The organism is Paractinoplanes hotanensis (assembly GCF_023717965.1).
Classification (GTDB): Bacteria; Actinomycetota; Actinomycetes; order Mycobacteriales; family Micromonosporaceae; genus Actinoplanes; species Actinoplanes polyasparticus.
The window spans coordinates 1-57,671 of sequence record NZ_JAMQOL010000071.1; the positions used below are offsets into that span (position 1 = coordinate 1).

Here is a 57,671-nt window from a genome sequence, read left to right on the forward strand (position 1 = left end):
ACTTCACCGTCAGTTGCTCTTGAATCTCCACCATCACGCCCATAACAGATCAACGGACCACAATCCGTCAAGCTACGTGTTATTTCTCGGCGAGCCCTTAGTAGGGCAGTTCGATCGGGGCGATGCCCGGGTAGGCGTCGCCCGGGCCCGGATTCGTGACCGGGCTGCGGCCGCCCAGGTGCCGCATGATTCCCCACACCGCGTTCAGCGCCGTGGTCACCGCTCCCTCGGCGAAGCCGCCGGTCCACGACACGTCGTCCCCGGCCAGGAAGACACCCCGCTGCTCGGGGGGCAGCTTCTCTTGCATGAAATGGGTGAACAGGCGGCGCTGGTAGCGGTAGTGGCCGGGCAGGTTGCCCTTGAACGCGCCCATGAAATGCGGCTCCGTCTCCCAGGTGACGGCGATCGGCGCCGCGATGATCCGGTTGTGGATGTCCACTCCCGGATAGATGCGCCGCAGGTGCCGCAGCATGACCTCGAGGCGTTCGGCCGGCGGCAGCACGGCCGCCTTGAGCGAGTCGTCGTTCCACGTGTATGACAGGCACATCACGCCCGGCGCGTCCGGTCCCTCGTCGAACAGGTAGACCCCGCGCGGCGACCGGTCGGTCAGCGTCATGCCCATCACCGGCCGCCCGGTCCGCTCGTCGGGTTCGCCCCAGAACGGCCGGTCGACCAGCGCGAACAGCTTGGAGGCGCCCATGTAGTGGGTGCGCTCGATCGCGGTCCAGACGTCGGTCGGGAAGAGCCGCTCGTCCGTGTCGATGCGGGACAACAACAGGCGTACCTGGGGAGTGAGCACGGCCGCGGCGAACTCGCCCGCGCCGTCGGCGGTCTCGACCCGGATCCAGCCGCGATGGCGGGCGATCCGGGTGGCCGCCGGGCGCGGGCCGTCCGGGTGCAGGCTCGACAGTGACGTGCCGGCCGGCCAGAACGGCATCCGGCCCGGCTGGTGCCGCCACAGGCGCAACGGCAGCTGCTGAGCCCCGCCGATCAGCGCTGTGTGACCGTCGTCGGCGCCCGTGTAGACGACTCGCAAGATCTCGAGCATCGAGTTGGGGAAGTCGGTGTCCCAGCCGCCGGAGCCGAAGCCGACCTGGCCGAAGATCTCGCGGTGCCGGAACGAGGCGAAGGCCGGGGTGGAAGACAGGAAGCCGTAGAAGGACTGGTCGTCCAGCAATGGCACGAGCCGGTTCCACAGCGCCTTGATGGTCGGGATGTCCCGGTGGCGGATGGCGGCGTCCATCGCGGCCAGGTCGGCCCCCTCCTCCAGCACCTTGTTCCAGGCGTCGCTGACCTCCTGATACACCGGCGGCAGGTCGTCGCTGCTGCGGCCGACGTGCTGTTCGCCGTTGATGTCGAGCAGCGTGTGGGGTGTGGCCGGGGCGAGGGGGTTGGGGAACGGCCGGGTGCGCAGGCCGACCGCGTCGATGTAGTGGAACAGGGTGGTGGCCGAGGGCGGGAACCGCATGGCGCCCAGCTCGGCCACCGGGCCGGTGTGACCGGGGAAGGTGGCGGTGCGCATCCGGCCGCCCAGTTGTTCGGCCTCGAACACCACCGGGCGCAGGCCCAGGCGCATCAGCTCGTACGCGGCGACCAGTCCAGAGATGCCCCCGCCGACAACCGCGACCGCGGTGCCGTGCTGATCGCCCGGGACCGCGCCCAGCCCGTCGGGGTGGCCGAGCCACCGGTCGTAGCCGAACGGGAAGTCCGGGCCGAACATGGTGATCGGCGGGGCCTCGACGATGGCGGTCATCAGGTGCTCCCGTACAGCTCGGGCCGGCGGTCGGTCAGGTAGGGGGTCGCCCGGCGGGCCGCGGCCAGCGCGGCCGGGTCGACGTCGGCCAGGACGAGGCGCTCTCCCTCGCCGGCCTCGGCCCGGGGCCGGCCGTCGGGGCCGTGCACGGCGCTCAGGCCGCAGTAGCCCTCGGGTTCGGCGCTGTGCCAGTTGACGTACGCGACGAAGAGCTGACTCTCGAACGCACGGGCCGGCACGATCGTGCGGGCGACGAACTGCCACGGGCGCACCAGAGCGGTCGGCGCCACGAGCAGCTGTGTGCCGGCCAGCGCGTGGGCCCGTACGGTCTCGGGGAACTCGACGTCGTAGCAGATAACCAGGCCGACCGTGAGCGGGCCCAGGGCGGCCTGCACGACCAGCCGGTCGCCGGGCGCGTAGACCGAGCGGTCGATGTCGGAGTAGAGGTGGGTCTTGCGGTAGCGGGCTGCGACCGCGCCGCCGGCGTCGACGAGCTGGACGCTGTTGTAGACGGTGTCGCCGTCGCGCTCGGGCCAGCCGTAGACGATGGCCAAGCCGGCGCGGCGGGCGACGGCGCGGACGCCGTCGGCCAGCGGGCCGTCGGGCGGCTCGGCGACCTCGTCGGTGCGGGCCTTGCCCAGGTGGTAGCCGGTGGCCGACATCTCGGGGGTCACCAGCAGGGTCGCGCCGCCGTCGGCCGCGGTCGAGGCCGCCGTCGCGAGCCGGTCGAGGAATTCGTCGCGCTGGGAACGGCCGGCGACCCATTCGGGTTGCCAGCAGGCGATGCGCGTCACCGCGGTTTCCGAAACATTCACCGGTCGTTCTTCCCCGCAATTCTCGCAGGCGCTGACACGTGACGCGGAAATTGCTACCGGCGGCCGGTTGACGGGGCAACCCCTATCGACCTCGTATTTGTCGACAATGGGAAGCCGCCTATGCTGGCCGCGTGGACAGCCTCCGACCTCCCCGCCATCGGCTCGACCGCCGGGCCCTGGGCTGGTGGACCGTGCAGGCTGCCGTGTTCGCGCTGCCGCCGGTCGCGGTGCTGGCCCTGCTGACCGCGCTGATCCCGCCCGCGCGCACCTGGCTCGGCCTAAGCCTCGGCGTCGTCGCTGCCATCGGGCTGACGTACGTGCTGGTCATGCCGACCTGGCGCTACCGGGTGCACCGGTGGGAGGCCACCGACGGTCTCGTCTACGCGGTGTCCGGCTGGTTCTGGCAACGCTCCCGGATCGCGCCGGTCGAACGTATCCAGACCGTCGACACCTCCAGCGGGCCCCTGCAGCGGATGTTCGGGCTGGCCGGGCTCGTGGTGACCACGGCCTCGGCCGCTGGGCCGGTGCGCGTCCAGGGGCTCGACCGTTCGCTGGCCGCCGAACTGGCCGAGACGCTGGCCGCGCGGGCGCAGGCCGTGCCCGGGGACGGGCAGTGACCTCCGCCGGCTGGCGGCGGCTCGACCGGCGGATGGTACTGGTCAGCGGCGCCTGGCTGTTCCCGCCGCTCGGCTCGACATTGCTCACGCTGCTGCTCACCGGGGGCCGGCTGGATCTGGCCGCGATCATCACGCTGGGGTCGATCGCGCTGACCTTCGTGATCGTCGCGGGCGCCTTCGCCGTACGGTTCCTGACCACCCGCTTCCGCATCGGCGACGACCGCGTCGAGCTGCACAGCGGCGCAGTGTTCCGGCAGCAGCGCTCGGTGCGCCGCGACCGGATCCGCAGCGTCGACGTCACCGCCAGCCCGCTGCACCGGGTGCTCGGGCTGCGCGTGGTGCGGATCAGCTCAGGCGAGCACGCCGGCGGAGAACGCCGGCAGGTCGTGCTCGACGGCATCTCCCTGGCCGAGGCCGAAGACCTGCGGCGTCGGCTGACACCGGGTGACGCGGGCTCGACCGAGCCGATCGCCACGGCGCGGTGGGGCCGGCTGCGGTACGCGCCGCTGACCGTGTGGGGCGTGGCCGGCGTCGGGATCGTGGTCGGCGGCTTCTTCCGGCTGATCGACTCGCTCAGCATCAATCCGGCCGACATCGGCTTCCTGCGGGCCATCTGGGACGGGTTGACCGCGTTGCCGCTGTGGTCCGCGATCGTCGTGCCGGTGCTGATCGTCCTCGCCCTGGGCGTGCTGACCTCGCTGACCACCTTCGTCGAGACGTGGTGGGACTACCGGCTGGAACCGGCGGGCGAGGACGCCGTCCGGCTGCGGCGCGGGCTGTTCAGCACGCGGGTGGTCTGGCTCGAACGGCAGCGGCTGCGCGGGGTCCAGATCGCCGAGCCAGTGCCGCTGCGCTGGGCCCGCGGCGCCCGCCTGAACGCCATCGCGGTCGGGCTGGGCGCCTCCGACGACCGGTCCACCTCGACCAAGAGCGCGCTGCTGCCACCGGCCTCGATGATGGAGGCCCGGCAGGTCGCTGCGGCAGTTCTCGGTGAAGCGCCGGGCTTCCTCGACGGACTGACCCTGGCTCCGGCGCCGCGGGCCGCGCTGCGCCGCCGGCTCACCTGGGCCCTGGCCGCGGTCGTGCTGGTCGAGACGCCGCTGGTGATCCTCGGCGTCACGGTGACGACGGTGCTGCTCCAGATCGCCTGGCTGCTCGGTATCGTGCTGCTGCCGGTGGCGCTGGCCGCCGCGGTGGACGCCTACCGCAGCCTCGGCTCCGGACTGTACGGCGGCTATCTGGTCACCCGCTACGGCACATACTCCCGGCGGACCGTCCTGCTCGACCGGTCGCGCATTCTCGCCTGGAGCATCAACCAGTCGGTCGCTCAGCGCCGGGCCGGCATCGCCACCTTCGTCGCGATGGTAGGGGCCGGGCGCGGTGGCTACAAAATTCGTGACGTGGCCCTGGCCGAGGGTCTCGCCCTCGCCCGCGCGGCCACCCCGGAAATGTTCGCGGAATTAGCGGAAATTGCGCCGGAAAGCGTAGGGGTGCGGTAGGGGATCCCCGTTCGTTTCGCCCTGGATAGCGTCGCCGAATAGTTTGGCCTCTCGCTGTTCTTTCGCCGAAATGGTGGGCGCGAAATGATGAGTTCGACCGGGGAACCCGACCTGCGGCACAGCCTTTCGGGGTTGCCCGCGCCCGAGGCGCGTGAGCAGATCACCCGGCTGGTCAGCGAGCTCGCCACGGCCGTGCTGCGCCGTCCCGCGGGTGAGCCGTTCCCGCCCGGCGGCACGTTCTTCGAGACCGGCTTCGACTCGCTGACCGCGGTCGAGCTGCACAGCCGCCTGACCGCGGCGACCGGGCTCGCGCTGCCGGTGACGCTGGCGTTCGACTACCCGACACCGGCCGCGCTCGCCCAGCACGTGTACGGCGAGTTGTTCGGCCTGGACCCGGCGCCGGTGGTGGCGGCGGACGAAACCGGGTACGACGACGAGCCGATCGCCATCGTGGGCATGGCCTGCCGGTTCCCGGGCGGCGTGGCGTCGCCCGAGGCGCTGTGGACGCTGGTCGCCGACGGGGGCGACGCGATCGGGGAGTTCCCCACCGACCGCGGGTGGGACCTGGACGCGTTGTGGTCGCCCGACCCGGACAACCCAGGCACCAGCTACGCCCGGCACGGCGGCTTCCTGTACGACGCGGCCGAGTTCGACGCCGACTTCTTCGGCATCAACCCGCGCGAGGCCCTGGCGATGGATGCCCAGCAGCGGCTCGTGCTCGAGACGTCGTGGGAGGCGCTGGAGCGCGCGAGCGTGGTGCCCGAAACGCTGCGGGGACAGCGCGTCGGCGTCTACGTCGGCGCGGAGGCCCAGGAGTACGGGCCGCGGCTGCAGGACGCCACCGACGGGCTCGAGGGCTACCTCGTCACGGGTAACGCGGCGAGCGTCGCGTCGGGCCGGGTCTCGTACGCGCTGGGGCTGCAGGGCCCGGCGTTGACCATCGACACAGCCTGTTCGTCGTCGCTGGTCGCGCTCCACCTGGCCGCGCAGGCGCTGCGCCGGGGCGAGTGCACGATGGCGCTCGCGGGCGGTGTGGCGGTGATGGCCAGCCCGGCGTCGTTCGTGGCCTTCTCGCGGCAACGCGGACTCGCCCCCGACGGCCGGTGCAAGCCCTTCGCGGCCGCCGCCGACGGCACGGCCTGGGCCGAAGGCGTGGGCATGCTGGTGGTCGAGCGGCTCTCCGATGCGCAAGCGGCCGGCCGGCGCATCCTGGCCGTCGTTCGCGGATCGGCGGTCAACCAGGACGGGGCCTCCAACGGACTGACCGCCCCGAACGGGCCGTCGCAGCAGCGGGTGATCCGGCAGGCGCTGGCCAACGCGGGGCTCACCACCTCCGATGTCGACGCAGTCGAGGCGCACGGCACCGGGACCACCCTGGGTGACCCCATCGAGGCTCAGGCGCTGCTCGCCACGTATGGGCGCGACCGCGAGCAGCCACTGTGGCTGGGCTCGCTCAAGTCGAACATCGGTCACGCGCAGGCCGCCGCCGGAGTGGGCGGCGTCATCAAGATGGTTCAGGCACTGCAGAACGGCGTCCTGCCCGGGACACTCCACGTGGACGAGCCCACGCCCCACGTCGACTGGTCGGCGGGCGCCGTCGAACTCCTGACCTCGCCCCGCCCGTGGCCCGCGGTCGACCGCCCCCGCCGGGCCGCCGTCTCGTCCTTCGGCATGAGCGGCACCAACGCCCACCTGATCCTCGAGGCCCCGCCCGAGGCCGCCCCCACCCCCACCGGTGCCGGCGGCACGGTGGTTCTTCCGCTTTCCGGCCGTACGCCGGAAGCGGTCGCCGGGCAGGCCGCGAGGCTCCTGGAGCGCCTCGACGGTGCGCCGGTCGACCTGGGCTTCTCGTTGGCCACGACCCGCACTCATTTCGCCCATCGGGCCGCCGCCACCGGCAGCGACCGCGATCAGCTGGTGCGGGGCCTGTCCGCGCTCGCCGCCGGAAAGGCCTCGGCCGCCGTCGTCACCGGCGTCGCCGTTCCCGGCCGGACCGCGTTCCTCTTCACCGGACAGGGCTCGCAGCGCATCGCGATGGGGCGCGAGCTGCGCGCCACCGAGCCCGTCTTCGCGGCCGCCTTCGACGAGGCCGCGTGGTATCTGGACCGGCAGCTGCCTCGGCCGCTCGCCTCGGTCCTGGACGACGAGGAGGCAATCAACCAGACCGAATACGCCCAACCAGCCGTCTTCGCGATCGAGGTGGCTCTGTTCGCGCTGCTGCGTCACTGGGGGGTCATGCCCGACGTGCTGGTCGGGCACTCGATCGGTGAGATCGCGGCCGCCCACGTCGCCGGGGTGCTGTCGATCGGGGACGCCGCGGCGCTCGTCGCCACCCGGGGCCGACTCATGCAGGAACTGCCGGCAGGGGGCGCCATGCTGGCGGTGCAGGCCTCCGAAGCCGAGGTGCGGGCGGCGTTCCCCGACATCGACGTCGCGGCGGTCAACGGGCCGGCGGCGGTCGTGGTCTCGGGTCCCTCCCCGGAGGTGGCGCGGGTCGCCGAGCACGGTTGGAAGACGACCCGGCTGCGGACCAGCCACGCCTTCCATTCGCGGCTGATGGAGCCGATGCTCGGCGAGTTCCGGCGGCTGCTGCGCTTCCTCACCTTCCGCGAACCCAAGCTGCCGATCATCTCGACGGTCACCGGCCGCCCGGTCGAGCCCGGACAGTGGACCGACCCCCAGTACTGGCTCGACCAGATCCGTCAGCCGGTCCGTTTCGCCGACGCGCTGATCGCCGCCGACGGCGTCACCGCCTATCTGGAGCTCGGCCCCGACGCCGTCCTGACCGCAATGGCCCGCCAGGCCGCACCGGACGCGCTCTGCGTGCCCATGATGCGCCGCGACCACGACGAGACTCCGACCGCGTTCGCCGCCCTGGCCACCCTCCACGTGCGCGGAGTCGCCGTCGACTGGGCGGCCGTGTTCGGCCCGGCCCGCGTCGTCGACCTGCCCACCTACCCGTTCCAGCGGCAGCGTTTCTGGCTTTCGAGCGCACCGTCGCGGGCCGGAGTCACCGACGCCGCGTTCTGGGCCGCCGTCGACCACGGCGATCTGCCCGCCCTCGCCGGCGAGCTGGGCGTCGACGCCTCGGCCGTCGAGGGCCTGCTTCCCGCCCTGGCCACCTGGCGCTCCCGGAGCCGGGAGCGCCAGGTGGTCGACGGCCGGCGGTACCGGATCACCTGGGAGCCTCGCGAGATCCCCGGCACGACGACCGTGCCCTGGCAGGTGCTCGGCGAGGACATCCACGGCCTCGGCTCCGACCCGAGCGGGGACGCGGACATTATCGTCGCGTCGCCCCGGTCGCCGGCTGAGGCGCTCCGGTTGGTGCAGCAGCTGGTTGCCGGCGGACGTACGGCGAAGTTGTGGTTGGTCACCCGGGGCGCGGTGGCGACCGGGCGCGCGGACGACGCGGTCGACGTCGATCAGGCTTCGTTGTGGGGCTTCGGCCGGGTCATCGGCCTCGAGCACCCGGAGATCTGGGGTGGCCTGCTCGACCTTCCGGCGACTCTGGACGCGCGGGCGCTCTCGCGCGTCCAGGCTGTGCTTTCGGGTGCGCTGGGTGACGAGGACCAGGTCGCCGTCCGCGCCGGTGGCGCCCTGGTGCGCCGGCTCGTCGCAGCGCCGGCGGCGTCCGGGCGGGTGTGGCAGCCGCGAGGCACGGTGCTCATCACCGGCGGCACCGGTGGTCTGGGCACCGAGGTGGCCCGGTGGGCGGCCGAGAACGGCGCCGAGCGGCTGATCCTGGTGTCGCGCCGCGGGACCGGCGGACTCGCGGCGCCGATCGCCGAGACGTACGCGTGCGATCTGGCCGACCGGGACGCGGTGGCCGCCCTGCTGGCCGAGATCGGGCCCATCGACGCGGTCGTGCACGCGGCCGGGGTCGGGGAGGACGCGACCCTCGAGGAGGCCGACGAGGAACACCTCCGGCGAGTCCTGGCGGGCAAGGTGGACGGGGCCCGGCATCTCGACGAGCTGGTCGGTGACGTGGACGCGTTCGTCGTGTTCTCGTCCATCTCGGGTGTGTGGGGCGGCCGGGGGCAGGCCGCCTACGGGGCGGCCAACGCAGCCCTCGACGCGTTGATCGAGAAGCGCCGCGCGGCCGGGAAGACCGGCACGGCGATCGCCTGGGGGCCCTGGGCACAGGTCGGCATGTCGGCCGATCAGGGTGAGAACGAGCTGCTGCGCCGCCAGGGCCTCATCCCGATGGCCACCGCGGCCGCCGTCACCGCGCTGGCCGGGGCGGTCGGCGGGGGCGACCGCACGGTCACCGTGGCCGACGTTCGCTGGAACGACTTCGTGCCGCTGTTCGCGGCGGCCCGGCCCCGCCCTCTCGTCGCTGATCTGGCCGAGCCGGCCGCCGCCACCGGCACCGTGTTCGCCGGCTTCGGTCAGCGTCTACTCGAGCTGGCCCCGGCCGACCAGGCCCGGCTCGTCACCGACGAGGTGCGCACGCAGGTCGCGAGCGTTCTCGGCCACGACGCGCCGGCCGCGATCGAGGCGGCCCGCGCCTTCCGGGAACTCGGCTTCGACTCGCTGACCGCCGTCGAGCTGCGCAACCAGCTGCAGGCCGCGACCGGCCTGGCCCTGCCGGCCACGCTCGCCTTCGATCACCCCAGCGTGGAACGGCTCGCCGCCTTCCTGCACGAGCAGCTCGCCGGAACGCTGCCCGCGGCCTCGGCCACGCCGATCACGGTCACCACCGACGATCCGATCGTCATCGTCGGCATGGGCGTCCGCTTCCCGGGCGGTGCCGACACCCCCGAGGCGCTGTGGGAGCTCGTGGCTTCGGGCCGCGAGGCGATGGGCGGGTTCCCCACCGACCGCGGCTGGGACCTCGACGGGCTCTACCACCCGGACCCGGACCACGCCGGCACCTCGTACGCCCGGGAGGGCGGCTTCCTCTACGACGCGGCCGACTTCGACGCCGAGCTGTTCGGCATCTCGCCCCGTGAGGCCCTGGCCATGGATCCGCAGCAGCGGCTGCTGCTCGAGACGTCGTGGGAGGCGCTCGAACGCGGCGGCCTCGACCCGCTGGCCCTGCGGGGCACCGCGATCGGCGTTTTCGCCGGGTCGAACGGGCAGGACTACGCCAGCCGGCGGGACGACATCCCCGCCGACCTGGAGGGCTACCTCGGCACCGGCACGGCCGGCGCCGTTGTCTCCGGTCGCGTCTCCTACACGTTCGGGCTGGAGGGGCCGGCCGTCACCGTCGACACCGCCTGCTCGTCGTCGCTGGTCGCCCTGCACCTGGCCGTGCAGGCGCTGCGCACCGGCGAATGCGAGATGGCCCTGGTCGGCGGCGTGACGGTCATGTCCACCCCGGACGCCTTCCTCGACTTCAGCCGCCAGCGCGGTCTGGCCGCCGACGGACGGGTCAAGTCGTTCGCCGCCGCGGCCGACGGCACCGCCTGGGGTGAGGGCGCGGGCATGCTGCTCGTCGAGCGCCTGTCCACCGCCCGCGCCGCCGGACGCCCGGTGTTGGCCGTCGTCGCGGGCACCGCGGTCAACCAGGACGGCGCCTCGAACGGGCTCACCGCGCCCAACGGTCCCTCCCAGCAGCGGGTCATCCGGGCCGCGCTGGCCTCGGCCGGGCTGTCGCCGCGGGACGTCGACGTCGTCGAGGCGCACGGCACCGGCACCGCTCTCGGTGACCCCATCGAGGCGCAGGCGCTGCTCGCCACCTACGGCCAGGAGCGGGAGACGCCGCTGCTCCTCGGCTCGGTCAAGTCGAACATCGGGCACACCCAGGCGGCCGCGGGCGTGGCCGGCATCGTCAAGATGGTGCTCGCCCTGCGACACGAGACCCTGCCGGCAACACTGAACGTGGACGAGCCGTCGCCGCACGTCGACTGGTCGGCCGGAAGCGTGGAGCTGCTGACCGGCGCCCGGCCGTGGGCGGCGGGGCAGCGGGTGCGCCGGGCCGGCGTCTCCTCGTTCGGGGTCAGCGGCACCAACGCCCACGTGATCCTCGCGGAGCCGCCGCCGTTCGACGCGCCCCCGCCCGCCCGGGCCCTTCCGGTGGTGCCCGTGCTCGTGTCGGGGCACACCGAGGAGGGGCTGCGCGCCCAGGCCGCGCGCCTGCGGGAGGTGGCGGCGCCGGATTTGATGGCCGTCGGTCTCGCTTCGACCCGTCGCGGGTCGCTGCCGCATCGGGCCGTGGTGCTCGCCGGTGACCTGGACGCCGGGCTGGCAACCGTCGAGTCCGGAACCGGCGGCATCACCGGTGTCGCCGTGCCAGGTCGGCTCGGGTTCCTGTTCACCGGGCAGGGTGCGCAGCGGGCCGGGATGGGCTGGGGCCTGTACGAGACGTTCCCGGTGTTCGCCGACGCGTTCGACCGGGTTGCCCTGCACGTCGACCAGCACCTCGACCGGCCGCTCGCGTCGGTGCTGGCCGACGAGGAGGCGATTCACCTCACCGGGTACGCCCAGCCGGCGATCTTCGCGGTTGAGGTGGCTCTGCACGCGTTGCTGTCGAGCTGGGGTGTGACGGCGGATGTGCTGGTCGGGCACTCGATCGGTGAGATCGCGGCGGCGCACGTGTCCGGGGTGTTCTCGCTGGCTGACGCGGCGATGCTGGTGACCGCGCGGGGCCGTCTGATGCAGGCGTTGCCGGCCGGTGGGGCGATGCTGGCGGTCCAGGCGTCCGAGAGCGACGTGCGCGCGGCGTTCCCGGACATCGACATCGCGGCGGTCAACGGGCCGGCGGCAGTGGTGGTGTCCGGACCGTTGTCCGAGGTCGAGCGGGTTGCCGGCCATGGCTGGAAAACGACCCGGCTGCGGACCAGTCATGCGTTTCATTCGCGGTTGATGGAGCCGATGCTGGCCGAGTTCCGGTCGGTGGTGCGGACGCTGACGTTCGTGGGTTCGGGGCGGTGGGCTGATCCGGAGTACTGGGTGCAGCATGTCCGGGGCACGGTCCGGTTCGCCGACGCCATCGCCGAGGTGGGTGACGACGTCCGGTTCGTGGAGCTGGGCCCGGACGGTGTGCTGTCGGCGATGGTGCCGGGTTCGGTGCCGATGCTGCGCCGCGAGCGCGACGAAGTGACGACCGCTCTGACCGCGCTGGCGACGCTGCACGTCCACGGCGTACCGGTCGACTGGTCCTCGCTCTTCCCCGTGACGACCCCGGCCGAGCTGCCCACCTACGCGTTCCAGCGGCGGCGGTACTGGCTGGAGAGCCGGCCCGCCCAGCCGGCCGCGGCCGACGACTCCTTCTGGACGACCGTCGAGCGCGGCGACCTGGCCGGACTGTCCGCGCAACTGGGCCTTGAGGCCACCGCCCTGACCGACGTGTTGCCCGCGCTCGCCTCGTGGCGCTCCCGCGGTCGCGAGCGGTCGCTGGTCGACGGGTGGCGCTACCGCGTCACGTGGCAGCCGTGTGAAGCTCCGGCCGCGACGGCGGCTCGCTGGGAGGTGCTCGGCGACGACCTCCACGGGCTTGGGTCAACAGCCGGAGCTGAGGTCGTCGTCGCCTCGCCGCGGTCGGTGGCCGAGGCCCTGTCGGTGGTGCGGGAGCACGTGCTCAGCGGTCGCGCGACGAAGCTGTGGCTGGTCACCCGGGGCGCGGTCGCGACCGGGCGGGCGGACGCCGCGGTCGACGTCGACCAGGCGGCGCTGTGGGGCTTCGGACGGGTCGTCGGCCTCGAGCACCCGGAGATCTGGGGCGGTCTGCTCGACCTGCCGCCGACGCTCGACGCGCGAGCCCTGTCCCGGGTCGAGGCCGTGCTGTCGGGCGCGCTCGGCGACGAGGACCAGATCGCTGTCCGGGGCGGCGGTCTCCTTGTCCGTCGTCTTGCCCCCGCCCCGGCGGCGTCGGGCCGGGAGTGGCGTCCGCGCGGCACGGTGCTGATCGCCGGTGGCACCGGTGGTCTGGGCGCGGAGGTGGCGCGGTGGGCCGCGGCCAACGGCGCGGACCGGCTGATCCTGGTGTCTCGAGGGGGCGTCGCTCCGGCGGGGGTGCCCGGTGAGGCGTACGCGTGCGATCTGACCGATCGTGAGGCGGTGGCTGAGCTGCTCGCCCGGGTCGGTCCGGTCGATGCTGTGGTGCATGCGGCCGGTGTTGCTGAGGATGTGGTGCTGGCTGAGGCGGACGAGGCTCATCTGCGGCGGGTGCTGGCGGCCAAGGTGGACGGGGCCCGGCACCTCGACGAGTTGGTCGGTGAGGTGGAGGCGTTCGTCGTCTTCTCGTCGATCGCCGGCGTCTGGGGCAGCGGCGGCCAAGCCGCCTACGCCGCGTCCAATGCTGCCCTCGACGCGCTGATCGAACACCGCCGGGCCGCCGGGAAACCCGGCACCGCCGTCGCCTGGGGCCCGTGGGCCCGCGTGGGGATGGCCGCCGACGCCGAGGTCGCCACCCAGCTGCGCCGACGCGGCCTCGTTCCGATGGAGCCGGGCCCGGCCCTCACCGCGCTCGCCACGGCGGTCGGCGGCGACGACGGCATCGTGACCGTGGCCGACGTCCGCTGGCCGGAGTTCCTGCCCACCTTCACCGTGGCCCGCGCCCGCCCGCTCTTCGACGATCTGCCCGGCGCCGGAACGCCCGCCGTGACCGGCACCGTGTTCTCCACCTTCGGCCAGCGGCTCGCGGGACTGCCCGCCGCGGACCGCGACCGGCTGGTGGCCGACCTCGTGCGCACCCACGTCGCCACCGTGCTCGGGCACGCCACCGCCGACGCGATCACCCCCGGCCGCGCCTTCAAGGATCTCGGCTTCGACTCGCTGACCGCCGTCGAACTGCGCAACCGCCTGCAGGCCGCCACCGGCGTGACCCTGCCCGCGACCCTCGCGTTCGACCACCCCAGCCTCGAACGCCTCGCCGCCCACCTTCTCGACGAGCTCGCCGGCACCGTCGGCGCCGCCACCGGCCCGGTCGTGACGACCCGCGCCGCCGACGACGACCCGATCGTCATCGTCGGCATGGGTCTCCGCTTCCCCGGCGGCGCCGACACCCCCGAGGCGTTGTGGGATCTGGTCGCCTCGGGGCGCGACGCCATCGGCGGCTTCCCCACCGACCGCGGCTGGGACCTCGACGCCCTCTACGACGCCGACCCTGATCGCCCCGGCACGTCGTACACGCGGGAGGGCGGCTTCCTCTACGACGCGGCCGACTTCGACGCCGAGCTGTTCGGCATCTCGCCGCGCGAGGCCCTGGCCATGGACCCGCAGCAGCGGCTGCTGCTCGAGACGTCGTGGGAGGCGTTCGAACGGGCCGGGATCGACCCACTGAGCCTACGCGGCCAAGCCGTCGGCGTGTTCGCCGGCACCAACAGCCTGGACTACGCGAGCCGGGCCGGTGGGCTGCCCGACGGGCTCGAGGGGCACCTGCTGACCGGCACAGCGGCTAGCGTCGTCTCGGGCCGGCTGTCCTACATGTTCGGTCTCGAAGGACCCGCTGTCACCATCGACACCGCGTGCTCGTCGTCGTTGGTGGCGCTGCACCTAGCCGTGCAGGCGCTGCGGAGCGACGACTGTGCGATGGCCCTGGTGGGCGGCGTCGCGGTCATGTCCGGGCCGGAGACGTTCGTGCAGTTCTCCCGGCAGCGCGGGCTCGCCGCCGACGGGCGCTGCAAGCCGTTCGCCGCCGCCGCCGACGGCACCGGGTGGGCCGAGGGCGCCGGCATGCTGCTGGTCGAGCGGCTGTCGTCGGCGCGGGCGGCCGGTCGTCCCGTGCTCGCCGTCGTGGCCGGCACCGCGGTCAACCAGGACGGCGCGTCCAACGGGCTCACCGCCCCCAACGGCCCCGCGCAGCAACGGGTCATCCGGGCCGCGCTGGCCGCCGCGGGGCTCTCGCCGCACGACATCGACGTGGTCGAGGCGCACGGCACGGGCACGACGCTGGGCGACCCCATCGAGGCGCAGGCGCTACTGGCGACCTACGGCCAGGACCGCGACGAGCCGCTGCGGCTGGGCTCGATCAAGTCGAACATCGGGCACGCGCAGGCCGCCGCGGGCGTCGCCGGGATCGTCAAGATGGTGCAGGCGCTGCGCCACGGCGTGCTGCCGCGGACGCTGCACGTGGACGAGCCGTCGCCGCACGTCGACTGGTCGGCCGGCCGGATCGAGCTGCTCACCTCGCCACAGCCGTGGCCGGCGGGGGAGCGGGTGCGCCGGGCCGGCATTTCGTCGTTCGGGATGAGCGGCACCAACGCCCACGTGATCCTGCAGGAGCCGCCCGCTGACGAACTCGCGACGACGGAGTCGTCCCTGCCGGTCGTGCCCATTGCGGTGTCTGGCCAGGACGAGGCCGCTCTCGAGGCCCAGACAGACCTCTTCCGTACGGTCGACAACGCCGGTTCGGCGGCGGCGGTGGGCGCAGGCGCGGCGCGCCGGGCCGCCCTGCCGCACCGCCGCGTCCTGCTCGGCGATCGTGAGGTATCCGGGGTCGCGTCGACCGGCCGGGTCGGCTTCTTGTTCACCGGTCAGGGTGCGCAGCGGGCCGGGATGGGCCGGGGCCTGTACGAGACGTTCCCGGTGTTCGCTGATGCCTTCGATCAGGTGGCAGTGCATGTCGATCAGCACCTGGACCGGCCGTTGGCCGAGGTGCTGGCCGATGAGGAAGCGATTCACCTCACCGGGTACGCCCAGCCGGCGATCTTCGCTGTAGAGGTCGCCCTGCACGCGTTACTCGGGTCGTGGGGCGTCACGGCGGACGTGCTGGTCGGGCATTCGATCGGTGAGATCGCAGCCGCTCACCTGGCGGGGGTGCTGTCGCTCGGGGATGCCGTGACCCTGGTGACCGCGCGAGGCCGTCTGATGCAGGCGTTGCCCGATGATGGCGCGATGCTGGCGGTTCAAGCATCCGAGAGCGAGGTCCGCGCGGCGTTCCCCGACATTGACATCGCGGCGGTCAACGGGCCGTCGGCGGTGGTCGTTTCGGGCCTGTCGGCCGAGGTGGACCGGGTTGCCGGGCACGGGTGGAAGACGACCCGGCTGCGGACGAGCCATGCGTTCCATTCGCGGTTGATGGAGCCGATGCTGGCCGAGTTCCGGTCGGTGGTACGGACACTGACGTTCGCGGGTTCGGGTCGATGGGCCGATCCGGAGTACTGGGTCGAGCATGTCCGGGGCACGGTCCGGTTCGCCGAGGCGGTTGCCGAGCTGGGTGACGGGGTTCGGTTCGTCGAGCTCGGACCGGACGGTGTGTTGTCGGCGATGGTGCCGGACGCAGTGCCGATGCTGCGCCGCGAGCGCGACGAGGCGACGACTGCTCTGACCGCGCTGGCGACCCTGTGGGTGAACGGCGTCGCCGTGGACTGGACAGCCCTGTTCGCCGGGGTCGCTCGGGCCGAGCTGCCCACCTATGCCTTCCAACGCCGGCGGTTCTGGCCCGACGAGACCCCGGCTGTCGTCACGGCCGGGCAGACCGGGCCGGACGACGGCTTCTGGGCCACTGTCGAGCGCGGCGACCTGACCGCCCTCGCCGACCAGCTGCGCCTCCCCGCCGGATCGCTCGAGCAGCTCGTTCCCGCCCTCGCCGCGTGGCGGGCGCGGGGCCGGGCCCGCTCCGAGGTGGACGGCTGGCGCTACCGCGTCACGTGGGAGCCGGCGACGCTGCCGGCGAGTGGTGATGTGCTGGTCAGCGGGTGGGCGCTCGCCGGGCCAGACGTGCACGGGCTGACCGAGGTGCTCGGCGCGCCGGTGGTGGAGGCCGACCTTGTTCTGGCCTCGCCCGGCTCGCTCGCCGAGGCGCTGCTGCTCACGCAGGAATTGGCCGCGGCCGACCGGTCGGTCAAGCTGTGGTTCGTGACGCGGGGGGCGGTCGCCACCGGCCCGGCCGACGGTGAGGTCGACATCGACCAGGCCGCGCTCTGGGGATTCGGCCGGGCCGTGGGCCTGGAGCACCCCGAGATCTGGGGCGGGCTGCTCGACCTACCGGCAACGGTGGACGCGCGGGCCGGGTCGCGGATCCGGGCAGTGCTCGGGGGTGCGCTCGGCGCCGAGGATCAGATCGCCGTCCGGGCCAACGGCCTTCTCGTACGCCGCCTGGCCGAGGCCCCCGCGGCCGGCGCCCCGGACTGGCAGCCGCGCGGCACTGTCCTCGTCGCAGGCGGCACGGGCGGGCTCGGCGCGCAGGTGGCCCGGTGGGCGGCCGCGCACGGAGCGGCCCGGCTGATCCTGGTGTCGCGGCGCGGTGCCGAGGCCCCCGGCGCGACGGAACTGCTCGCCGAGATCCCGGGCGCCGAGGCGTACGCGTGCGATCTGGCCGACCTCTCCTCGGCCCGAACGCTGTTCGACCAGGTCGGTCCGGTCGACGCGGTCGTGCACGCGGCCGGGGTCGGCGAGGATGTCGCGCTGCTCGACGCCGACGAGGCCCACCTGCGCCGGGTCGTCGACGGCAAGGTGAAATCGGCCCGGAACCTCGACGAGCTCGCCGGGGAGGTCGACGCGTTCGTGGTCTTCTCGTCGATCTCCGGCGTCTGGGGCAGCGCGCAACAGGCCGCCTATGGCGCGGCCAACGCGGCCCTGGACGCGCTGATCGCCCGGCGGCGGGCCGGTGGGCGGCCCGGCACGGCCGTGGCCTGGGGCCCGTGGGCCGAGGTAGGCATGGCCGCCGACGGCCTGGTCGCCGACCAGCTGCGACGGCGTGGCCTCACCCCGATGCGGCCGGAACGCGCCCTGACCGCGCTGGCGGCAGCCGTCGGCGCCGGGGACGAGCAGGTCGTCGTCGCCGACGTGCGATGGCCCGACTTCCTGGCCCTCTTCACCGCCGTACGGGAAAGGCCGCTCCTCAACCGGCTGGCGTCCGCACCGATCGAGGCCGGCCAGGCCGACGCCGGGCCGGCCGACCGGCTGGCGGCGCTGTCGGCGGCCGAACGCCACCGGTCCGTCCTGGATCTCGTGCGGGCCGACGTGGCCGCCGCGCTCGGACACGCCGCGGCCGAGGCGATCGCACCCGGCCGGGCTTTCCAGGATCTCGGATTCGATTCGCTGACCGCGGTCGAGCTGCGCAACCGCCTGCAGACCGCGACCGGGCTGGCCCTGCCGGCCACGCTGGTCTTCGACTATCCGAACGCGGACCGGCTGGCGGCGTTCCTGCTCGGCCGCCTCACCCCTGAGACCGTCGTGTCGGACGAGACCGTCGGCCGGGCGATCGCCCCCGCCGACGATCCGATCGTCATCGTGGGCATGGGTCTGCGGCTGCCGGGCGGGGTCGAAACACCTGAACAGTTCTGGGATCTCGTCGCCTCCGGTGGTGAGGGCATCGGGCCTTTTCCGACCGACCGCGGCTGGGACCTCGACCGCCTCTACCACCCCGACCCGGATCACCCCGGCACCTTCTATGCCCGCGAGGGCGGCTTCCTCTACGACGCCGGCGACTTCGACGCGGAGCTGTTCGGCATCTCGCCGAGGGAGGCCCTGGCGATGGATCCGCAGCAGCGGCTGCTGCTGGAGACGTCGTGGGAAGCTCTGGAAACGGCCGGGGTGAACCCGCTCGGGCTGCGAGGCGAGCCGGTCGGGGTGTTCGTGGGCGCGTCGTTCATGGGCTATGGCAGCGGTCAGGTCGACGAGGAGGCCGAGGGGCACCTGCTGACCGGCACGGCGTCGTCGGTGATGTCGGGCCGGATCTCCTACACGTTCGGCCTCGAGGGCCCGGCCGTCACGGTGGACACTGCCTGCTCGTCGTCGCTGGTGGCTCTGCATCTGGCGGCGCAGGCGCTGCGGTCCGGCGAGTGCTCGATGGCGCTCGTCGGCGGCGTGACGGTGATGCCCGACGCGGACGTGTTCGTGGAATTCTCGCGGCAGCGCGGACTGGCCGCCGACGGTCGGTGCCGGTCGTTCGGTGCGGGCGCGGAGGGAACCGGGTGGTCCGAGGGCGCGGGCGTGCTGCTGGTCGAGCGGCTTTCCGACGCCCGGCGCCACGGACATGAGATCCTCGCGGTCGTCCGGGGCAGTGCCGTCAACCAGGACGGCGCGTCCAACGGGCTGACCGCCCCGAACGGGCCCGCTCAACAACGGGTGATCCGCTCGGCACTCGCGTCGGCCGGCCTCTCCGCATCCGACGTGGACGCCGTGGAGGCGCACGGCACCGGTACGACACTGGGTGATCCGATCGAGGCGCAGGCTCTGCTCGCCACCTACGGGCAGGGGCGCGAGACGCCGCTGTTCCTCGGCTCGGTGAAGTCGAACATCGGGCACACGCAGGCGGCGGCCGGTGTCGCCGGGATCGCCAAGATGATCATGGCCTTGCGCAACGGCACACTGCCGGCCACCCTGCACGCGGCCGAGCCGTCGCCCCACGTGGACTGGTCGGCCGGTCACGTCGAGCTGTTGACCGGCGCGCGGCCGTGGGCGCCGGGGGAGCGGCCGCGGCGGGCCGGTGTGTCGGCGTTCGGCGTGAGCGGCACCAACGCCCATGTGATCCTCGAGGAGCCGCCCGCCGTCGATGCGCCGGGCTCTCCGGTCAGACCGCCGGTGGCGCCGGTCCTGGTCTCGGGCCACACCGACGAGGCTTTGCGGGCGCAGGCGGATCGATGGCTGACAGCCGGGGCGGACCGCGCCGGGCTGGCCGCGGCGACGGCCCGGCGGGCGGCGTTGGCCCATCGGGCGGTTGTGCTGTCCGAGGACACGACGGCGGGTCTCGAGGCGATCGTCACCGGCGCCGCCACGGTCAGCGGAGTGGTCACGTCCGGCCGTCTCGGGTTCTTGTTCACCGGGCAGGGCGCACAGCGGGCCGGGATGGGTCGCGGGCTCTACGAGACGTTCCCGGTCTTCGCCGACGCCTTCGACCAGGTCGCCCTGCACATCGACCAGCACCTCGACCGGCCCCTCGCCGCGGTTTTGGCCGACGAGGAAGCGATTCACCGGACCGGGTACGCCCAGCCGGCCGTCTTCGCCGTCGAGGTCGCACTCTTCGCCCTGCTGAAGTCGTGGGGCGTGACGCCGGATGTGCTGGTGGGCCACTCGATCGGGGAGATCGCGGCCGCGCACGTGGCCGGGGCGTTCTCGCTGGCCGACGCGGCGACGTTGGTCACCGCGCGCGGCCGTCTGATGCAGGCGCTGCCGGGCGGTGGCGCGATGCTGGCGGTGCGAGCGTCCGAAGCGGACGTGGTGGCGGTGTTCCCCGAAGTGGACATCGCCGCGGTCAACGGGCCCGACGCCGTCGTGGTCTCGGGCACCGAGCCGGACATCTCGCGCGTCGCCGGGCACGGGTGGAAGACGACCCGGCTGCGCACGAGCCACGCGTTCCATTCGCGGTTGATGGAGCCGATGCTCGAGGAGTTCCGGTCGGTGGTGCAGACTCTCACCTTTGTCGGTGCGGGTCGGTGGGCTGATCCGGAGTACTGGGTGCAGCATGTGCGGGGCACGGTCCGGTTCGCCGATGCGGTCGCCGAGCTGGGTGACGGCGTCCGGTTCGTCGAGCTGGGCCCGGACGGTGTGTTGTCGGCGATGGTGCCGGATGCGGTGCCGATGCTGCGCCGCGACCGCGACGAGCCGACGACGGCCCTGACCGCCCTGGCGACCCTGTGGGTGAACGGCGTCGCCGTGGACTGGACGTCGCTGCTGCCCGGCGTGCGCCCGGCACCCCTGCCGACGTACGCCTTCCAGCGCCACCGCTACTGGCTGCGTCCCCGGGCCGGGGCCCCGGCCCTCAGCGCCGACGCGGGATTCTGGGACCCGGTCGACCGCGGCGACCCCGCCGGGCTGGCCGCCCGTCTCGGCGTGCCGGTCACCGCGGTCGAACCGCTGCTGCCCGCCCTCGCCGCCTGGCGGGCCCGCGGCCGCGAGCGTGACCGCATCGACGGCTGGCGCTACCGTGTGACCTGGACGCCCGCGACCGATCTGCGCCCCGTCGCCCCCGCCGGCACGTGGGCGCTGATCGGCGACGACACCCTCGGCGTGGGCGATGCCCTGACCGCTCTGGGCGCCAACCCCGTGCCCGCCGAGCCCGCCGACCTGGCGGCGCTCGTACCCACCGGCGTTCTCGTGCTGCCGTCGGTGACCCTGGCCGAGCTTCCGGCCGTCGTGCGGTCGAGCGAGGCGAAGTTCTGGATCCTGACCCGCGGCGGCGTCACCACCGGTCGGGCCGACGGCGCCCCCGATGTGGCCGAGGCGGCCAAGTGGGGACTGGGCCGCGTCGCCGGTCTGGAACACCCGGACCGCTGGGGCGGCCTGCTCGACCTGCCCGCCACGCTCGACGCCCGGGCCACGGCCCGCCTCGGCGCGGTGCTGTCCGGCGCGCTCGGTGCCGAGGACCAGATCGCCCTCCGCCCGTCCGGCATCCTGCTTCGCCGCCTCGAACCGGCTCCCGCGATCACCGGTGAGGCGTGGCGGCCGCGCGGCACGGTGCTCATCGCCGGTGGCACCGGTGGTCTGGGCGCAGAGGTGGCGCGGTGGGCCGCAGCCAACGGCGCGGACCGGCTCATCCTCGTGTCCCGGGGCGGCGTAGCCCCGGCAGAGGTGCCCGGTGAGGCGTACGCGTGCGACCTGGCCGACCGGAACGCGGTGGCTGAACTGATCGCCCGGGTCGGTCCGATTGACGTGGTCGTGCACGCGGCGGGCGTGGCTGAGGACGTGGCGCTGGCTGACGTGGACCAGGCTCATCTGCGTCGGGTGCTGGCGGCCAAGGTGGATGGGGCCCGGCACCTCGACGAGTTGGTCGGTGAGGTGGCGGCGTTCGTCGTCTTCTCGTCGATCGCCGGTGTCTGGGGCAGCGCCGGGCAAGGCGCCTACGCCGCGGCCAATGCCGCCCTCGACGCGCTGGTCGCCGCCCGGCGGGGCCGTGGCGTGCCCGGCACCGCCGTCGCCTGGGGGCCATGGGCCGAGGTCGGCATGGCCGCCGACGCTGGGGTCTCCACGCTCCTGCGCCGCCGCGGGCTGACCCCGATCGGCCCCGCGCAAGCGCTTACCGCACTCGCCGCCGCCGTCGGCTCCGGGGAAGAGGCGGTCACGGTGGCCGACGTGCGGTGGGACGAGTTCCTGCCGATCTTCACGGCAAGCCGGGAACGACCGCTGTTCGCCTCCCTCGACACGACGCCCGCCCCGGGGCCGGCGGTGACCGGTCTGGCCGGGCGCCTGACCGGTCTGACCCCGGCCGACCAGCAGCGGCTGGTGCTCGACCTCGTCCGCGGTGAGGTCGCCGCCGCGCTCGGGCACGCCTCGGGCGAGGCGGTTTCGCCGGACCGGGCATTCAAGGATCTGGGCTTCGACTCGCTGACCGCGGTCGAGCTGCGCAACCGCCTGCGGGCCGCGACCGGGCTGGCCCTGCCGGCCACGCTCGCCTTCGACCATCCCAGCGCCGCCCGGCTCGCCGGCTTCCTGCTCGCGCAGGTCACCGGGGTCGGCCCGGCCAGTCCGGGCACCGTCGTGGCCGCCGCCGGGGATGACCCCATCGTCATCGTGGGCATGGGCCTGCGGTTGCCCGGCGGCGTCGAATCACCCGAGCAGTTCTGGGAGCTGCTCGCCTCCGGCGGCGAGGGCATCGGAGCGTTCCCCACCGACCGCGGGTGGGACCTCGACGGGCTGTACCACCCTGATCCCGAGCACCCGGGAACCTTCTATGCGCGCGGCGGCGGCTTCCTCTACGGCGCGGGCGACTTCGACGCCGGGCTGTTCGGCATCTCGCCGCGCGAGGCCCTGGCCATGGACCCGCAGCAGCGGCTGCTGCTCGAGACGTCGTGGGAGGCCCTGGAAAGCGGCGGGGTGGATCCGTTCGGGCTGCGCGGCGAGCCGGTCGGTGTGTTCGTCGGCGCTACGGCGATGGGCTACGGCGTCGGGCCGGTCGAGGCGGCCGACGGCATCGAGGGCCACCTGCTCACCGGTACGGCTTCGTCGGTGATGTCGGGCCGCCTCTCCTACACGTACGGGTGGGAAGGCCCAGCTGTCACCGTCGACACCGCCTGCTCCTCGTCGCTGGTCGCGCTGCACCTGGCGGCGCAGGCGCTGCGGTCGGGCGAGTGCTCGATGGCGCTGGTCGGCGGCGTGACGGTCATGCCGACCGTGGACGTGTTCGTGGAGTTCTCGCGGCAGCGCGGGCTGGCCGCGGACGGGCGTTGCCGGTCGTTCGGCGCTCGCGCGGACGGCACGGGCTGGTCCGAGGGCGCGGGCATGCTGCTCGTCGAGCGGCTGTCGACGGCCCGCGCCGCGGGTCGTCCGGTGCTGGCGGTCGTGGCGGGCACCGCGGTCAACCAGGACGGCGCCTCGAACGGGCTGACTGCGCCCAACGGGCCCTCGCAGCAGCGGGTCATCCGCTCCGCGCTGGCCAACGCTGGGCTGAACCCGTCGGACGTGGATGTCGTGGAGGCCCACGGCACCGGGACGACGCTGGGTGACCCGATCGAGGCTCAGGCCGTGCTCGCCACCTACGGTCAGGATCGCGACGAGCCGCTGTGGCTGGGCTCGGTCAAGTCGAATATCGGGCACACCCAGGCCGCCGCCGGTGTCGCCGGGATCGCCAAGGTGATCCTGGCCCTGCGGCACGGCACGCTGCCCGCCACCCTGCACGCGGCAGAGCCGTCGCCGCACGTGGACTGGTCGGCCGGGAGCGTTGAGCTGCTGACCGAGGCCCGGGCGTGGACGGCCGGGGACCGGCCGCGTCGGGCCGGTGTCTCGGCCTTCGGGGTGAGCGGCACCAACGCCCACGTGATCCTGGAGGAGCCGCCGGCCTCGGAGCCGGTGGTGACGGCGTCGACGGCGCTGCCGATGGTGCCGATTCCGCTGTCCGGTCACAGCGAGGAGGCTGTCCGGGCGCAGACCGGGCGGTTGCCCGGTGGCGACCTGGTGGCTCTGGGTGCTGCCGCGGCCCGCCGGGCCGTGCTGCCGCACCGCCGCGTCCTGCTGGGCGATCGTGAGATCTCCGGGGTGGCGTCGCCGGCTCGGCTCGGGTTCTTGTTCACCGGGCAGGGTGCGCAGCGGGCCGGGATGGGCCGCGGTCTGTACGAGGCGTTCCCCGTGTTCGCCGAGGCCTTCGATCAGGTTGCCCTGCATGTCGACCAGTACCTCGACCGGCCGCTCGCGTCGGTGCTGGCCGACGAGGAGGCGATTCACCGCACTGGGTATGCCCAGCCGGCGATCTTTGCGGTTGAGGTGGCTCTGCACGCGTTGCTGTCGAGCTGGGGTGTGACGGCGGATGTGCTGGTCGGCCATTCGATCGGTGAGATCGCGGCGGCGCATGTGTCCGGGGTGTTCTCGCTCGCCGACGCGGCGACCCTGGTGACCGCCCGCGGTCGTCTGATGCAGGCGCTGCCGGGCGGTGGTGCGATGCTGGCGGTCCAAGCCTCCGAAAGCGACGTCCGCGCGGCGTTCCCCGACATCGACATCGCGGCGGTCAACGGGCCGGCGGCCGTGGTGGTGTCCGGACCGGTGTCCGAGGTCGAGCGGGTTGCCGGGCACGGGTGGAAGTCGACCCGGCTGCGGACCAGCCACGCGTTCCACTCGCGGTTGATGGAGCCGATGCTGGCCGAGTTCCGGTCGGTGGTGCGGACTCTCACCTTTGTCGGTGCGGGACGGTGGGCTGACCCGGAGTACTGGGTCGAGCATGTCCGGGGCACGGTCCGGTTCGCCGATGCCATCGCCGAGCTGGGCGACGGCGTCCGCTTCGTCGAGCTGGGCCCCGACGGGGTGCTGTCGGCGATGGTGGCGGATGCGGTATCGATGCTGCGCCGCGACGGCGACGAGGTTGATACCGCGCTGACCGCGCTGGCGACCCTGTGGGTGAAGGGCGTCCCCGTCGACTGGAAGCGCCTCTTCGCCGGCGTTACGCCAACCGGGCTGCCCACGTACGCCTTCCAGCGCGAGCGTTACTGGCTGCTTCCGGCCACCCCGGCCGTCGTGGTCGAACCGGCCGAGGCCGGCTTCTGGAGCGCGGTTGAACACGGCGACCTGCCCGCCGTCGCCGCCGAGCTGGGCGTCGCCGCCGAAGCCGTGGCCGGAGTGCTGCCGGCCCTGTCCACGTGGCGCAGCCGCGGCCGGGAACGCTCTCGCATCGCCGGTTGGCGCCACCGCATCACCTGGAAGCCGGTCACCGACCCCGGCCCGTCCCGGCTCCCCGGCACCTGGTTGCTCATCGGGTCCGGCCCGGCCGAGTTCGAATTGGCCGCCGCGCTCACCGACCGCGGGGCCGTCGTCCGCTCCGTCGATGGGCCCGGCCGACTGCACGCCGTCGACGAGCCGATCGCCGGCGTCCTCGCCGGCCCGGCCACGGTCGACGACGCTCTATCGGTCGTCCAGGCGCTCGGCCATGCCGCGATCGACGCCCCGCTGTGGCTGCTCACGCATGGCGCCGTCTCGACCGGGCCCGCAGATCCGGCCACCCACCCCCGCCGGGCCGAGATCTGGGGCCTGGGCCGAGTGGCCGCGCTCGAGCACCCCGAGCGTTGGGGCGGGCTGGTCGACCTGCCCGAACGGTTCGACCCGCGCGTCGCCGACCGCCTGGTGAGCGTGCTGGCCGGCGGTCTCGGCGACGAGACGGAGGTGGCCGTCCGCAACGCCGGCGTGCTGGTGCGCCGACTCGTCCCGGCCGCGTCCCGCCCTGGCGCGGGCTGGCGGCCGACCGGCACAGTTCTCATCACCGGCGGCACCGGCGGACTCGGGCAGCAGGTTGCCCGGTGGGTTGCCGAGCAGGGCGCCCGCCGCGTCGTCGTGGCCGGCCGGCGGGGCGCGTCAGCCGGCGGCGTCCGCGATCTCCTCGCCGAGTTCGGCAATGTCGAGGCCCGCGCCTGCGACCTCACCGACGCCGACGACCTGGCTGCCCTCGTCCACGAGTTCGACCACGAGCCCGACCTGGCCATCGTGCACGCCGCCGGTGTTCTCGACGACGGCCTGCTCGCCGATCTCGACTCGGCCCGCCTCGACGCCGTGCTCGCGGCCAAGGCCGACGCGGCCTGGCAGCTGCACGAACTCACCGCTGACCGGCCGCTGGCCGCGTTCGTGCTCTTCTCGTCGACCGCCGCCGTGTTCGGCAACCCCGGCCAGGCCAACTACGCCGCCGCCAACGCCTCGCTCGACGCCCTCGCCGAGCACCGCGCCGCCCTGGGCCTGACCGCGACCTCGATCGCCTGGGGCCCGTGGGCCGAATCCGGCATGATGGCCGCCCACGCCGGCTCGGCGCAGTTCCGTCGCAGCGGCCTCGCCCTGCTGCGCCCGGAATCGGCGTTGGCCGCCCTCGCTTCCGCGATGGGCGGCGGGGATCCGGCCGTCGTCGTGGCCGATGTGCGCTGGGACCGCTTCGCCGCCGAGCTCGGCGCCGTGCGCCCGGCGACGGTGCTGGCCGACCTGCCGGGACGGCCGGCGGCCGTCCGCGCGGTCACCGTCACGGGCGTCCTGCCGCTCGCCTCGCGTCTGGCCGACCTGCCCGCGGCCGAGGCCCGCCGGGCGGTGCTGACCGAGGTGCGTGAGCGGGCCGCGGCGGTCCTCGGGCACGGCTCGGGCGAGGCGGTCACGCCCGGACGCACGTTCCAGGAGCTCGGGTTCGACTCGCTGACCGCGATGGAACTGCGCAACCGGCTCGCCTCCGCGACCGGGCTCACGTTGCCCGCCACGCTGGTCTTCGACTACCCGGACGCGGATCGCGTCGCCACCTATCTGCTCGACCGGCTCGCCGGCACCCGGGCCACGCCTGCGCCCGCCGCGCCCGTCACCACCGGCGCCGGCGAGGACCCGATGGTCATCGTCGGGCTGGCGGTGCGGTTGCCCGGCGGCGCGGACACCCCCGAGGCACTGTGGGACCTGCTCACTTCGGGCACCGACGCGATGAGCGGATTCCCGGCCGACCGCGGGTGGGACCTCGACGCGATCTACCACCCCGATCCGGACCACCCCGGCACCACCTATACGCGTGAGGGCGGCTTCATCACGGCCGCCGCCGACTTCGACGCCGCGCTGTTCGGCATCTCGCCGCGCGAGGCCCTGGCCATGGATCCGCAGCAGCGGCTGCTGCTCGAGACGTCGTGGGAGGCGTTCGAACGGGCCGGGATCGATCCGTTGAGCCTGCGTGGCGAGCCGGTCGGTGTCTTCGCCGGCACCAACGGGCAGGACTACGTCACGCTGCTCGACGAGGCCGGCGACGACCTCGCGGGGTCGGCCGGGCACGTCGGCACCGGCAACGCCGCGAGCGTGCTCTCGGGCCGCGTCTCCTACACGTTCGGCCTGGAAGGCCCGGCGGTCACCGTCGACACCGCCTGCTCGTCCTCGCTCGTCGCCCTGCACCTCGCCGGGCAGGCTCTGCGCTCGGGTGAGTGCACGATGGCGCTGGTCGGCGGCGTCACCGTGATGGCCACCCCGACCGCGTTCCTCGACTTCAGCCGGCAACGCGGCCTGGCCGCCGACGGCCGGTGCAAGTCCTTCTCGGCCGATGCCGACGGCACCGCCTGGGGTGAGGGGGCCGGTGTGTTCGTGGTCGAGCGGCTCTCCACCGCCCGGGCCGCCGGCCGCCGCGTCCTCGCCGTCGTGCGCGGCACCGCGGTCAACCAGGACGGCGCGTCGAACGGTCTCACCGCCCCCAACGGACCCTCGCAGCAGCGGGTCATCCGGGCCGCGCTCGCCTCGGCCGGCCTCACCGCCGCCGACGTGGACGCCGTCGAGGCCCACGGCACCGGCACGACACTGGGCGACCCGATCGAGGCCGAGGCGCTGCTCGCCACGTACGGGCAGGAGCGGTCCACGCCGCTGTGGCTCGGCTCGATCAAGTCGAACCTCGGCCACACCCAGGCGGCGGCGGGCGCGGCCGGCGTGGCCAAGATGGTGCTCGCCCTGCGGCACGGCACGCTTCCCGCCACGCTGCACGCCGACGATCCGTCGCCGCACGTCGACTGGTCGGCGGGCACCGTCTCGCTTCTCACTGTCGCGCAGCCATGGCCCGCGGGCGACCGCATCCGCCGCGCGGGGGTCTCGTCGTTCGGCATCAGCGGCACCAACGCCCACGTGATCCTCGAGGAGCCGCCGGCCTGGGAGCCGGTGGTCGCGTCACCGCCGATCCTGCCGATGGTGCCGATTCCGCTGTCCGGTCACAGCGAGGACGCTGTCCGGGCGCAGGCCGAGCGGTTCCCAGGCGGCGAGCCGATGGCTCTGGGTGCTGCCGCGGCCCGCCGCGCCGCGCTGCCCCACCGCCGCGTCCTGCTGGGCGATCGTGAGATCTCCGGGGTGGCGTCGCCGGCTCGGCTCGGGTTCCTGTTCACCGGGCAGGGCGCGCAACGGGCCGGGATGGGCCGCGGTCTGTACGAGACGTTCCCCGTGTTCGCCGAAGCCTTCGACCAGGTCGCCCTGCACGTCGACCAGCACCTCGACCGGCCACTCACGTCGGTGCTGGCCGACGAGGAGGCGATTCACCGCACCGGGTACGCCCAACCGGCGATTTTCGCTGTAGAGATAGCCCTGCACGCGCTGCTCGAGTCGTGGGGCGTCGTGCCCGACGTGCTGGTGGGCCACTCGATCGGGGAGATCGCGGCCGCTCACGTGGCCGGGGTGCTGTCGCTCGCCGACGCGGCGACGCTGGTGACCGCGCGGGGACGTCTGATGCAGGCGCTGCCCGACGGTGGCGTCATGCTGGCGGTGCAGGCCTCGGAGGCCGAGGTCCGCGCGGCGTTCCCCGACATCGACATCGCGGCGGTCAACGGACCGGCGGCGGTTGTCGTGTCCGGCCTGTCCGCCGAGGTGGAGCGGGTCGCCGAGCACGGCTGGAAGACGACCCGCCTGCGGACGAGCCACGCGTTCCACTCGCGGCTGATGGAGCCGATGCTGGCCTCCTTCCGCGAGGTCGTCGAGGGTCTGACCTTCCCCGCGCCCACCGTCGCCGTGGTGTCCACGGTGACCGGCGGCCCGGCCGACTGGACCGATCCCGGCTACTGGGTGCGGCAGGTCCGGGCCACGGTCCGGTTCGCCGACGCGGTCGCCGCCTTGGACGGCGTGCGCTTCGCCGAACTCGGCCCCGACGGCCTGCTGTCGGCGATGGCGCCGAACTCGGTGCCGCTGCTGCGCCGCGACCGCGACGAACCGACGACGGCCCTGACCGCGCTGGCGAACCTGTGGACCAACGGCACCACCGTGGATTGGCCGGCCCTCTTTACCGGAGCCGCCCCGGCCGACCTGCCCACCTACGCGTTCCAGCGCCAACGCTTCTGGCCCGGACCCAACACCCGGCCCCGCTCCGCCGACCAGGCCGAGGACGGCTTCTGGACGGCGGTCGAGGACGGCGACACCGGTGCCCTGGCCGCCCGGCTGGACGTCCCGGCCAGTGCACTCGAGTCGTTGCTGCCCGCCCTCGCGACCTGGCGGGCCCGTGGCCGGGACCGTTCGCTCATCGACGGCTGGCGCTACCGCATCACCTGGAAGCCCGCCACGATCCCGGCCACGCCTGCCCTCACCGGTGTCTGGGCCGTCGCCGGTCAGGACCGCTTCAACCTCACCGAAACGCTCGCCGGCTCAGGCGCCGCTGTGGGTCAGCTGGACCAGGGCGAGGCCGCCGGCATCGTCGCGGCGCCCGAGACTGTGGCTGAGGCGCTCGCCCTCGTCCAGGAACTGATCGCCGCCGGGCGGCCGGTGAAGCTCTGGCTCGTGACCCGCGGTGCGGTGGCCACCGGTCGCGGCGACACGCCGGTGCGGGTCGACCAGGCGGCACTGTGGGGCTTCGGTCGCGTGGTGGCTCTCGAACATCCGGAAATCTGGGGCGGCCTGCTCGACCTGCCCGAGACGCTTGACGCCCGCGCCACGAACCGGCTCGCCGCGGTCCTCGGTGGCGTGCTCGGGGCCGAGGACCAGATCGCGCTGCGCCGCAACGGTGTGCTGCTGCGCCGCCTCGACCGCGCCCCGGCCGGTGACGGCCCGGAGTGGCGACCGCGCGGCACGGTCCTCATCACCGGCGGCACCGGCGGCCTCGGCCGCGAGGTGGCGCGTTGGGCGGCGGAGAACGGCGCCGAGCGGCTGATTCTGGTGTCCCGCCGCGGCACTCCGGCTCCGGAGTTGCCGCTCGTCGAGTCGTACGCCTGCGACCTGGCCGACCGCGACGCGGTGGCGGCCCTGCTCACCGAGATCGGCCCGGTCGACGCGATCGTGCACGCGGCCGGCGTCGGCGAGGACCTCGCGCTGGCCGACGCCGACCCCGCCCACCTCGACCGGGTGCTCAACGGCAAGGTCGACGGCGCCCGCCACCTCGACGAGCTCGCCGGCGACGTGGACGCGTTCGTCGTCTTCTCCTCGATCTCCGCCACCTGGGGCAGCGGCCGGCAGGCCGCATACGGCGCGGCCAACGCCGCCCTGGACGGCCTCGTCGAGCGTCGCCGTGCCGAAGGCAAGCCCGGCACCGCGATCGCCTGGGGCCCGTGGGCCGAGGTCGGCATGGCCGCCGGCCACGAGGCGGCCGCGTCGCTGCGCCGCCAAGGGTTGTCCGGGATGGACAGCCGGCACGCGATCGCCGCGCTGGCCGTGGCCGTGGGCGTCGGCGACGACCTGATCACCGTGGCCGACGTGCGGTGGGACGAGTTCCTGCCCCTGTTCACGGCGAGCCGGGAGCGGCCGCTGTTCGAGGCGCTGCTCGACGCATCTCCGGCCCAGGCGCCGGCGACGACCGGCCTGGCCGCGCACCTGGCCGGCCTGACCCCGGCCGAGCAGCTTCGCCGGGTGCTCGATCTGACCCGCGCCGAGGTCGCCGCCGCGCTCGGCCACGCGTCGGCCGCCGATGTCGAGCCGGGACGGGCGTTCAAGGATCTCGGCTTCGACTCGCTCACCGCCGTCGACCTGCGCAACCGGATGCAGGCGGTCACCGGACTGGCGTTGCCGGCCACCCTGGCCTTCGACCACCCTGACGCGGAACGGCTCGCCGCCTTCGTCCGGGAACGGGTCTCGGGCCTGGCCGAGGCGAAGCCGGCGGTAGCAGCCGTCACCGCAACTACCGACGACCCGATCGTCATCGTCGGCCTGGGGCTGCGCCTGCCCGGCGGCGTCGACAGCCCGAACGCGCTGTGGGAACTCGTGGCCGGAGGCGCCGACGCGATCGGCGAGTTCCCGACCGACCGCGGCTGGGACCTCGACCGGCTCTATCACCCCGACCCCGAGCACCCGGGCACCTTCTATGCGCGCGGGGGCGGCTTCCTCCACGACGCGGCCGACTTCGACGCCGAGCTGTTCGGCATCTCGCCCCGCGAGGCCCTGGCGATGGATCCGCAGCAGCGCCTGCTGCTCGAGACGAGCTGGGAAGCCCTCGAAACGGCCGGGGTCGACCCGCGCGGGCTGCGCGGCGAGCCCGTGGGCGTGTTCGTCGGCGCGACCTTCATGGGCTACGGCAGCGGCTCCACCGAATCGACCGAGGGCCACCTGCTCACCGGCACGGCCTCGTCGGTCATCTCGGGCCGCATCTCCTACACGTACGGGCTGGAAGGCCCGGCCGTCACCGTTGACACCGCCTGCTCGTCGTCGCTCGTCGCGCTGCACCTGGCCGGGCAGGCGCTGCGGTCGGGCGAGTGCTCGATGGCGCTTGTGGGTGGCGTGACCGTGATGCCAACCGCCGACGTGTTCGTCGAGTTCTCGCGGCAGCGGGGGCTCTCCGCCGACGGGCGTTGCAAGTCCTTCGGCGCAGGCGCGGACGGCACGGGCTGGTCCGAGGGCGCGGGCATGTTGCTCGTCGAGCGGCTCTCCGACGCCCGGCGCCACGGTCACGACGTTCTTGCGGTCGTGCGCGGCACTGCGGTCAATCAGGACGGCGCGTCCAACGGCCTGACCGCCCCCAACGGGCCGGCCCAGCAGAGGGTCATCCGCGGGGCGCTGGCCGCAGCCGGACTGACGACCTCGGACATCGATGTCGTGGAGGCGCACGGCACCGGAACGACTTTGGGTGACCCGATCGAGGCGCAGGCGGTGCTGGCCACCTACGGCCAGGATCGGGAGACGCCGCTTTGGCTGGGCTCGATCAAGTCGAACATCGGGCACACCCAGGCCGCGGCCGGCATCGCGGGCATCGCCAAGATGGTGCTGGCCATGCGGCACGGCCGGATGCCGGCCACGTTGCACGCCTCGGACGCCTCGCCGCACGTCGACTGGTCGGCGGGCCAGGTTTCGCTGCTGACCGAGCCTCGTGAGTGGCCGGCGGGGGACCGGCCGCGCCGGGCCGGTGTCTCGGCGTTCGGTGTCAGCGGCACCAACGCGCACGTGATCCTCGAGGAGCCGCCGGCCGTCGGCGGGCTTGATTCGAGGGCCGAGCGGCCGGTGGAGCCGCCGGCTTCCGGCGCGCCGAGTCGGCGCGCCGGACTGGTGCCGGTGCTGGTGTCGGGGCATACCGAAGAGGCACTGCGGGCGCAGGCGAGACGACTGTCGGCGGTCGAGGCGGATGGGACCGGTCTGGCGGCGGCTGCGGCGCGGCGGGCGGAGTTGCCTCATCGGGCGGTCGTCCTGTCCGACGACCTGATCGTGGGTCTGGAGGCGGTTGCCGCCGGCTCCGGCGCGGTGACCGGTGTGGCGGCGCCGGGCCGGGTCGGGTTCCTGTTCACCGGTCAGGGCGCGCAGCGGGCCGGGATGGGCGGGGGCCTGTACGAGACGTTCCCTGTCTTCGCTGACGCCTTCGACCAGGTCGCCCTGCACGTTGATCGGCACCTCGACCGGCCCCTGGCTGAGGTGCTGGCCGACGAGGAGGCGATCCACCGCACCGGGTACGCCCAGCCGGCCATCTTCGCCGTCGAAGTGGCCCTGCACGCGCTTCTCACAAGCTGGGGTGTGACGGCGGACGTGTTGGTCGGGCATTCGATCGGGGAGATCGCAGCGGCGCATGTGTCCGGGGTGTTCTCGCTGGAGGACGCGGCGACATTGGTGACCACGCGGGGCCGTCTGATGCAGGCGCTGCCGGTCGGCGGGGCGATGCTGGCGGTCCAGGCGTCCGAGAGCGACGTGCGCGCGGCGTTCCCGGACATCGACATCGCGGCGGTCAACGGCCCGGCGGCGATCGTGATCTCCGGTCTGTCCGCCGAGGTGGACCGGGTCGCCGGGCACGGGTGGAAGTCGACCCGGCTGCGGACGAGTCATGCGTTTCATTCGCGGTTGATGGAGCCGATGCTGGCCGAGTTCCGGTCGGTGGTGCATGCCCTGGACTTTGTGGGTTCGGGGCGGTGGGCTGATCCGGAGTACTGGGTGCAGCATGTGCGGGGCACGGTCCGGTTCGCCGACGCCATCGCCGAGGTGGGTGACGACGTCCGGTTCGTGGAGCTGGGCCCGGACGGTGTGCTGTCGGCGATGGTGCCGGATGCGGTGCCGCTGCTACGCCGCGAGCGCGACGAGGCCACCACGGCTCTCACTGCCCTGGCGACCCTGTGGACCCGTGGCGTTTCGGTCGACTGGTCGTCGTTCTTCCTCGGCGCGCAACCCGCTCAGCTGCCCACCTACGCGTTCCAGCGGCAGCGCTACTGGCTCGAAGCACGCACCGAGGTGGTCGAGTCCGACGCCGGACTGTGGGGCCCGGTGGAGCGGGGCGACCTGGCGACGTTCGCCGCCGAACTCGGCGTCGACGCGGACGCCCCGCTCGACGAGGTGCTGCCCGCGCTCACCTCGTGGCGGGCCCGCGGCCGCGACCGCTCCCGCCTGGACTCGTGGCGCTATCGGGTCAGGTGGGAGCCCGTCGCCGACTTCGGTCCGGCCCGCGCTTCCGGCACCTGGCTCCTGATCGGGGCCGGCCCCGATGCTGTTGCTTCGGCCGGGTCCAGCTCGGCTCAATCCCGCTCCGGCGAACCCGGTCTCGGGGGATCAGGCTTGGCCGCCGCACTTGCCGGCCACGGCGCCACCGTGCGGGCCATCAGTGGTCTGGACGAGCTGGCCGCCGTCGACGAGGCGGTGGCCGGCGTGGTCTGTCTGGCCGGCCCGTTGCTCGACACGCTCGCCGTGGTGCAAGCCCACCTGGCCGGCGGCCTCGCAGCGCCGCTCTGGCTGGTCACCCGCGGTGCCGTCTCGACCGGGCGGGCCGACGCGCCCGTCGACCCGCTGGCGGCTCAGATCTGGGGTCTCGGTCGCGCCCTCGCCCTCGAACACCCCGACCGCTGGGGTGGCCTGCTCGACCTGCCCGCCGACCTTGACGACCGGGCCGCGAACCGCGCCACCGCCGTCCTCTCCGGCGCGCTCGGCGACGAGGACCAGCTCGCGGTGCGGGCCGGGGGTGCTCTCGTACGCCGTCTGGGCCCGGCCCCCGCGGGTGGTGGTGCGACCTGGCGGCCGCGCGGCACGGTGCTCATCGCCGGCGGCACCGGTGGACTGGGCGCTGAGGTCGCGCGGTGGGCGGCCGGGAACGGCGCCGAGCGCTTGATCCTGGTGTCCCGCCGGGGAACGCCGATCGAAGATCTGCCGCTCGCCGAGACGTACGCCTGCGATCTGGCCGACCGGGACGCGGTCGCGGCCCTGCTCGCGGGGGTCGGCCCGGTTGACGCCGTTGTGCACGCCGCCGGGGTCAGCGAGCACACGCTGCTGGCCGACGCCGACGAGGCGCACGTCCGCCGGGTGGTCGACGGCAAGGTGCTGGGCGCGTTGCACCTCGACGAGCTGGCCGGTGACGTGGAGGCGTTCGTCGTCTTCTCGTCGATCTCCGGCATCTGGGGCAGCGCCGAGCAGGCCGCCTACGGAGCGGCCAACGCGGCCCTGGACGGCTTGATCGCCCGCCGCCGCGCCACCGGGCGCCCCGGCACCGCGATCGCCTGGGGGCCCTGGGCCCGCGTCGGCATGGCGGCGGACGACGAGACCGCGGCGCAGCTGCGGCGGCGCGGCCTGACCCCGATCGAACCCGCCCTCGCCCTCACGGCGCTCGCCCACGCGGTCGGCGCGGGCGAGGAGTCGGTGACGATCGCCGATGTCCGATGGGCCGATTTCCTGCCGGTGTTCACCGCAAACCGCGCCCGCCCGCTCTTCGACACGCTGCCCGCTGTCGCCGAGGCGCCGGCCCCGGAGAAACACTTCCTGGCCGGTGTCGCGTCCACCGACCGGCCCCGGCACGTGCTCGACCTGGTGCGCTCCGAGGTGGCCGCCACCCTGGGCCACGCCTCGGCCGGCACGATCGAGCCCGGACGGGCGTTCCAGGAGCTCGGCTTCGACTCGCTGACCGCGGTCGAACTGCGTAACCGGCTGCGCGCCGCGACCGGCCTGGCCCTGCCCACCACGCTCGCCTTCGACCACCCGAACGCCGAGCGGCTGGCCCGTTTCGTGCTCGCCGAGTTGGGCGAGACCGAGTCCGTCGCGGTGGCGGCCCCGGTGGCCGTCGCCGTCACCACGGACGACCCGGTCGTCATCGTGGGCATGGGTCTGCGGTTGCCCGGCGGTGTCGAGACCCCGGACCAGTACTGGGACCTGCTGGCCGCCGGCGGCGAAGGCATCGGCGCTTTCCCCACCGACCGCGGCTGGGACCTGGACGTGCTCTACCACCCCGACCCTGAGCACCCGGGCACCTTCTACGCCCGCGAGGGCGGTTTCCTGCACAGTGCGGGTGACTTCGACGCGGGGCTGTTCGGCATTTCGCCGCGGGAGGCCCTGGCGATGGACCCGCAGCAGCGGCTGTTGCTCGAGACGTCGTGGGAGGCCCTGGAACGCGGCGGCGTCGACCCGCGCGGCCTCGCCGGCACCCAGGTCGGCGTCTACGTGGGCGCGGCCTTCATGGGCTACGGCACCGGAGCCGCCGGCGACCCCACCGAAGGTCACCTGCTGACGGGTACGGCGTCGTCGGTCATCTCCGGGCGCATCTCCTACACGTACGGTCTCGAAGGCCCGGCCGTCACCGTCGACACGGCGTGCTCGTCGTCGCTGGTCGCGCTGCACCTGGCCGCGCAGGCGCTGCGCTCGGGTGAGTGCACGATGGCCCTGGTCGGCGGGGTGACGGTGATGCCGACGCCCGACATCTTCGTGGAGTTCTCGCGACAGCGTGGCCTCGCGGCCGACGGCCGGTGCCGGTCGTTCGGTGCCGGTGCGGACGGCACGGGCTGGTCCGAGGGTGCGGGCATGCTGCTGGTCGAGCGGCTGTCGACGGCCCGCGCCGCCGGTCGGCCGGTCCTCGCGGTCGTCGCGGGCACGGCGGTCAACCAGGACGGCGCCTCCAACGGGCTCACCGCACCGAACGGGCCGGCCCAGCAGCGCGTGATCCGGCGCGCCCTGGCGGCGGCCGGGCTGACGCCGCGCGACGTCGACGTGGTCGAGGCGCACGGCACCGGCACGACGCTGGGCGACCCGATCGAGGCCCAAGCCGTCCTGGCCACCTACGGCCAGGACCGCGACGAGCCGCTGTGGCTGGGCTCGGTCAAGTCGAACATCGGGCACACCCAGGCCGCCGCCGGAGTCGCCGGGATCGCCAAGATCATCCTGGCCATGCGCCACGGCACGCTGCCCGCCACCCTGCACGCGGCCGAGCCGTCGCCGCACGTCGACTGGTCGGCCGGCGACGTCCAACTGCTCACCGACGCGCGGCCGTGGGCGCCGCGGGACCGGCCCCGGCGGGCCGGCGTCTCGGCGTTCGGCGTGAGCGGCACAAATGCCCACGTGATCCTGCAGGAGCCGCCGGCCGCCGATGAGCCGGCGAAGCCGGTGACGGCCGGGTCGCCGACGGTTCCGGTGCTGCTGTCGGGCCACACCGAGGAGGCGCTGCGAGCGCAGGCGAGGCGGTTGTCGGTGGTCGAGGCCGACTGGACCGGTTTGGCCGCGGGCACCGCGCGGCGGGCCGCGCTACCTCATCGGGCGGTCGTTCTGTCCGGCGGCGCGGCGGGCCTGGAGGCGGTCGCCGACGGCTCCGGGGCGGTGACCGGTGTGGCCGCGCCCGGCCGGGTCGGGTTCCTGTTCACCGGGCAGGGCGCCCAGCGGGCCGGGATGGGCCGTGGGCTCTACGAGGCGTTCCCCGTGTTCGCCGAAGCGTTCGACCAGGTCGCACTGCACGTTGATCAGCATCTCGACCGGCCACTCGCGTCGGTGCTGGCCGACGAGGAGGCGATCCACCGGACCGAGTACGCCCAGCCCGCCATCTTCGCCGTCGAGGTCGCGCTGCACGCACTTCTCACCAGCTGGGGCGTGACGCCGGACGTGCTGGTGGGCCACTCGATCGGCGAGATCGCGGCGGCGCACGTGTCCGGGGTGTTCTCGCTGGCCGATGCGGCGATGCTGGTGACCGCTCGAGGTCGCCTGATGCAGGCGTTGCCGGCCGGCGGGGCGATGCTGGCGGTCCAGGCGTCCGAGGACGATGTACGCGCGGCGTTCCCCGACATCGACATCGCGGCGGTCAACGGCCTTCGCGCGGTCGTGGTCGCCGGTGCGGCGGAGGACATCGAGCGGGTCGCGGGGCACGGGTGGAAGGCGACCCGGCTGCGGACGAGTCACGCGTTCCATTCGCGGTTGATGGAGCCGATGCTGGCCGAGTTCCGGTCGGTGGTGCGGACGCTGACGTTCGCGGGCGCGGGGCGGTGGGCTGATCCGGAGTACTGGGTGGAGCACGTGCGCCGGCCGGTCCGGTTCGCTGATGCGATCGCTGAGCTGGGTGACGGGGTGCGGTTCGTCGAGCTGGGCCCGGACGGTGTGTTGTCGGCGATGGTCGAGGACGCGGTGCCGATGCTGCGCCGTGACCGTGACGAGGCGACGACAGCCCTGACGGCGCTGGCGACCCTCTGGACCCGGGGCGTGTCCGTCGACTGGGCGCCCCTGTTCGCCGGGATCACACCGGCCGAGCTGCCCACCTACGCGTTCCAGCGCGAGCGCTACTGGCTCGAGTTCCGTCCGCCGGTCGCCGACCCGGTCGAGGCCGGCTTCTGGGAGCGCATCGAGCAGGGCGACCTGCCCGGCTTGGCCGCCCAGCTCGGCGTGGCCGAGACCGCGCTGGAAGGCGTCCTGCCCGCCCTCACCGGCTGGCGCGCCCAGGGCCGCGAGCGGTCCACCATTGACGGCTGGCGCTACCTCGTCAGCTGGGAACCGGCCGCCGAGCCCGCCCCGGCACCGCTCGCCGGCGCCTGGGCCGTGCTCGGCGACGTCCCGGTCGATGGTGTCCCCGTCTCGGCCACGTCCCGCGACCGCCTCGCCGCTGCGCTGCGCGAGCTGAACCCGGCCGGTGTCGTGGCCGCGCCCGCCTCACTGGCCGAAGCCTTGACGCTCGTGCAGGCGACGGCCGACGCGGCGACCGGCGCCCGGCTGTGGCTGGTGACCCGCGGCGCGGTCGCCACCGGCCGCGCCGACGCCGCGGTCGACGTCGGCCAGGCACAACTGTGGGGACTCGGCCGCGCCGTCGCGCTGGAACACCCCGAGTTCTGGGGTGGCCTGCTCGACCTGCCCAGCGACGTGGACGCCCGGGCGGCGGCCCGGATCGCCGCGATTCTCAGCGGCGGGCTCGGCGCCGAAGACCAGCTCGCCGTGCGGGCGGGCGGCGTCCTCGTCCGGCGGTTGCGGCACGCGCCCGCGCCCGGCGGCGCGGGCTGGCAGCCGCACGGCACGGTCCTCATCGCCGGCGGCAGCGGCGGCCTGGGCCGGCAGGTCGCCCGGTGGGCCGCCGAGAACGGCGCCGAACGCCTCATTCTGGTGTCCCGCCGCGGAACGTCGCTCCCGGAGCTGCCGGACGCCGAGGCGTACGCCTGCGATCTGGCCGACCGCGATGCCGTGGCGGCCCTGCTCGCGAAGATCGGCCCGGTCGACGCCGTCGTGCACGCGGCCGGCGTCAGCGAGGACATGCCGCTGACCGGCGCCGATGAGACCCACCTGGATCGGGTGGTCCGCGCCAAGGTCGACGGTGCGCTGCACCTGGACGAGCTGGCCGGTGACGTGAAGACGTTCGTGGTCTTTTCCTCGATCTCCGGCATCTGGGGCAGCGCCCAGCAGGCCGCTTACGGCGCGGCGAACTCGGGCCTGGACGCGCTCGTCGCGCGGCGCCGGGCGACCGGGCGGCCCGGCATCGCGATCTCCTGGGGGCCGTGGGCCGAGGTCGGCATGGCCGCCGACGCCGAGGTCGCCGACCAACTGCGCAGGCGTGGTCTCAACCCGATGGCGCCGGAGCGGGCGCTGGCCGCCTTGGCCCGGACCGTCGGCTCGGCCGACGAACAGGTCACGGTGGCCGACGTGCGCTGGGATGAGTTCCTGCCCCTGTTCACCGCCAGCCGTGCCCGGCCGCTCTTCGACACGCTGCCGGAAGCCGCCGAGACTCCGGACGCCGAGCCGGAAAGAGACTGGCTGGCCGGGCTCACCCCGGCCGAGCAGAGCCGCCGGGTGCTCGACCTGGTCCGCGGCGAGGTGGCCTCGGCGCTCGGGCACGGCTCGGCCGACGCGATCGAGCCCGGACGGGCGTTCCAGGAGCTCGGCTTCGACTCGCTGACCGCGGTAGAGCTACGCAACCGCCTGCGCGCCGCGACTGGGCTGAGCCTGCCGACCACCCTCGCGTTCGACTACCCCGACGCCGATCGACTGGCCGCCTTCGTCCGGGAACAGCTCACCGGAACCGCAGCCGAGCCGACGGCCGGCGTCGCGACCGCGACCACCGACGACCCGATCGTCATCGTCGGCATGGGCCTGCGGCTGCCCGGCGGCGTCGAGACGCCCGAGCAGTACTGGGATCTGATCGCCGGCGGCCGCGACGGGATCGGCGCCTTCCCGGCCGACCGCGGCTGGGACCTGGACGCGCTCTACCACCCCGACCCGGAGCACCCGGGCACCTCCTACACACGGCACGGCGGCTTCCTGGCCGGGGCGGCTGATTTCGACGCCGAACTCTTCGGCATCTCGCCGCGCGAGGCCACCGCGATGGACCCGCAGCAGCGGCTCCTGCTCGAAACGTCGTGGGAGGCGTTGGAAGCGGCCGGGGTGAATCCGCTCGGGCTGCGCGGCGAGCCGGTCGGTGTCTTCGTCGGCGCCTCGTTCATGGGCTACGGCAACGGGCCGGGCGAATCAGTCGACGGCCTGGAAGGCCACCTGCTTACCGGCACCGCCTCGTCGGTGATGTCCGGCCGCGTCGCCTACACGTTCGGGCTGGAAGGCCCGGCGTTGACCGTCGACACCGCCTGCTCGTCGTCGTTGGTGGCCCTGCACCTCGCCGGGCAGGCCCTTCGCTCCGGCGAATGCTCGATGGCGCTGGTCGGCGGCGTGACGGTGATGCCCAACGCGGACGTGTTCGTCGAGTTCTCCCGGCAGCGTGGCCTCTCACCGGACGGCCGCTGCAAGTCGTTCGCGGCCGCTGCCGACGGCACGGGCTGGTCCGAGGGCGCGGGCGTGCTGCTCGTCGAGCGGCTCTCCGACGCCCAGCGGCTCGGCCACCCGATCCTGGCCGTCGTGCGCGGCACGGCGGTCAACCAGGACGGCGCCTCCAACGGCCTGACCGCACCGAACGGTCCGGCTCAGCAGCGCGTGATCCGATCGGCTCTGGCCGCCGCCGGTCTGACGACCTCCGACGTGGACGCGGTCGAGGCACACGGCACCGGCACGACCTTGGGCGACCCGATCGAAGCCCAGGCCGTGCTGGCCACCTATGGCCGGGAGCGCGAGGCGCCGCTGTTCCTCGGCTCGGTCAAATCGAACATCGGGCACACGCAGGCCGCGGCGGGGGTGGCGGGCATCGCCAAGATGGTCCTCGCGTTGCGGCACCAGACGCTGCCCGCGACTCTGCACGTCGACGAGGCCACGCCGCACGTGGACTGGTCGGCCGGCGATGTCGAGCTGCTGACCGAGGCCCGGCCGTGGACGGTGGGGGAGCGCACGCGGCGGGCCGGCATCTCGGCGTTCGGCGTGAGCGGCACCAACGCGCACGTGATCCTGGAGGAACCACCGGCGCCCGGCGAGCCGGAAGTGCCGGCCGCGGTCCTTCCCGTGGTGCCGGTGCCTCTGTCGGGACACAGCGAGGACGCACTGCGGGCGCAGGCGGGCCGGTTGCTGGCCGCGGTGGGCGACCGGACCGGGCTGGCGGCGGCCGCGGCGCGGCGGGCCGCGCTTTCCTACCGCCGCGTCCTGCTGGACGACCGGGAGATCTCCGGCGTGGCGTCACCGGCCCGGCTCGGGTTCCTGTTCACCGGTCAGGGTGCCCAACGGGCCGGGATGGGCCGGGGCCTGTACGAGACGTTCCCCGTGTTCGCCGAGGCCTTCGATCGGGTCGCCTTGCACGTCGGCCGGCACCTGGACCGGCCGTTGGCCGAGGTGCTGGCCGACGAGGAGGCGATTCACCGCACCGGGTACGCCCAGCCGGCCATCTTCGCCGTCGAAGTGGCCCTGCACGCGCTGCTCACGAGCTGGGGCGTGACGCCGGACGTCCTGGTCGGCCACTCGATCGGCGAGATCGCGGTGGCCCACGTCGCCGGTGTGCTCACGCTGGAGGACGCGGCGACGCTGGTGACCGCGCGGGGCCGATTGATGCAGGCGCTGCCGTCCGGTGGAGCGATGCTGGCCGTCCAGGCGTCCGAAGCCGACGTGGTGGCGGCGTTCCCCGAGGTGGATGTCGCCGCGGTCAACGGTCCGACGGCGGTGGTGGTCTCCGGCTCCGAGACGGACATCGCGGCCGTCGCCGGAAGCGCCTGGAAGACGACCCGTTTGCGGACGAGCCACGCCTTCCATTCGCGTCTCATGGAGCCGATGCTCGACCAGTTCCGCGCGGTGGTGGACACGCTGGCCTTCGCCGAGCCGACCATTGGTCCCTCGCGGTGGGCCGATCCGGAGTACTGGGTGCAGCACGTCCGCCGCCCGGTCCGGTTCGCCGACGCCATCGCCGAGCTGGGCGACGGCGTCCGGTTCGTCGAGCTCGGCCCGGACGGCGTGCTGTCGGCGATGGTCGAGGACGCGGTGCCGATGCTGCGGCGCGAGCGCGACGAGGTGACGACGGCCCTGACCGCGCTGGCTACCCTGTGGGTGGAGGGTGTCGCGGTCGACTGGACGGCGCTGCTGCCCGGCGTGCGCCCGGCGCCCCTTCCGACCTACGCGTTCCAGCGCCGCCGCTACTGGATCACCCCGGCCCGTGGCGCCGGCGACCTCGGCGCGGCTGGTCTGGACACCACCGGCCATCCGCTGGTCGGCGCGGTCGTCCCACTGGCCGACGGCGAAGGCGCGATTCTCACGGTCAGTCTGGCCCAGCGCACCCACCCCTGGCTGGCCGACCACGTGGTGGCCGGCGTGGCCCTGCTGCCCGGAACCGCGCTGTTGGAGCTGGCCCTGCAGGCCGCCCACCATATCGGCGCCGACACGGTCGAGGAATTGATCCTGCACACGCCACTGACCGTCCCCGACACCACGGCCGTGCCCGTCCAGGTCACCGTGGACGGCCGAGCGGTCAGAATCCACTCGCGCGACCCGCAGGGCGGCGGTTGGCAGCTGCACGCCTCCGGACGCCTTGCCGCTACCGGTGCCGGCGCCGCCCCGGCTCCGGAGGTGTGGCCGCCCGCAGGAGCCGAATCCGTGCCGCTGGACGGCTTCTATGACGGCCTGCGCGAGACCGGGCTCGACTACGGCCCGGCCTTCCAAGCGTTGCGGGCGGTCTGGCGGGACGGCGACGACCTGCTGGCCGAGGTCGTGCTGGACGACGACGAGCAGCAGCGCGCGGCGTACCGGTTCGGCGTCCACCCCGTCCTGGTCGACGCGGCCCTGCACGCGCTGAGCCTGACCGGTGGTGACGACCCCGGCGCCGCGGTGGCCCGGCTGCCGTTCAGCTGGTCGGACGTGACCGTGCAGGCCACCGGCGCCGACCGGCTGCGGGTGCGTCTCAGCCCGGAGGGCGACGCCGTGCGGCTTGTGGCCCACACGCCGGCCGGGCAGACGGTGCTTACCGTCGGCTCGCTCGTGCTGCGGGCAGCGCCGTCCTCGCGACCCGGCTCGGCCGACCTGTTCGCGGTGCGGTGGGAAAGCGTGCCTCTGCCGGCCACCGAGGAGACGGCCGGCTGGACGGTGCTCGGCGAGCCGATCGCCGAGCTGCCCGGCCTCCCGGCGGCCGACGATCTCGGCGCCCCCGTGATTCTGGTCGCCGCCGGCGGCGATCCCCGCGCCGAGGCCGCGCGAGTGCTCGGCATCGTGCAGCGGGCCCTGACCACCGACTCGCACATGGTCGTGCTGACCCGCGGCGACGACGACCTCGGCGCCGCGGCGGTGCGAGGCCTCGTCCGGTCGGCCGGGCAGGAGAATCCCGGACGGTTCACGCTGGTCGAAGTGGACGGTGACCCGGCCTCGTGGCGGGCGCTACCCGGGGCCCTGGCCATCGGCGAGCCCGAGCTGGCTCTCCGCGGTGGCGCGGCGTTCGCGCCTAGGCTGGCCCGGGCCGTCCCGGACGAGCCGGTCGAGCGGCCCTTCGGCGACGGCACGGTGCTGATCACCGGGGGCTCCGGCGCACTCGCCGGCCACGTGGCCCGCCACCTCGTCGCCACCCACGGCGTCGACCGGCTGGTGCTGGTCAGCCGTGGGGGTGGCGGCGAGAAGCTGGCGGCCGAGCTGCGCGAACGCGGTGCCGGCGTCACGCTGGCCGCGGCCGACGTGGCCGACCGGGCCGCGCTGGGCGCCGTGCTCGGCGCGATCCCGCCCGACCGCCCGTTGACCGCTGTGGTGCACACCGCCGGTGTGCTGGCCGACGGCATCGTCGAGCGGATGGCCTCCGAGCAGCTCGACCGGGTGTTGCGGCCCAAGGTGGACGGCGCGCTCAACCTGCACGAGCTGACCCGGGACTACGACCTGGCCGCTTTCGTGTTGTTCTCGTCGGCGTCGGCGCTGTTCGGCACGCCGGGGCAGGCGAACTACGCGGCCGCCAACGCCGTCCTCGACGCGCTGGCCGTGCGTCGGCGGTCACTGGGTCGGCCCGGGATCGCACTGGCCTGGGGGCCGTGGGCCGACGGCGGCATGGCCGGCGGGCTCGACGAGAACGACCGGCAGCGGATGGCCCGGGCCGGGACGCTCACGTTCGACGGGCCGGACGGGCTGGCCGCGTTCGACGCCGCGCTGGCCGCCCCGGAACCGGTGGTCGTGCCGATCCGGCTCGACCTGGCCGCGGTGCGGGCTTCCGGCGAGGTGCCGCCGCTGCTGCGCGGCCTGGTGCGGCGGGCCGTGGCGCGAGCCACGGCGGCGGCCGCGGCCCCGGCCGTACCGCAGCTCTCCGGTCTCTCCCTCGAGGCGCAACGCGAATTGGTGCTGGACCTCGTGCACGGCCACGTCGCGAGCGTGCTCGGCTATGCCGCCGGGCAGGCGGTCGAGCCCGCACGGGGGTTCTTGGATCTGGGCTTCGATTCGCTCACCGCGGTCGAGCTGCGCAATGGGCTGACCGCGGCGACCGGGCTGCGGCTGCCGGCGACGGTCATCTTCGACTACCCGAGTCCGGAGGACCTGGCCGAGCACCTACGCGAACAGCTGGCTCCGGCTCCGGCGCCGCTACCGGCGCTGGCTGAGCTCGCCCGGTTCGAGGCCTCGCTGAGCACGGACGGTCTGGATCCGGCGGTACGCGACCAGATCGCCGTACGCCTGCGCAAGCTCCTCGCCGGATGGTCGCCCACCGACGGCGGCGACGTGGACAGCCTCGAGGAAGCCAGCGACGACGAGATGTTCGCCTTCATCGACAACGAGCTGGGGCTGAGCTAAGGGCGCGCTAGGGGTTGGGGGGCATCGGCCCCGCCCCTAGCGTCCGGGACGGTGCCGCCGGTCTGCGGCGCCGTCCCGCCGGAGTGAGGTGACCCGCTGGTGTCGTCGAGTGAGCAGAAGCTTCGGGACTACCTGAAGCGGGTGACCGCCGACCTGGCCCAGACCCGCAAACGGCTGGCCGAGGCCGAGTCCGGGGCGGCCGAGCCGATCGCCGTCATCGGCCTGGCCTGCCGCTACCCGGGTGGCATCACCACTCCCGACGGCCTGTGGGAGCTGGTCGCGCGCGGTGGCGACGGCATCGGCCTGTTCCCCGGCAACCGCGGCTGGGACGTCGACGGGCTCTACCACCCCGATCCCGACCACCCCGGCACCTCGTACGCGCGGGAGGGCGGTTTCCTCTACGACGCGGCCGACTTCGACCCCGACGTCTTCGGCATCTCGCCGCGCGAGGCGCTGGCGATGGACCCGCAACAGCGACTGCTCCTCGAGACGGCGTGGGAGGCCCTGGAACGAGCCGGGATCGACCCGCTCTCGCTGCGCGGCAGCCGCACCGGGGTCTACGCGGGCCTGATGTATCACGACTACGCGGCCCGGCTGCTCGACGTGCCCGACGAGGTCGAGGCCTACCTGGGCACCGGCAACTCCGGCAGCGTCGCCTCCGGCCGCATCGCCTACACGCTCGGCCTCGAAGGCCCGGCGCTGACCGTCGACACCGCCTGCTCGTCGTCGCTGGTGGCCCTGCATCTGGCCGTTCGGTCGCTGCAGTCCGGCGAGTGCGACCTGGCCCTGGCCGGCGGCGCGGCCGTGATGGCCACTCCCGACACGTTCATCGGCTTCTCGCGGCAGCGGGGCCTGGCCGCCGACGGCCGGTGCAAGTCGTTCGCCGCGGCGGCCGACGGCACCGGCTGGGGCGAGGGCGCCGGGATGATCCTGGTCGAGCGGCTCTCCGACGCCCAGCGCCACGGCCACCCGATCCTGGCCGTCGTGCGCGGGACCGCCGTGAACCAGGACGGCGCCTCGAGCGGACTGACCGCGCCTAACGGGCCGTCGCAGCAGCGGGTCATCCGCCAGGCGCTGGCCGCGGCCGGGCTCACGACCGACGACGTGGATGTGGTCGAGGGGCACGGCACCGGCACTACGCTGGGCGACCCGATCGAAGCGCAGGCGCTGCTGGCCACCTACGGCCGGAACCGGTCGACGCCGCTGTGGCTGGGCTCGATCAAGTCGAACATCGGGCACACGCAGGCCGCGGCCGGGGTCGCGGGCATCATCAAGATGGTGCAGGCGATGCGGCACGGCGTGCTGCCGCGCACGCTGCACGTCGACGAGCCGACGCCCCAGGTGGACTGGTCGGCCGGTCGGGTGGAACTGCTGACCGGGACGCGGGAGTGGGTGGCGTCGCGGGCCCGGCGCGCGGGCGTGTCGTCGTTCGGCATCAGTGGCACCAACGCCCACGTGATCCTCGAGGAACCACCGGCCCCGCCGAGCGCGCCCGCTCCGGCCGAGCGTCGCCTGGTCCCGTACGTCGTCAGCGGGCCCGACCCCGAGGCGGTGCGCCGCCAGGCCGAGCAGGTGCGCCGCTTCCTGGACGAGTACCCCGAGATCTCGCGGAGCGACGTGGCCTGGACGACCACCCGCAGGGCTATGTTGCCGCACCGGGCCGTCTATGCCGGCGACGAATTGCTGGCCGAGGGCATGGCCGCCCGGGGCCGCCGGGCGTTCCTCTTCACCGGGCAGGGCTCCCAGCGCGCCGGCATGGGCCTCGGACTCGCCGCCGAGTTCCCGGTCTTCGCCGAGGCGCTCGCCCGGGTGGCGGCCGCGGTCGACCCGCACCTGGACCGCCCGCTGGCCGACGTGATGACCGACAGCACGGCGATCCATCAGACCCGGTACGCCCAACCGGCCATCTTCGCCGTCGAGGTCGCCCTCCACGCCCTCGTGACGTCGTGGGGCATCACCGCCGATGCCCTGGTCGGCCACTCGATCGGCGAGATCGCCGCCGCCCATGTCTCCGGCGCGCTCTCCCTGCCGGACGCGGCCAAGCTCGTCACCACGAGGGGGCGGCTGATGCAGGCACTGCCCGCCGACGGCGCGATGCTGGCGGTGCAGGCCTCCGAGACCGACGTCCGGGCGGTGTTTCCCGACATCGACATCGCGGCGGTCAACGGCCCCCTCGCGATCGTTGTCTCCGGCACGGCTGACGACATTGAACGGGTCGCGGAGCACAACTGGAAGACAACACGGCTGCGGACGAGCCACGCGTTCCACTCGCGGCTGATGGAGCCGATGCTGGACGAGTTCCGCGCGGTCGTGCGGACGCTGAGCTTCACGGGTTCCGGGCGGTGGGCTGATCCCGACTACTGGGTCGACCACGTGCGGCAGCCGGTGCGATTCGCCGACGCCGTCGCGGCCCTCGACGGCGTCACCCGCTTCGTCGAGCTCGGCCCCGACGCGGTGCTCTCGGCGATGGTTCCCGGCGCGGTGCCGCTGCTGCGTCGCGACCACGACGAGGCGGCCACCGCGCTGACCGCGCTGGCCGCCATGGTCGTGCAGGGCGCCGCCGTCGAGTGGCCGGCCGTCCTGCCCGGCGGGCGGCTGATCGAGCTTCCCACGTACGCGTTCCATCGCCGCCGTTTCTGGCTTGACGCCCGCCCCGACGAGCGGCCCGTGGGTCGCTACCGGGTCGTGTGGGAGCCGGTCCCGGTTCCGCCACCGGCCGTCCTCGCCGGCACCTGGCAGGTCGACGACGACGCCCTCGCCGAGCTGCTGCGGGCGGCCGGCGTCGACGTGGCCACCGACCCCGGGAAGCCCGCCGACGGCGTGCTCGCCTTCGTGCGTACGCCGGAGGAAGCCCTCGCCGCCGCCCAGCGGGACGGGACCGCCCCCCTGTGGTTCGTCACCCGTCGGGCCGTGTCCACCGGCCCCGGCGACGCCGCACCCGAGCTGGGCCCGGCCGCTGCCTGGGGTCTGGCCCGGGTCGCGGCGCTGGAACGTCCCGGTCGCTGGGGCGGCCTGGTCGACCTTCCGGCCGAGCCCGACCCGGCGCTGCTGGTGGCTGCCTTGGCCGGAGCGTTCGGCGACGAGGATCAGATCGCCCTGCGCCCGTCCGGCCCGCTGGTGCGCCGTCTGCGGGAGGCACCGGAGACCCACGCGCGCTGGCGGCCGGCTGGAACGGTGCTCATCACCGGCGGCACCGGGGGTCTCGGTGCCGAAGTGGCGCGGTGGGCGGCCGGGCGGGGCGCCGAACGGCTGATTCTGGTGTCGCGCCGCGGTCCGGACGCTCCCGGCGTTCCCGATCTGCCGATCGCCCAGGCCCACGCGTGCGACCTGGCCGACCGGGCTGCCGTCGAGGCTTTGCTGGCCGAGGTCGGTCCGGTCGACGCCGTCGTGCACGCGGCCGGCGTCAGCGAGGACGTGCCCCTCGAACAGGAGACTGCCGAGCATCTGCGGGCCACGGCGGCGGCCAAGGTGGACGGCGCCACCCATCTCGACGAACTCTTGCCGGACGTTCCGCTGATCGTCTTCGGCTCGATCGCCGGCGTGTGGGGGAGTGCCGGCCAGGCCGCGTACGCGTCGGCCAACGCCGCCGTGGACGCGCTGGTGACCCGCCGCCGCGCCGAGGGCCGCCCGGCCACCTCGATCGCCTGGGGCCCGTGGGCGGGCGTCGGCATGGCCGCCGCCGACGAGGTCGCCGACCGGCTGCGCCGCCGCGGCGTCACCCCGTTGACACCCGAGCGAGCCCTGGACTCCCTGGCCGTCGCGGTCGCCGCGGACGAGGGCGTGATCGCGGTGGCCGACGTGGACTGGGAGCGGTTCGTCCCGGTGTTCTCCGCGGCGCGTGCCCGGCCGCTGTTCGCGGGCCTTGCGGCCGACCGGCCGAGCACCGTCCCGGCCGGTGACGACCTGGCTGCACGCCTGAACGGCGTCGACGCCGCCGAACGCGACCGCCTCCTGCTGCGCCTGGTCCGGGACGAGGTGGCCGGGGTGCTCGGGCACACCTCGGGTGCCTCGGTCGCGTCCGGTCGCGCGTTCCGCGAGCTCGGCTTCGACTCGCTCACCGCGGTGCAGTTGCGCGACCGGCTGATCGCTGTGACCGGGGTGCCGTTCTCGCCGACGCTCGTCTTCGACTACCCGAACGCCGAGCGCCTCGCCGCGCACCTGGCCGAAACCCTCGCCCCCGCGGTGGCACCCACCGTCGAGCTGACCGACCACCAGATCCGGGCCGCGCTGGCCGCCGTCCCGGTCGAGCGGCTGCGGGAATCCGGCCTGCTGACCCAGCTGCTCGACCTGGCGCCGCCGCCGACCGGGCCGCAGCCGGCCGCCGATCTCGACGCCATGAACGCGGACGACCTGGTGCGCCTCGCCCTCGGCAACCCCAGCTGACCCTCTTCCCCACGAGTGGAGTGACGATGACCCAGCCGGACGGAAAGCTCGTCGAGGCCCTGCGCAGTGCCCTGAAGGAGACCGACCGGCTGCGCCGCCGGGAGCAGGAGGCCACGGCCCGGGCCACCGAGCCGATCGCCATCGTGGGTATGGCCTGCCGCTATCCGGGCGGCGTGCAGACACCGGATGACCTGTGGCGGCTGGTGGCCGAGGGCCGCGACGCGGTCGGCCCGTTCCCCTCCGACCGCGGCTGGGATCTGACCACGCTGTTCAGCGACGACCCGGACGCCCCAGGCACGTCGTTCGCGCGGGGCGGCGGCTTCCTGCACGACGTCGCCGACTTCGACGCCTCGCTGTTCGGCATCAGCCCGCGCGAGGCCCGCGCCATGGACCCGCAACAGCGGCTGCTGCTCGAATGCGCGTGGGAGGCGTACGAACGGGCCGGGCTCGACCCGCTCGGCGTGCAGGGCACCCGCACCGGCGTCTTCACCGGTAGCAACGACCAGGACTACCTCGGCCTGCTCGGTGACCACCCGGGCGAGCTGGAGGGCCACCTCGGCACCGGCAACGCGGCCAGCGTGCTCTCCGGGCGGCTCGCCTACCTGTTCGGTCTCGAGGGTCCGGCCGTCACCGTCGACACCGCGTGCTCGTCGTCGCTGGTCGCCCTGCACCTGGCCGCCCAGGCGCTCCGCAACGGCGAATGCGACCAGGCCCTCGTGGCCGGCGTGCTGGTGATGTCGACGCCCGGCACGCTGCTCGAGTTCTCCCGCCAGCGGGCCCTGGCCGCCGACGGACGCTGCAAGTCGTTCGCCGCCGCGGCCGACGGCACCGGCTGGGGCGAGGGGGCGGCCGTGCTGGTCGTGGAGCGGCTCTCCGACGCCCGCGCGGCCGGGCGGCCGGTGCTCGCCGTGGTCCGGGGGAGCGCCGTCAACCAGGACGGCGCGTCCAACGGCCTGACCGCTCCCAACGGTCCTTCCCAGCGGCGGGTCATCCGTGCCGCGCTGGCCAATGCCGGGCTGACGCCGTCCGAGGTGGACGCGGTCGAGGCGCACGGCACCGGCACCACGCTGGGCGACCCGATCGAGGCCCAGGCGCTGCTGGCCACGTACGGCCAGGACCGCGAGGGCGAACCGCTGTGGCTCGGTTCGCTCAAGTCGAACATCGGTCACACCCAGGCCGCCGCGGGGGTCGGCGGCATCATCAAGATGGTCCAGGCCATGCGGTACGGCGTTCTGCCCCGCACCCTGCACGTCGACGAGCCGACCCCGAAGGTGGACTGGTCGTCCGGGGCCGTCGAGCTGCTCACGGTGGAACGGGAGTGGCCCGAGACCGGCCGGCCGCGGCGCTCGGCCGTGTCTTCATTCGGCATGAGCGGCACCAACGCCCACGTCATCCTGGAACAGGGCGACCCGACTGGGGCCGAGCCGGAGGCGGACAGTGGCCCGGTTCCGCTGTTGCTCTCCGGCCAGGGCGCCGCCGCTCTGAAGGCTCAGGCGGCCGCCGTTCCCGAAGTGAGCCGCGGCGTCGGCGCCGCTCTCGCCCGGCGGGCCGCCCTCCCGGACCGGGCCGTCGCCTGGGACCCCGAGAGTCTGGCCGCGGTGGAATCGGGCCAGGTGGCCACGACCGCGCTCGAGGCCACCGACGTCGTGTTCGTCTATCCCGGACAGGGCGGCCAGTGGCTGCACATGACGGTCGGACTGTTGGACGATCCGGCATTCGCCGACCGGCTGCGCGAGTGCGACGCGGCGCTGCGCCCGCATCTCGGCTTCTCGGTCGAGGAGGTGCTGCGCGGCGAGGACGACTGGCTGACCCGAGTCGAGATCGTGCAGCCGGTGCTGTGGGCCGTCGGCGTCGCCCTGACCGCGTGGTGGGAGTCCTACGGCGTGGTCCCGGCGGCCGTGGTCGGTCACTCGCAGGGCGAGGTCGTAGCCGCGGTGGTGGCCGGCGCGCTGTCGGTCGAGGACGGCGCCCGGGTGGTCGCCACCCGGTCGCGCACGCTGGTCGGCCTCACCGGCGACGGCGGCATGCTCTCCGTCGGCGCCCCGGCCGACCGCGTCGAGGAATGGCTGGCCGCACCCGACTGGTCCGACGTCGTCATCGCCGCCGTCAACGGGCCGGCCCAGGTGGTGCTGGCCGGCGACCGTACTCGCCTGGCCGCGTTCGCCGCCCGCTGCGAGGAACGGGGCGTCCGGGCCCGCCTGGTCGAGGTCCGCTACGCCTCGCACTCCCCGCAGGTCGAGCAGGTCCGCGACGCTGTCCTGGCCGGAGTGGCCGGGATTCGCGGGGCCGCCCCGCGTATCCCCTGGTATTCCACGGTCACCGGCGAGCAGGTCACCGAGTCGCTCGACGGCGACTACTGGTGGGACAACCTGCGCCGGCGGGTGCGGTTCGCGCCGGTGGTCCAGCGTCTCGCCGAGGACGGATTCCGTTTGTTCGGCGAGGTCTCCGGCCACCCGGTGCTCACCGTCGCCATCGAGCAGTGCGCCCCCGACGCCGGCGTGTTCCCGACACTCCGGCGAGGCGAGGACGATCCGGCCGGGCGGATCCGCGCGCTGGGCGGGGCCTGGGCGCGGGGTGTCCGCGTCGACTGGTCCTCCTGGTTCGACGGTGTCCAACCCCTCCAAACCCTTCCCACGTACGCGTTCCAGCGCCGCCGTCACTGGCTGACCCCCGAGGAGCAGCGCCGTGACCAGGGCGGCGACCCGGAGTTCTGGACCGCCGTGGAGGCGGGCGCCGAGTCGCTCGCCGGTGAGCTGGGACTGGCCGCCGAGGTGGTCGAGCCCGTGCTGGGCGGCCTGACCTCGTGGCGCGACCGCCGCAAACTCACCTCGATGATCGACGGCTGGCGCTACGCCGTGAGCTGGTCGCCCGTGCCGACACCGGCCCCGGTCCGCCCCGAGGGCCGGTGGTTGCTGGTGACACCGGCCGGGGTGGACGTCCCCGACCTGTCCGGCCTGGCCGACTTCGTCGTCGCCGAGGTCGACGCGGCCGCTGTTTCGGCCCGGGAGCTGCCCGAGGGCCCGTACGCGGGAATCGTCTCTCTGCTCGCCCTCGACGAGCGGCCGATGCCCGGGCACCCGCTCGTCTCCCGTGGTCTCGGTGGAACCCTGGCGCTGATCCAGGCGCTCGGCGAGGGCCCGCTGTGGGCGCTGACCCGAGGCGCGGTCGGCGTCGGCGGTGCTCCCGAAAGCCTGGCCCAGGCGGAGGTCTGGGGTCTGGGCCGGATCGCCGGACTGGAGCTTCCCCGCCGCTGGGGTGGCCTGCTCGACCTGCCCGCCACCCTCGACGACCGCGCCAATGGCACCCTTGCGGCCGTGCTCGCCGGCGCCCTAGGCGGAGAGGACCAGCTGGCCATCCGCTCGAACGGCCTGTTCACCCGGCGGGTCGTCCCGGCTCCGTCCCGGCGCGGCGGGGAAGGCTGGCGGCCGCGCGGCACCGTGCTCGTCACCGGCGGCACCGGCGCGCTCGGCTCCCGGATCGCCCGCTGGGCCGCCGAGAGCGGCGCCGACCGCCTCGTGCTGACCAGCCGCCGTGGCCTCGACTCGCCCGGAGCGGCCGAGCTGCGCGACGAACTGGTCGCGCTCGGCGCCGAGGTCGAGATCGCCGCGTGCGACCTGGCCGACCGGTCCGCCGTCGAGGCGCTGCTGGCCCGGGTGGGCCCGGTGAACGCCGTCGTGCACGCGGCCGGCGTCGGCGCCAACGTGCTGCTCGACGAGACCGACGTGGCGCTGGTGTCCGAGTTGCTGGCCGGCAAGGTGGCCGGCGCCGTCCATCTCGACGAGCTGGTCGGCGACGTCGACGCGTTCGTGACGTTCTCCTCGCTGTCCGGCATCTGGGGCAGCCAGATGCACGCCGCCTACGGGGCCGCCAACGCCGCCCTCGATGCCCTGGCCGAGCAGCGTCGGGCGCGCGGGGGCCGGATGACCGCGATCGCCTGGGGCACCTGGGCTGAGACCGGCATGGCGTCGGCCGACGTCGGCGAGGAGCTGCGCCGCCGTGGTGTCATCGCGATGCCGCCCGGCCCGGCCATCGAGGCGCTCAGCCGCGCCGTCGGCCAGGACGACACCACGATCTGCGTGGTCGACGTCGACTGGCCGCGGTTCACCGAGCTGTTCACGGCCACCCGCCCCCGCCCGCTGATCGGCGACATCCCCGCCGTCCGCGACGCCCTGGCCAAGGCGGCCGAGCCTTCGTCCGGCGAGGGCGGCCTCGCCGCGAAGGTGGCCGGGCTGCCCCCGGCCGAACGCGAACGGGTCGTACTGGAACTCGTCCGGGGCGCCGCCGCGGCCGTGCTCGGTCACGCCACCGGCGACGACATCGCGCCCCGGCGACCGTTCCGCGACCTCGGCTTCGACTCGCTCACGGCGGTCGACCTGCGCAACCGGCTGCGTGCCGCGACCGGCCTCGCGCTGCCCGCCACTGTCGTCTTCGACCAGCCCAACGCGGCCGCGCTGGCTGCCCACCTGCTCGACAAGGCCGGTGGCAGCGCCGGGCCGGTGGCCCCGGTGACCGTCACGGGAAGCGTGGCCACGCTGGACGAGCCGATCGCCATCACCGCGATGAGCTGCCGCTTCCCGGGCGGGGTGGAATCGCCGGAGGACCTGTGGCGGTTGGTCGCCGACGGTGTCGACGCGATGTCGCCGTTCCCGACCGACCGCGGCTGGTATCTCGGCGATCTGGTCAACAGCGATTCCTCCGTACGCGGCACCACCTACACGAGTGAGGGCGGCTTCCTCGACGACGTGGCCGGCTTCGACGCCCGCCTGTTCGGCATCACGCCGCGCGAGGCCGTCGCCATGGACCCGCAGCAGCGGCTGCTGCTCGAATGCTCCTGGCAGGCCCTGGAACGGGCCGGTCTCGACCCGCTCAGCCTTCGCGACAGCGGCACTGGCATGTTCGCCGGCACCAACGGCTCCGACTACCTGTGGTCGCTCGGCGTGTTTCCCACCGAGCTCGAAGGCCATCTCGGCACCGGGAACGCGGCCAGCGTGCTGTCGGGCCGGGTCTCCTACACGTTCGGCCTGCAGGGCCCGGCGATGACCGTCGACACCGGCTGCTCCTCGTCGCTGGTCGCTCTGCACCTGGCCGCGCAGGCCCTGCGTCAGGGCGAATGCGACCTCGCCCTGGTCGGCGGGGTCACCGTGATGTCGACTCCGGGCCCGTTCGTCGAGTTCAGCCGCAAGGGCGGGCTGGCCGCCGACGGCCGGTGCAAGTCGTTCGCCGCGGCCGCCGACGGCACCGGCTGGTCCGAGGGTGTCGGCGTGCTCGTGGTGGAACGGCTCTCCGACGCCCGTAAGGCCGGCCGGCCCGTGCTCGCCGTGGTGCGCGGCAGCGCGGTAAACCAGGACGGCGCGTCCAACGGGCTGACTGCGCCCAGCGGCGCCGCCCAGCAGAAGGTGATCCGGCAGGCCCTGGCCAACGCCCGCCTCGAACCGGGCGACATCGACGCCGTCGAGGCGCACGGCACGGGAACGACGCTGGGCGACCCCATCGAGGCCAACGCGCTGCTGGCCACGTATGGTGCGGGCCGCACCGGCGAGCCGGTCTGGCTGGGCTCGGTCAAGTCGAACCTCGGCCACACCCAGGCCGCCGCCGGCATGGCCGGGCTCATCAAGATGGTCGAGGCGATCCGGCACGGAATGCTGCCGAAGACGCTGCACGTCGACGAGCCGTCCCCGCACGTGGACTGGGCGCTCGGCGGCGTCGAGCTGCTCACGGCGTCGCGCGAGTGGCCCGCGACCGGCCGCCCGCGCCGGGCCGGGGTGTCGGCGTTCGGGGTGAGCGGCACGAATTCGCACGTGATCCTCGAACAGGTCGACGAGCCGGTGGTCGCGTCGGAGCCGGCCGAGGGCCCGGTGCCGTTGCTGCTGGCTGCGGCAGACCAGGCCGGGTTGCGGGCGCTGGCGGCGGCTCTGCGGGATCACCCGGCGGAGATGAACGACTTGGCCGCCACGCTCGCCGGCCGGGCGGCGCTGCCCGAGCGCGCGGTCGCTTGGGACGCCGAGAGCCTCGCTCAGGCCGCAGCGGGCCTCGCGCCGGTGGCCGGCACGGTGGCCGGCGAGGACGTCGTGTTCGTCTACCCTGGTCAGGGCGGTCAGTGGCTGCGCATGGCGGCCGGGCTGATGGACTCGCCCGCGTACGCCGGGCGCCTGCGCGAATGCGACCGGGCGCTGCGGCCGTATGTCGGGTTCTCGGTCGAGGAGATACTGGCCTCGGACGAGCAGTGGCTCTCCCGGGTCGAGGTGGTGCAGCCGGTGCTGTGGGCCGTCGGCGTCGCCCTGACCGCGTGGTGGGAGTCGCACGGCGTGCGCCCGGCGGCCGTGGTCGGTCACTCGCAGGGCGAACTGGTGGCCGCGGTGGTGGCCGGCGCCCTGTCCGTGCCGGATGCCGCCGTCGTGGTGGCCGCCCGCTCGCGGGCCCTGGTCGAGCTGGACGGCACCGGTGGCATGGCGTCGATCGGCGCCGGCCCGGAGGAGGTGGCCACCTGGCTGGCCCGGCCCAAGTGGTCCGGCCTCACTCTGGCCACCGTCAACTCGCCGAGCCAGGTGCTGGTCGCGGGGGAGCGAGCCACCGTCGAGGCGTTCGTGCCGTGGTGCGAGCAACAGGGCGTCCGGGCCCGCGTTGTCGAGGTTGGCTACGCGTCGCACTCCCCGCAGGTCGACCCCGTGCGTGGCGACATGATGGCCGCGATCGCCGCCGTCCGCGGGGCCGTCCCGGCCGTGCCGTGGTACTCGACGGTGACCGGTGAGCTGGTCACCGAGGCGGTCGGCCCGGACTACTGGTGGGCCAACGTGCGCGACCGGGTGCGGTTCGCGGCGGTGATCCAGTCGTTGACCGGCAACGGTTTCCGGCTGTTCGCCGAGATCTCCGGGCACCCGGTTCTGACCCTGGCGCTCGAACAGTGTGCCCCGGACGCGGGTGTGTGGGGCACACTGCGCCGCACCGAGGACGGCCCGGCGGCGCAGATCCGGGCCCTGGGCCAGGCCTGGGTGCACGGCGCGCCCGTCGACTGGTCGCCCTGGACGTCCGGCGGCCGACGCCTCGCCGACGCCCCGACCTATCCGTTCCAGCACCGGCGTTACTGGCTCTCGCCGAGCGACGCCGGTTCGCCACCGGTGGCCCCCGAAACGGCCCTGCGCCACACCGTCTCGTGGGTGCCGGCGTCGTTCGATCCCGCCGCCCGGCTCAGCGGCCGCTGGCTGCTGGTTCCGGCGGCCGGTCACGACGAGACCATGCGCGCGGTGACCGCCCAACTGGCCGGAGCCGGTGCCGAGGTGGTGACTGCCCCGACCGGCGACCTGGCCGGCGTGGTGTCGCTGTTGGCCCTCGACGAGGAGCGTGGACTGGCGGACACCGTCGCTCTGGTGCAAGACCTCGACGCGCCCCTGTGGATCGTCACGCGGGGGGCCATGACGAATCCGGCTCAGGCTCAGGTCTGGGGCTTCGGCCGGGTCGCCGCGCTGGAACACCCCGACCGCTGGGGCGGCCTGATCGACTTGCCCGAGACGGGAGCCGACGGCCTCGCCGCCGCGCTGGCCGGAGCCGGTGACGAGGACCAGATCGCTTTGCGGGACGGGGAAACCCTCGTACGCCGCCTGCGACCCGCCCTGCCGAAGCCCGGCCGGGGCTGGCGGCCGACCGGCACGGTCCTCATCACCGGCGGCACCGGTGCGCTCGGCGGTCACGTCGCCCGCTGGGCCGCCCGGCACGGCGCCACCGGCCTGGTGCTCGCCAGCCGCCGCGGCCTCGAGGGTGCCGGCGACCTGCTGGCCGACCTGGCCGATCTGGGCGCCAAGGTCACCGTCATCGCCTGCGACCTGACCGCCCGCGACCAGGTAGCCGAGCTCGTGGCCGGGCTGCCAGACGACCTGACCGCCGTCGTGCACGCGGCCGGCGTCGCCCAGGACACCCCGATCGCCGAACTCACTCCCGATGAGATCGAGGCGGTGACCGGCGCCCGCGTCACCGGCACCCGGTTGCTCGATGAGTATCTCGACGGCCGCGACCTGGACGCGTTCCTGGTCTTCACGTCCGTTGCCGGGATCTGGGGCACGGCCCGGCACCCCGCCTACGCGGCCGCCGACGCCTTCCTGGAGGCGTTCGCCGAGCGACGCCGGGCCCACGGCCACCCGGCCACCGCCATCGCGTGGTCACCGTGGGCCGGCGGGGGCATCGCCGCCACCGCGGCCGCCGACGGCTCGCTGCTGCGGCTCGGCATCCGCCCGCTCGACCCCGGCCGCGCCGTCGCCGAGCTGGCCACCGCCGACGGCTCGACCGTCATCGCCGACGTCGACTGGGCCCGGTTCCTGCCCGCGTTCGGGCTGTCCGGCCGGGGCCGCCTGTTCGCCGAGCTGGCCGTGGCCGGCGAGCCCGCGGCTACCGAGGGACCCGGAACGGCCGAGGCCCTGCGCGACCGCCTGACCGCCCTGGCTCCCGACGAGGCCGAGGCCGACCTGGTGGACCTGCTGCGCGGCCACATGGCGGCGGTCCTCGGCTTCCCGGGCACCGAGAAGATCCCGCCCACTCGCGCCTTCCGCGAGATCGGTTTCGACTCGGTGACCGCCGTCGAGCTGCGCAACCGGGTGAACGCGGCCACCGGGCTGCGGCTGCCGGCCACGCTCGTTTTCGACCACCCGACACCGGCTGTGCTCGCCGCACACCTGCGGGCTCAATTGGCCCCGGACAGCGGGCGCTCGGTGCTCGAGGAGCTGGACGAGATCGAGCGGCGGATCGCCGGCGAGGCCCCGGACATGATCACCGGCACGAAGCTGCGCATCAAGCTCCGGTCGCTGCTCTCCGTGCTCGAGAACAACGAGGTGGCGGCCGCTCCGGAGCCGGCCGTCGACGGCTCCGACGACGAGCTGCTGAGGTTCATCGACACCCAGCTCGGGCGGGCCTGAACGGCGAATTCGTAGGGGAGCGCTAGGGGTGCCGGGAGCGTTTCCGGCGCCCCTAGCCTCAGACTCGGGCTGCTCGATCTCCGCTGCTGGGCGGTCCTTCGGATACCCGCAGAGGTGGAGCTGAATGGCGACCGAGGAAACCCTCCGCGACTACCTCAAGTGGGTGACCGCGGACCTGGCCCAGACCCGCCGGCGGCTCGCCGAGCTGGAGTCGGCCGACCGGGAGCCGATCGCGGTGGTGGCGATCGGCTGCCGGTTCCCCGGCGGTGTCGGCT

Annotated in this window: 6 protein-coding genes and 2 pseudogenes (1 of these 8 running past the window's edge); 6 read left to right on the plus strand and 2 right to left on the minus strand. The window is 74.1% G+C overall.

Annotated features, from left to right (window positions below; translation table 11 throughout):
- Nucleotides 1-97: 97 nt before the first annotated feature.
- Entirely contained in the window at nucleotides 98-1,753 is a 1,656-nt protein-coding gene (locus LXN57_RS42000) for a flavin monoamine oxidase family protein (RefSeq protein ID WP_251803893.1), read from the minus strand.
- Nucleotides 1,753-2,568: a carbon-nitrogen hydrolase family protein gene (locus tag LXN57_RS42005; RefSeq protein WP_251803894.1), complete on the minus strand. Its 816-nt coding sequence runs from the start codon at nucleotides 2,566-2,568 to the stop codon at nucleotides 1,753-1,755. The genes LXN57_RS42000 and LXN57_RS42005 overlap by 1 nt, the downstream gene beginning before the upstream one ends.
- A 131-nt stretch (nucleotides 2,569-2,699) precedes the next feature.
- Here LXN57_RS42005 and LXN57_RS42010 point away from each other — a divergent pair, with 131 nt between their 5' ends.
- From LXN57_RS42010 to LXN57_RS42055, 6 genes and pseudogenes are all read left to right on the plus strand, one after another.
- Nucleotides 2,700-3,185 carry a PH domain-containing protein gene (locus LXN57_RS42010; RefSeq protein WP_251803895.1) on the plus strand — a complete coding sequence of 162 codons (486 nt, stop codon included), beginning with the start codon at nucleotides 2,700-2,702 and terminating at the stop codon, nucleotides 3,183-3,185.
- Nucleotides 3,182-4,684 carry a PH domain-containing protein gene (locus tag LXN57_RS42015; protein WP_251803896.1) on the plus strand — a complete coding sequence of 501 codons (1,503 nt, stop codon included), beginning with the start codon at nucleotides 3,182-3,184 and terminating at the stop codon, nucleotides 4,682-4,684. The genes LXN57_RS42010 and LXN57_RS42015 overlap by 4 nt, the downstream gene beginning before the upstream one ends.
- An 84-nt stretch (nucleotides 4,685-4,768) precedes the next feature.
- On the plus strand, nucleotides 4,769-44,113 hold the full coding sequence (locus LXN57_RS48095; RefSeq protein WP_285904733.1) for a type I polyketide synthase: 39,345 nt from the start codon (nucleotides 4,769-4,771) through the stop codon (nucleotides 44,111-44,113).
- Between the two features lie 102 nt (nucleotides 44,114-44,215).
- Nucleotides 44,216-48,496 (plus strand): annotated as a pseudogene (locus LXN57_RS42040) (type I polyketide synthase); the annotation flags it as partial.
- 26 nt (nucleotides 48,497-48,522) lie between these two features.
- The gene (locus LXN57_RS42045; RefSeq protein WP_251803898.1) at nucleotides 48,523-57,396 is read left to right on the plus strand and encodes a type I polyketide synthase; all 8,874 of its coding nucleotides are present in this window, start codon (nucleotides 48,523-48,525) and stop codon (nucleotides 57,394-57,396) included.
- A 133-nt stretch (nucleotides 57,397-57,529) separates the two neighbouring features.
- Nucleotides 57,530-57,671 (plus strand): annotated as a pseudogene (locus LXN57_RS42055) (SDR family NAD(P)-dependent oxidoreductase) (its annotated part continues 13,853 nt past the right edge of the window); the annotation flags it as partial.

Coding starts and splice junctions, on each gene's coding strand:
- LXN57_RS42000 (WP_251803893.1), bottom strand. CDS start 1,753: ATGACCGCCATCGTCGAGGCCCCGCCGATCACCATGTTCGGCCCGGAC.
- LXN57_RS42045 (WP_251803898.1), top strand. CDS start 48,523: ATGACCCAGCCGGACGGAAAGCTCGTCGAGGCCCTGCGCAGTGCCCTG.
- LXN57_RS48095 (WP_285904733.1), top strand. CDS start 4,769: ATGATGAGTTCGACCGGGGAACCCGACCTGCGGCACAGCCTTTCGGGG.